This window comes from Amycolatopsis sp. cmx-4-54 (assembly GCF_046548895.1).
Taxonomy (GTDB): domain Bacteria; phylum Actinomycetota; class Actinomycetes; order Mycobacteriales; family Pseudonocardiaceae; genus Amycolatopsis.
This window is the reverse complement of the sequence record NZ_JAEBEJ010000023.1, coordinates 1-53836: the sequence shown is the minus strand read 5'-3', so window position 1 is coordinate 53836 and position 53836 is coordinate 1. Positions and strand designations below refer to the sequence as shown.

The following is a 53836-nucleotide window of genomic DNA, read 5'->3' as shown; positions in this document are numbered from 1 at the left end:
CGCATCCAGCAGATGCCCTCTCGCTCAATGGATTTTGTTCCGTCGCAAGAACAATCATCCCAAGCCAGAGGGCATCTGCCCCACCACGACACAACCCACCACCACAATTCACCGGTGGATCCAGGTTCAACGTTGCGAAAGTGGCTTTCGCAACACGCGGCCGACCGCTTTGTCTACCTCTCGATCGCCGCGCGGAAAGTGCGGCGGTAGCTGTCCGGCGGCACTCCGACCGTGCGGTTGAAGTGCCGCCGCAGCGTGGCGGCGGTGCCCATCCCGGTGGCCTCGGCGATCAGGTCGACGCTGTCGTCGGTCCGCTCCAGGAGTTCCTGCGCGCGGCGGATGCGCTGGGTCAGCAGCCAGCGCAACGGGGTCGTTCCGGTCGCCGACCGGAAGTGCCGCGCCAGGTTGCGTGAACTCATGTTCGCGTGCCGGGCGAGGTCCTCGACGGTCAGCGGCCGGTCGAGCCGTTCGGTGATCCAGGGGAGCAGACCGCCGAGCGGGTGGTCGTCCTGGTCGGGCACCGGCGCGGTGACGAACTGGGCCTGCCCGCCCGCGCGGTGCGGCGGGACGACGAGGCGGCGGGCGATGGTGTTCGCGACCGCCGAACCGTGGTCGGACCGGACCAGATGCAGGCACAGGTCCATCGCGGCGGCCTTGCCCGCCGAGGTGAGGACGCTGCCGTTGTCGACGTAGAGGACGTCCGGATCGACCTCGACCGAGGGAAACCGGGCGGCGAGGACGTCGGTGTGCGCCCAATGTGTCGTCGCGCGGTGGCCGTCGAGCAGGCCGGCGGCCGCCAGCACGAACGCACCCGTGCAGAGGGAAGCGACCCGCGCGCCCGCTTCGTGGGCGGCACGCACGGCGTCGACCAGGTCCGCGGGCGGATCGACGTCGATGTCCGCCCAGCCGGGGACGATGACGGTGCCGGCGCGCTTCAGCTCGTCGAGCCCGTGCTCCGGTTCGAGCAGGAATCGGCCGACCTTCACCGGCTTCGAGCCGTAGACGCCGAATTCGTACAGTCCCGTGTCGAGGACCTCGTGGGCGATCGACAGCTCGAACTGCAGCATGCCGTCCGTGGCGGCGAGGGCGACCGTACTCATGTCCGAAAGTGTACGCATGATGGCGTTCCGGACACTGTCGATCGGCGGGATCCGCCGACAGGATGGTCCACAGTGGATCAACCGAGGGCAGGAGAAACCATGGGTACGTACGACGTCGCGGTGTTCGGGGCCTCCGGGCACACCGGGCGGTTCGTGGTGGCGGAATTGCGCGAACGCGGATTCGGCGTGCTGGCCGTGGGACGCGACGAAGCGAAACTGCGCGGCCTGCCTTGGTCCGATCTCGACGTCCGGCAGGCGTCGGTCGACGACCCGGCTTCGCTCGACCGCGCCTTCGCCGGCGCGGACGCGGTGATCAACGCCGCCGGGCCGTTCGCCGACACCGCCGCTCCGGTGATCGAGGCGGCGCTGCGGGCGGGCGTCCCGTATCTGGACGTGGCCGCGGAACTCGAAGCGAACATCGACACCTTCGCGCAGTTCGGCGACCGCGCCTCGGACGCGACGGTGATCCCGGCGATGGCGTTCTTCGGCGGCCTCGGCGACCTGATGGTCACCGCGGCGATGGGCGACTGGACGTCCGCAGACGAAGCGCATGTCGCCTACGGGCTGAGCAGCTGGCATCCGACGGAAGGGACTCGCGCGGCGGGCAGGGTCTCGCAGGAGCGGCGCGACGGAAAGCGGATCCGCTTCTCCGGCGGCCGGATCGAACACCGTGACGACGCGCTGCCGGAGCTGGACTGGGATTTCCCGGCACCGCTCGGGACCCGCGCCGTGTTCGGCGAGTTCTCGATGGCCGACGTGGTCACCGTTCCCAGTCACCTCGACATTCCCGAAGTGACCACGTACATGACCGTGAACGCGGCCCGCGAGGTCGTGACACCCGAGACGCCCGCGCCTCCCGCCGACGGCCCGTCCTCACAGGAGTTCGTGGTCGACGTCGTCGTGCGATCCGGCGGCGAGGAACGGCGGATCGTCGCGCGGGGGCAGGACATCTACGCGATCACGGCGCCGCTGGTGGTGGAGGCCGTCCAGCGCGTGCTCGACGGCCGCGCGAAGGCGACCGGGGTCGTCTCGGCGGGCGAGGCCTTCGACGCGGCCGACTTCCTGGCGGCACTGGCACCGCGGATCACCGTCATCGGGTGACCCAGCGACACGCGGCTCCGCACCGGCGCCGCAGCCGGAAGGGGTTGCGAAAGCCACTTTCGCAACCTTCAACGTTGCGAAAGTGGCTTTCGCAACCAGCCGTCGGCGCACGTGGGACAGCACGCCAGGGGAGCCGTCCCGGTCTAATCGCCGGTACGCGAGTGGGTCCTTCCCCAGCCCGGATGCGGCAATCGCGCGGGCGGAGCCTCCCCAGGCCGATACTCGAAATGCCACCACTCGTTGTCGTAGATCCGGAAGAGCGCGAAGCGGGCGCCGTGGTCCTCCAGCCACTGCGCGCCTTCGCGCGGCCGGACGTCCAGCGCGGTACCGCTGACGTGCGCGGAATCCTGCGGCGGCAGGACACGCTTCCGCCCGGCCTCCGCGAGGTACAGCCGATGCTGCTCGGCGGCGTCCCGATGCCCCGAGGTGACGCCCAGGAGCGTGCGGTGCCGCCAGAACGCCTCGGTCCTGGCGGCGGTGAACGCGGCGAGTGTTCCGGCGGTGAGCCCGGCGAGGTTTTCGGCGGGAAACCGCAGTGAGAGCGCCCAACCGCAGGCGAGCCGCCGTGCCTGGCCGGGGGACCGCAGCCACGCCGGGATCAGCAGCAGTACCGCGAGGACGCGGGTGATCGCCGCGAGCACGAGTTCTTTCATGGCGTCGACATTCGCCGACGCCTGTGCGAACCCGATCGCGGTGACGTGCGCGGACGCCGACGAAAAGGTCATCGTTGCGCACGGAGCACGCCGTGACAGAACTAAGACATTCCGTGGACGTTCCGCGGAAACCGGACGGGCACCATGGCGTGTCATGGACGAGCGGATTCCGTCCGGCGCTGCGATAGTCGTCGGCATGCCCAGGGTGCTGCTCATCGAGGACGACCAAGCCGTGCGTGACGGGCTCAGCATGGCGCTGGGCGGCCGTGGCCACGCGGTCGACGCGGTGGCCACCGGCGAAGAAGGCCTCGCCCGGCTCGCGTCCCGGCCGCCGGACATCGTCGTACTGGACCTGATGCTGCCCGGACTGGACGGTTTCGAGGTCTGCCGCCGGATCCGGGCGGCGGGGGATCTGCCGATCATCATGCTCACCGCGCGCAACGAGGACATCGACGTGGTGGCCGGGCTCGCCGCCGGCGCGGACGACTACGTGGTCAAACCCGCCAGGGCCCAGGTGCTGGAGGCAAGGATTCGCGCGGTGCTGCGCCGCAGCGGGCAACCCGCGGCGGCGGTGCCCGCGCCGACCGGGATCGAGCGGCACGGCGACCTCGGCGTCGATCGTGCCGCGCTGACCGTGACCAAAGGGGACAAGCCCGTCGCCCTCGCCCCGACCGAACTGCGGCTCCTGCTCGAACTCACGCAAGTACCGGGCCGGGTGCTCAGCCGTCAGTACCTGTTGGAAAGCGTTTGGGAGCACGGATATTTCGGCGATTCCCGGGTCGTCGACGCCTGTGTGCAGCGGCTGCGCGCGAAGATCGAGAACGACTCGTCCGCGCCGGTGTACGTCCAGACGGTCCGCGGATTCGGCTACCGCTTCGGGCCACTGTGAAGCTCGGTGGCCTGCGCACCCGGCTGCTCCTGGCGTTCAGCCTGCTGGTCGTGATCACCGCGGCGACGGTCGCCGGCGGCGCCTACGTCCAGTCCCGCACCGTGATCCTCCAGCAGGCGCAGGACGCCACCGCCCGCGTCCTGGTCGACAAGGCCACCGCGCTGTTCCCGCTCGGCCCGCTGCCGCCGGGAGACGGGACGCTGAGCCGGATCAGCGGTGAGCTGTCCGACCGTGAGCTGAGCTCCCTGGTCCTGTACGGCGGCAAGTCGAGCGGGAACGAGCAGATGCGGGCGGTGATCTCGCCCGAGCTCCGCGAGCGGGTCCGGTCGGGAAACGTCGCCTGGCAACGAGTCGACGCCCGGGGCGCACCGATGCTGGTGGTGGGCACCAGGTTCACCGTCGTGCTTCCCGGTGGGCAGGAACGGGATTCAGGCATCGAGGCCTACGTCGCGCGCAGCATGGCGCCGGAGGCGAAGAGCATCGACGAGCTCGCCACCCGGGCCTGGCTGATCGGCGGGGTGGCGCTGGTCTTCGCGATCGGGCTGGCGTTGCTGGCCGCCCGCGGTGTCCTGCGGCCGGTGCGGGAACTGGGTGACGCGGCGCGGCGGCTGGGGAAGGGCGACCTGCGGGCACGGATCAGCGTCCGCGGCTCGGACGAGCTGGCCGGGGTGGCGCGCACGTTCAACGAGACCGCCGAATCGCTGGAGCGGCACGTCGGCGAGCTGGAACGGATGGAAGCCGACGCGCGGCGGTTCGTCGCCGACGTCTCCCACGAACTGCGCACCCCGCTCGCGGCGATGACCGCGGTCGCGGACGTGCTGGAGCAGGAGGCGTCGAAGCTGCCAGGGGACGCCGGTCGCGCGGCGAAGATGAGCATCGAGGAGACGCACAACCTGACGCGGCTGGTCAACGACCTCATCGAGGTCTCCCGTTTCGACGCCGGGGCCGCCGCGCTGGCACCTGAAGAAGTCGACGTCGCCGAGGTGATCACCGCGAGCCTGCGCATCCGGGGCTGGGCGAGCGAGGTGGAGGGCGACCTGCCCTCCGGGATCTTCGCCGAGTGGGATCCGAGGCGGGTGGACGTCATCGTGGCGAACCTGGTCGGGAACGCGTTGCGGCACGGGGAAAAGCCGGTCTCGCTCCGGCTTTCCGAAGCGGGGGAGCGGATCACACTGGAGGTCTCGGATCGCGGCCCCGGCCTGGCGCCCGAGGTGCTTCCGCGGGTGTTCGACCGGTTCTACAAGGCGGATTCGGCCAGGGCGAGGTCCGGAGGCAGCGGGCTCGGGCTGGCGATCGCCTGGGAGAACGCCCGGCTGCACGGCGGCACCTTGAACGCGGCCAACGGCGCCGACGGCGGCGCGGTGTTCACGCTGTGCCTGCCCCGGCAGGGAGTGACGACGTGAAGAAGAACTGGCTTTCGGCGCTCCTGATCGTTTCGGTGGTCGCGGGCTGCGGTGTCCGGCCCAGTGCGGTGATCGCCGGGGCGCCCGCGCCGACGGGGCCCGCCAACGGCGCGGTGCTCTACTTCCTGTCCGGCGGGCAGCCGGTCCGCGTGTTACGCCCGCTGGCGCAGGAACTGCCTCCGGCGAGTCCCGTCGATCTGCTCGCCGCCGGACCGGACGAGAGCGAGCGGGAACGGGACTACACCACCGAAGTCCCGCCCGGCACCGCGGTTCTGGACCAGACGCCCGCGCCGAACGGGGTCACGGTGACCCTGTCGGTCGGCGTCGCCGGATTGTCGGCGAGGGCGGTCGACCAGATCGTGTGCACCGCCAGGGACTCTCTCGGCGGGAGCGCGCAGATCACCTTGCGGGGCGAAGGATCCGTGCGTGGTCCGCTGTCGTGTCCCTTGCCCGGGTAGAGGGTCACCACCTCGGCGACCCCATGCCGGGACGTGCTGTCCTCGCCACCGGCGGAAGGGTTGCGAAAGCCACTTTCGCAACCTTCAACGTTGCGAAAGTGGCTTTCGCAACGTGCTCACCGCACCGGACAGCACACGCGGGAAGGTGGCACCACGGCCTTTTTACCCTGCCCCGTCCAGGCGGAAGTGTCCCGAATCACCGGTGTCGGTCCCTCGCTTTGTCCGGATCCGCCCGCTAGCTTAGGCAAGGCTAAGCAAATGAGACGGGGGTTGTGGCGTGGAGGGGATCGAGGGCAAGGTCGCGCTCGTCACCGGAGGCGCGCGCGGGATCGGGGCGGCCGTCGTGGACGCGCTCGCCGGGGCGGGTGCGATCGTGGCGTCGGTGGACCTGACGGAAGGTGCTCCCCGGGACGGGGTGACGGCGTTCGTCGCGGACGTCGGGGATCCCGCCGCCGTCGCGCGAGTCGTCGACGAGGTCGAACGCGAACTCGGGCCGATCGGGATCGGCGCGTCCGTCGCGGGTGTACTGAAGCCGGGGTCCGTCTGCGACACGAGCGACGAAGACTGGGCGGCGACCTTCGCGGTCAACTCCACCGGTGTGTTCACCGTGCTCCGCGAGGTCTCCCGCCGGATGGTGCCCCGCCGGAGTGGTGTGCTGGTGACCGTCGGGTCGAACGCTGCGGGAGTCCCACGCAGCGGAATGGCCGCCTACGCCGCGTCGAAGGCGGCCGCGACGATGCTGACCCGCTGCCTCGGGCTCGAACTCGCCGGCTCCGGTATCCGCTGCAACATCGTCTCGCCCGGTTCGACCGACACCGACATGCAACGTCTACTGTGGACGGACGAGAACGGCGCGGACCGTGTCATCGCGGGAAATCCGGAGCAATACCGTGTCGGCATACCACTGGGCCGGATAGCCGAACCGGCCGATATCGCCGACGCCGTCCTGTTTTTGGCCTCCGATCGCGCGCGGCACATCACGATGCAGAACCTGTACGTCGACGGCGGGGCCACGCTCCGTGCGTGATCTCGATGACGCAACGAAGACTTTTCGGGTCCGTACGATTAGGTTAGGCTAACCGAAAAGCGCGTCCGGGGGATTGCGTTCCGCGCCATAGAGGGCACCACAGAGGTGCCGACCCGGTCAGTAGTATTCGCGAAAGGGAATCCAGTCGTGTCCTCACCTGCACCGGCCCGACCAAGGCCGGTCCACCAGGCGGCCGATCTGCTGGCGGCGTACCTGCCCGGATCGTTCTACTATTCGTCCGCTCGAGGATCGCTTCTCGCCGACGGGGTGTACTCCCCGGTCCGCGCGGTGCCGGGCAAACGTGCCCGTGCCGCCGCCGAAGTCCTCGACGCCGCCCTCGTGGCGGGCGTGACCGAGCCCGTGGTGGTCGGGGCCATCGGATTCCGGCCCGACGCGCCGAGCAGCCTGGTCGTGCCCGCCGTCGTGCGCCGGGCCGGACCACCGAAGGCGAGTGGTCCGGTCGCCCCGCTCGGTGGCAACTGGTCGGTGTCGCCGCGGCCCGCGCCGGAGGTCTACACCACTGCGGTCGCCAAGGCACTGGACGAGATCCGCGACGGTGACCTGCGCAAGATCGTGCTGGCCCGCTGCCTCGACGTCACCGGTGGCGACCCCATCGCCGTGCCGCGGCTGCTGGCCCGTCTCGTCCACGCCGACCCGGGGGCCCACGCGTTCGCGGTGGACGTCAGCGCGCCGGGGGATCCCGCGCCGCGCACCCTGATCGGCGCGAGCCCGGAGCTGCTGGTTTCCCGTCGCGGCCGGGTCGTCACGGCCAACCCGCTGGCGGGATCACGGCCGCGGGTGGCCGACGACGCCGAAAACGCCCGCCGGATCGACGACCTGCTGGCGTCCGAAAAGGACCGTGCCGAGCACGCCCATGTCGCCGCCCAGGTGGCCGAAGTGCTGGGCCGGTTCTGCGTCGACCTCGACGTCCCCGGCGAACCCGAGGTGATCGGCACGCCCACGATGTGGCACCTCTCGACCAGGATCAGCGGACGGCTCGCCGACCCGGACGACGCCGGTTCGTCCGCACTCGGGCTGGCGGAAGCGCTGCACCCGACACCCGCCGTCTGCGGCGTGCCGACCGCGCTCGCCCGCGACACGATCGCCGCGCTCGAGCCCGAGGATCGGGGCTATTACGCGGGTCTCGTCGGCTGGACCGACCAGGACGGTGACGGCGAATGGGTCGTCACCATCCGCTGCGCCGAGGTCCGCGACCGCACCGTGCGGCTGTTCGCCGGCGCGGGTGTGGTGGCGGGTTCCGACCCTGCGGCCGAACTCGCCGAGACCGGCGCGAAGTTCGGCACCATGCTGCGGGCGCTCGGCCTGGAGGGGGCGGCATGAACCTCGATCACGTGCCGTGGCCGCCCGAAACCGCCGCGCGGTACCGGGCTTCGGGATACTGGCGCGGCCAGACCTTCGGCAAGCTGCTGACCAGCCTCGCCGAGGCCTACGCCGAGCGCCCCGCCGTGATCGGCGAGAACGCCCGCTGGACCTTCGCCGAACTCGACGAGCGGGCGCACCGGCTCGCCGCGGGGTTCGCCGGGGCCGGGATCGAGGCGGGTGACCGGGTCGTCGTGCAGCTGCCGAACGTGCCGGAGTTCGCGTCCGTCGTCTTCGGACTGTGGCGGGCGGGTGCGCTGCCGGTGTTCGCGCTGCCCGCGCACCGGGCGAGCGAACTGCGGCATTTCGCCGAGCAGAGCGAGGCCGCGGCGATCCTGACCGTCGGCGAGCACGAACGGTTCGACCACGCGGCCATGGCCCGGGCGGTCGCGGCCGAAATGCCTTCGGTGCGGAACGTCTTCGTCGTCGGCACGGAGGAATTCGCGGTCCTCGAAGCGGCGACTCCGCGCGCCCTGCCGGATCCGGATCCCGCCGGGGTCGCGTTCCTCCAGCTGTCCGGCGGGAGTACCGGCCTGCCCAAGCTGATCCCGCGCACGCACGACGACTACCTCTACAGCGTCCGTGAAAGCGCCCGGATCTGCGGTCTGCGCCCGGAAAGCGTGTACCTGGCCGCGTTGCCGGTGGCGCACAACTTCCCGCTCAGCTCGCCCGGTCTGCTCGGGGCACTGCACGCGGGCGCGGCCACCGTGTTCGCGCCGCGTCCCGACGCCGACACCGCGTTCCGGCTGATCGAGGCCGAGGGCGTGACGATCACCGGGCTCGTGCCGCCACTGGCCGCCGCGTGGGCGCAGGCGGCCTCGCGGACCACCCGCGATCTGTCCTCTTTGGACGTTCTGCTGGTCGGCGGTGCCAAATGCGCGCGTGAACTGGCCGAGAAGATCGGGCCCGCGCTGGGCTGCCGTCTGCAGCAGGTGTTCGGCATGGCCGAGGGACTCGTCTGCTACACCCGGCTCGACGATCCGGACGAGTACGTCCTGGCCACGCAGGGACGGCCGATCTCACCGGACGACGAGATCCGCGTCGTGAACCCGGACGACCCACTGTCCACTTCGGACGATGTCGTCGCGCCGGGCGAGGTCGGCGCGCTGCTGACCCGCGGCCCGTACACGATCCGCGGCTATTACCGCGCCGCCGAGCACAACAAGACCGCGTTCACCGAGGACGGCTTCTACCGCACCGGGGATCTCGTGCGGCAGCACTCGTCGGGACACCTCGAAGTCGTCGGCCGGGCCAAGGAACAGATCAACCGCGGCGGCGAGAAGGTGGCCGCCGAAGAGGTCGAGAACCATCTGATGGCCCACCCCGGCGTGCTCGACGCCGCCGTCGTCGCGGTGCCGGACCCGTACCTGGGCGAGCGGACCTGTGCGTACGTCGTCGCAGTGCCCGATCCGGATGTTGCCGAGCCCGCCGCCGCGGATCTGCGCCGGTTCGTCCGCGAGCGCGGGGTCGCGGCGTTCAAGGTGCCCGATCTGGTCCAGGTCGTGCCGGAGTTCCCGGTGACCGGCGTCGGCAAGACCAGCAAACGCGAGCTGCGGGCGGCACTGGCCGCCCTGGCGAAGGAGAAGTGAACGTGTCGCTCCCCAAGATTCAGCCGTACGCTCTGCCGACGGAGGCCGAGCTGCCCGCCGGCCGGGTCGGCTGGAAGCCCGACTCCGCCCGTGCCGCGCTGCTGGTGCACGACGCGCAGCGCTACTTCCTCGCGCCGTATGAGGGATCTCCGGTCCCGGAGATGGTCGCGAACATCGCCGCGCTGGCCGACGCCGCCCGCGCCGCGGGTGTCCCGGTGTTCTACACGGCGCAGCCCGGTCATCAGGCCGCCGAGGATCGCGGCCTGCTCACCGAGTTCTGGGGCGACGGCATCGGCGCGGTCATCGACGAAGACCCCGCCGCCGCCGACGTGGTGTCCGAGCTCGCCCCGAAGCCGGGGGACAAGGTGCTGACGAAGTGGCGCTACAGCGCGTTCCAGCGCAGCACCTTCACCGAGCAGCTCGCCGAAGCGGGCCGGGACCAGCTGCTGATCACCGGCGTCTACGCGCATATCGGCTGCCAGGCCACCGCAGTCGAGGCGTTCATGCGCGACATCCAGCCGTTCCTCGTCGGCGACGCGGTCGCGGATTTCTCCCGCGAGCGCCACGACCAAGCCTGCGAATACGTCGCCCAGCGTTGTGGCGCGCTGACCACCACGGCCGCCGCGCTCGCCGCGCTGGCCCCGATCCACGCCGGAGCGCGCTCATGAGCCTCACTGTCGAAAAGATCCACGCCGACGTCGCCGAACTGCTCGGCTGCGACCCGGCCGAGCTGAAGCCGGAGACCGACCTCACCGACCTCGGTCTCGACTCGATGCGGATCATGGGCCTCGTCGAGCAGTGGCGCACCGAGGGCGCCGACACCCTGGAATTCGCCGACCTCGCCGAGCAACCGACCCTCGGCCACTGGACCCAGGTGCTCACCGGGAGCACCGCGTGAGCCGCGCCGATCATCGCCACCGGCACCTCGAACGTATCGCCGAGGTGCGCGGGGGAGCGCACGCGGAGAAGGTCCCGTACCCGATCCGCGTCCGGCAGGCCGAGGTCGTGCGCACCACGATGATCGGTTCCGGGCTACTCCGTATCACCCTCGGCGGGCCGGGAACCGCGGGTTTCGAGACGCATTCGCCCGACGAGCACGTGAAAGTCCTGTTCCCCGAGCTGGATCCCGAGCCGAAGCTGCCGGTCCAGGACGGTGACATGCTGCGCTGGCCGAAGCCGTCACCGACGTCGCGCGAGTACACGGTCCGCCGGTACGACGCGGCCTCCGGGGAACTCGACCTCGACGTCGCGCTGCACGAGGGCGGGCTCGGTTCCGGCTGGGCCGAGAAGGTCGCCCCCGGCACTCCGGTGCACGTCGCCGGTCCGCCCGGTGGGCTGATCGTGCCGCACACCTACGACCGCTACCTGCTCGCCGGCGATCTGACCGCGCTGCCCGCGATCGCGCGCTGGCTCGAAGAGCTGCCGCGCACCGCCGCGGGCTGGGCGTTCATCGAGGTCACCGACGCGAGCGAGGAGATCGAGCTGTCCGCGCCGGAAGACGTCGAGGTGCACTGGCTGCACCGAGGCGACGTCGCGCCGGGTGCCTCGGACATGCTCGCCCGGGCGGTCATGACGATCGAGGTCCCCGCCGGTGAACGGCTCTACGCCTGGGTCGCCGGTGAAGCCGGGCAGATCAAGCCGCTGCGCCGCTGGCTCAAGAACGACCTCGGGCTCGGCAAGGACGACCACGACGTGACCGGCTACTGGAAACGCGGCGTCGCGGACTTCGACGACGAGCACGACCACTGATCCCCACCAAGAAAACCGAGGAAAACCCATGCGCACCACAAGAACCCGTCGCCTCGCCGGAGCACTCGCGCTCGCGCTGACGGTCGCGACCGCGGCCACCGCCTGCGGTTCCGGCGAAGACGGCAAGGCCGCCGACGGCGGTCAGACCCGGGTATTCGCCGCCGACAACGGCCAGATCACCATCCCGGTTTCGCCGAAGCGGGTCATCGCCACCGGTTACGCCGTGCCCGCCCTGCTCGAAGCGGGCGCGCCGCTGGTCGGGGTGTCCAGCTGGAAGCGCGGCATCCCGCTGTTCAACGAGCCGGAGCGCAAGAAGTACGACGAACTGGCGAAGGTCGCGGGCGAATCGGCGGCGGAGACGAACTACGAGGCGATCGCGCAGGCGGATCCGGATCTCATCGTCATCGGCGTGCCGAAGCCGGTGCTCGCCGACATCGACATCAAGCGGCTCGAAGCGATCGCGCCGGTCGTGGCCATCGGTCCGTCGGTGCCGTCGATGTGGCGTGAGCTGTCCCGCAAGCAGGCCGACGCCGCCGGCGCCTCCGCCGGGTTCGACGCGATCAAGACCGCGTACGAGACCAAGGCCAAGGGGCTGGCCGAGAAGTACAAGGCGGTGCTGCCGCAGCTGAAGCTGGGGCACGTCGGTGCCTACGGCGAGGTCGCCAAGGGCAACTTCCAGCGTGAGTTCAACGGTTCCTGGGGCACCAACACCGCGCAGGACATCGGCGCCACCTATTACGGCCAGGTCAAGGTCAAGGGCGGCGGTTCCAAAGACGTCAGCGAGTACCCGTCGATCGAAGAGCTGTCGACGGCGTTCGCCGAGGCCGACGCCATCACCTACTCGGTCGCCGCGGATGGTTCCGTGCCCGCGCCGGTCAAGTACGTCCTCGACTCGCCGCTGTGGAAGGAACTCCCCGCGGTGAAGGCGGGCAAGATCTACCCGTTCCGCTACACCGAGGCCGCCACCTACCGGGCCGCGACGTCCACTTTGGACGCTGTCGACCAGGCGTTCGCGCCGCTGCTCAAGCAGTGACCACCACCGGGCGGTCCGCGCTGCTCGGCGCCGCACTGCTCGGGCTCGTCGTGGTCGCCGTGCTGAGCGTCGGCATCGGCGCGCACGCCATCGCCCCTGGCGAGGTCGTGCGCGCCCTGCTGGGCGACGGGAATCCGAGTGACCGGGCGGTGGTCCTGGACATCCGGATGCCGAGGGCGGTGCTGGCGATCGGCGTCGGCGCGGCCCTCGCCGTCGGCGGTGTGCTCGTGCAGGCCTTGTCACGTAACGCTTTGGCCGAACCCGGTGTGCTCGGCGTGACCGCCGGCGCCGGGTTCGCCATCGCGGTCGGTTCGTCGTTCGGGCTCGCGGCGTCGGCGCCCGCCGAACTGGGCCTGGCGGTGCTGGGCGCGCTCGGCGCTTCGGCGCTGGTGTACGCGGTCGGCAGCAAGTCGCCACTGCGGCTGGTGCTCGCCGGGACCGCGTTGAGCGCCGTGCTGCTGGGGCTCACCCTCGGGCTGCGGCTGCTGTTCCCGGACACCTTCGACGTCTACCGGTTCTGGTCGGTGGGTTCGCTGGCCGGTCGCGAACAGGCGCCGACGACGGTCCCGCTGGTCATCATCGGCCTGTCCCTGCTGGGCGCGTTCGCGGTGAGCCGTCAGTTGAACGCCATCGCGCTCGGCGAGACGGTCGCGCATACGCTCGGCGCGAACGTCGCCCGTGTCCGGACGATCACCCTGATGCTGATCACGCTGATGGCGGGCGCGGCGACCGCGCTGGCCGGGCCGATCCTGTTCGTCGGCCTGATCGTGCCGCATCTGGCCCGGCGGGTGGCCGGGGCGTCGATCCCGTGGCTGATCGCGTTAGCCGCGTTGCTCGGCCCGGTCCTGATGCTGGCCGCGGACGTCGGCTCGCGGGTCCTGCTGCCGACCGGTGAGGTCCCGGTCGCGATCGTGACCGCGTTCCTCGGCGGCCCTGTGCTGATCTGGGCCGTCCGCAAATACGGGGCGGCACCGCTGTGAACACACTTGTCCTGCGGCGCGGGCGATTCTCCGCCCGGATCGAACGCCGCACCCTCTGCTTCCTCGTCGCGATGCTCGTCATCATCGCCGGGCTGACGCTGCTCGGGCTCTGCTACGGCGCGGCGTGGGCGAGTCCCGCCCGCGTGTTCGCCGCGCTCACCGGTTCCGGCGGCGGACCCGGCGTGGTCATCCGGGAATGGCGTCTGCCGCGGGTACTGGCCGGGCTGGTGTTCGGTGCCGCGCTCGGCCTGGCGGGCGCGATCTTCCAGAGCGTCACCCGCAATCCGCTCGGCAGCCCGGACGTGATCGGCCTCGACGCCGGCGCCTACACCGGCGCGCTGTTCGCGATCACCGTGCTGTCGGGGACGTCCACGCAGCTGACGATCGGTTCGGTGCTCGGCGGCGTGATCACGGCGGCGATCGTGTACGCGCTGTCGCTCGGCGGCGGACTGTCCGGGCTGCGGCTGATCGTCATCGGCATCGCGATCAACGCGATGCTGACCGCGCTCAATTCGTGGATCGTGCTGCGTGCCGAACTCGAGATCGCGATCGCGGCCGTCGGCTGGAACGCCGGTTCCCTCAACGGGGTCGGCTGGGAGGACGTCGCCATCCCGTTCGGGGTGCTCGCGGTGCTGTTCGTCGTGCTGTTCACCAGGGCGCCGGCGATGCATCAGGCCGCGCTGGGCGGCGCGCTGGCGGTCACCACCGGCGTCCGCTGGGACCGCTTGCGGCTGGTGCTGGTGCTGATCGGGGTCGGCTGTACGGCCACGGTCACCGCCGTCGCCGGGCCGATCGCGTTCATCGCGCTGGCCGCACCGCAGATCGGGCGGCGGCTGGCCCGCACGCCCGGTATCTCCCTGCTGCCCGCCGCCCTCACCGGCGCCGTGCTGCTGACCAGCGCCGACCTGGCCGCCCAGATGCTGCTCGCGCCGGAAGCGCTGCCGGTCGGTGTGGTCAGCACCGTGATCGGCGGCGGCTACCTGATCTGGCTGCTCACCAAGGAGGTTCGGCGCAGATGAGTGCCCGTTTGACCGCGCGGGAGCTGACCCTGCGCTACGGCGACCGGGTCGTGTCGACCCGGCTGAGCCTCGATGTGCCCGACCGCGCGTTCACCGCCGTCGTCGGACCGAACGCGTGTGGCAAGTCGACGTTGCTGCGCGCGTTCGTCCGGCTGCTGCGTCCGGCCGACGGCGAGGTCCTGCTCGACGGCAAGGACGTCGGTTCCTTCCACGGCAAGGGTTTGGCGCGGGAACTCGGGTTCCTGCCGCAGGATCCGGTGGCGCCGGAAGACGTCCGCGTCCGGCAGCTGGTCGCGCGCGGCCGGTTCCCGCACCAGTCGCTGTTCGCGTCGTGGTCCGAAGAGGACGAACGCGCGGTGATCGAGGCGATGACCGCGGCCGGGGTGGCGGGGCTGGCCGACCGGCCGGTGCAGGAGCTTTCGGGTGGACAGCGGCAGCGCGTGTGGGTGGCGCTGGTGCTGGCGCAGAAGACGCCGTACCTGCTGCTTGACGAGCCGACGTCGTTCCTCGACATCGCGCACCAGTACCAGCTGCTGAGCCTGCTGGCGCGCCTGCGCGACGAAGGCCGCACGGTGATCGCCGTCCTGCACGACATCAACCAGGCCTGCCGGTACGCCGATCACCTCGTCGCGTTGCGGGACGGCCGCATCGTCGCCGAAGGAGCGCCCGCCGACATCGTCGACGCCGAGCTGATGAAGGAGGTCTTCGATCTCCCCAGCGTCGTCGTGCCCGACCCGGTGACCGGAACCCCCATGGTGGTGCCCTCATGCTGAACCTGACTGGTGCCCAGCTGGGCATCTGGACCGCGCAGCGTCTCGAACCCGACTCGCCCTACTACGTCGTCGGCGACGTGATCGAGATCGTCGGCGAAAAGCCGGTCGACCTCGACGCGCTGACCGAGGCGATCCGGGCGACCGCCGAGGAGGCCGACAGCCTGCGGCTGCGCGTCTTCGAGACGCCGGACGGGCCACGTCAGGTGGTGTCGGACGACGAGATGCCGCTGCCGGAGATCGTGGATCTGCGCGGTGAGGCCGATCCGGTGGGCGCCGCGCACGCACGGGTGGACGCCGAACGCCGCCGCGTCGCGGAGGCTTGCCGCGGCATGGTCGAGCGGCCGTTGTTCGCCCATCTCGTGCTTCGGCTTTCCGGCTCGCATGTGTGGTTCACCCAGCTCGGGCATCATCTCGTGTTCGACGGTTACACCGCGGCGATGCTCGCCCGCCGGACCGCCGCTCGTTACACCGCTTCGGTCCAGGGCAAGGAAATTCCGCCCTCGACCTTCGCTCGCTTCGCCGACCTCGTCGAGGCCGATCGTGCTTATCGTGAAAGCGAACGGTTCACCCAAGACCGCGAGTACTGGCGCGAGCGGTTCACGCCGTTGCCGGACCTCGACGACGGCGGCAGCGCGTCGGGTCCGCCCGAGCACACCGTGACCGCACGGGCGGTCCTGCCCGCTTCGGACGTGGCCCGGTTGCGTGAACTGGGCAAATGCGGCGGGACGACGTGGGGTGACGCGCTGATCGCCTGCTACGCCGCGTTCCTGCACCGCGTGCTCGGCTGGACCGACGTCGTGTTCGCCATGCCGTTGATGTGCCGCGAGGGAGCGGCGCTGCGAACGCCGGCGATGGCGGTCAACGTGCTGCCGCTGCGGGTCGACGTGGTTCCGCAGGACACGGGAACCGAGCTGACCGCGCGGGTCGCGGGCGCGCTGAAGGAGATGCGCTCGCACCAGCGGTATCGCGGTGAGGACCTGCCGCAGGATCTCGCGGTGCCCGGCGCCGGGGCACTGCTGCACGGTCGCGGCATCAACCTCAAGGCGTTCGACCTGAAGCTCGACTTCGCGGGCTCGCACGGCACTATGCGCAACGTCGCCGGTGGGCCGCCGGAGGACATGGGGCTTTCGGTGCTCCCCACCTCGGACGGCGGGCTGCTGCTCGGTTTCGAGGTCGACGCGCGAACCCATGACCAGGCCGCCGTCGACGCCAAACTGACCGCGCTGCGCTGCCTGATCACCGCGCTGACGGGACCCGACGGCCCGGCGATCGCCAGCGCGGATCTGGTCCCGGCGGGGGAGCGGGACACGCTCCTCGAAGCGTGGTCGACGCCCGCGCCTGACGCCGAACTCCTTGGCGTACCCGAACTTCTCGATCGCCTCGATCCTGAACAGACCGCCTTGGTCTTCGGTGACGAACGGTTGACCGGCGGCGAACTCGTCACGCGGGTGCACCGCCTCGCCCGGGCGTTGCGTTCCCGTGGTGTCGGGACCGACGACGTCGTCGCGCTGGCGCTGCCGCGGTCCGCGGATCTCGTCGTCGCCCTGCTGGCAGTGCTCGACGCCGGGGCCGCCTTCCTGCCGCTGGATCTCGCCCATCCGGTCGAGCGGCTGCGGGAGCTCGCCGCCGAAGCCGGCGCGGTGCTCACCGTGACCCACGACCCGGAAATCGTGCCGGGACCACAACTGCTGCTCGGCGAAACCGATCTGTCCACAATGGACTCTTCCCCGCTGGACATTCCCCGCCATGCGGAAGATCTCGCGTACGTCATTTTCACCTCCGGCTCGACCGGTCGCCCCAAGGGCGTCCTGGGCCGGGTCGGCGGACTCGCGACGCTGCTGCGCCATCACCGGGCGACCACGGTCGCCGAGACCGAACGCGCCGCGGGCAGGCGGTTGCGCGTCGCGCACACCTATTCGTTCGCCTTCGACTCCGCGCTCGATCAGCTGATGTGGCTGCTGTTCGGGCACGAACTCCACGTCTACGGCACCGACGTCGCCCGGGACGCCGACGAACTGCCGGCCGCGTTCGCCCGCGACCGGATCGACGTCGTCGACACCACGCCGTCGATGGCCGCGCCGCTCGTCGACGCCGGGCTGCTCGACGGCCCGCACCCGCCCGCGCTGCTCGTCCTCGGCGGCGAGGCGACTCCGCCCGCGCTGTGGCGCAAAGTCGTGGAGTCGGGTGTCCGCGCCCGCAACATGTACGGCCCGACCGAGGCCACTGTGGACGGTGCCGGATCCTGGCTGGACGACGGGGAACCGACGATCGGCACCGCGGTCCCCGGTACGGCGGTCCGGGTGCTCGACGCCGCGCTGCGTCCGGCGCCCGCGGGAACGCCGGGTGAGCTGTACCTCGCGGGACCGCATCTCGCGCGCGGTTACCTCGGGCGCCCCGGCGCGACCGCCGAACGGTTCGTCGCCGACCCGTTCGGCGCGCCCGGCGACCGGATGTACCGCACCGGCGACCTGGCCCGCTGGGTGCCCGGTCGTGGTCTGGAGTACCTGGGCCGCCGCGACGGCCAGGTGAAGGTGCGCGGCCACCGTGTCGAACTCGGCGAGGTCGAGGCCGCGTTGGCCGCCGTCCCCGGAGTGCGGGCGGCCGCCGCCGCGGTGCGCGGCCCACGGCTCATCGGCTACGTCGTCGGCGAGGTCGTTTCGGACGAGGTCCGCGCGGAGCTCGCCGGGCGGGTGCCGGAGCACCTCGTGCCCGCCGCGGTCGTCGTCCTCGACACGCTTCCGTTGACTCCCAACGGGAAGATCGATCGCCCTGCGCTGCCCGCACCGCGCGCGGCGGCCGGGAGGACCGCCGCCACCGAACGCGAACGGCTGCTGTGCGCCACCATCGCCGAGGTGATCGGCGTCGAGGAGGTCGCCGTCGACGACGACTTCTTCGCACTGGGCGGCGACAGCATCACCGCGATCAGCGTCAGCAGCAGGCTGCGCGCGCACGGCCTCGACCTGCGGCCGCGCGATCTGCTCGCCCGCCGCAGCTTCGAGGCGCTGGCCGCGGCGAGCGCGGAGATCGGCGCACCCACCGCTCCGCCGGACGAACCCATCGGAGAGGTACCCGCCCCGCCGATCGTCCGCGCGCTGCTCGACCCGCATCCGGACGTCGCGACGATCGCCGGGTACACGCAATGGACCGCGCTCCGGCTCGGCGAAGATCTTCCGCCCGCCCTGCTGACTGAAGGCGTCCAAACGCTCCTGGACCACCACGACGTCCTCCGGCTGCATTTAGAGGGCGAAATGCGGGTCCGGGAACGCGGCGCGGCGAGGGCGTCCGACGTCGTGATCGAGACGACCGGCGACCCGGCCGAGGTCGCGGCGGAACTCGCGGAGTCCCTGGATCTCCGGGCCGGCGTGCTCAAGGTCGCGTTGCTGCCGGACCACCTCGTCATCGTGATCCATCATCTGGCGATCGACGGGGTCTCCTGGCGGGTTCTGCTGCCGGATCTGCGTGCCGCGTGCGCCGGTGAGCAGCTCGAACCGGTCGGAACGTCTTGGCGGCGGCACGCGCTTCTCCTTGCCGAGCAAGGCACTTCCGGTGCTAGGCGCGGGGAACTCGACCACTGGCGGGGCGCGCTCGACGGTCCGCGTCTCGGTCACCGGCCGCTCGACCGGGCCGCCGACACGGTCGCGACCGCGCGCCGTTCGGTCACCCTCGCTTCACCGGAGCAGACCGATGCCGTGCTCACCGCGTTGCCCGCGGCCTACCGCGCCGGACCCGACGACGTCCTGCTCGCCGCGCTCGTGCTCGCCCTCCGGTCGTGGCGCGGTACTCCGGTCGAGGCCGAAACCGTGTCTCTCGAAGGACACGGCCGGGATCAAGACGGTTTGGATCTCTCGCGCACCGTCGGCTGGTTCACCGCCGAACATCCGTTGCGGGTGCCCGCCACCGCGGTGGCGGCGACGACGGACTTCGACAGCGCGCTCACCGGCGGAGACGCGGCGGGGGAGCTGCTGCGAGCCGCGAAAGAGGCCAAACGCGCCGTCCCGGACAACGGCGTCGGCTTCGGCGTTCTGCGGTATCTCGACCCCCTGACCCGGGACGAACTCGCCGCCGTCTCGCCGCCGGACGTCGTCCTGAACTATCTCGGCCGGTTCGCCGCTCTGCCCGGCACCGGCTGGCGGCTGCCGGAGGAGGACCCGTTCGCGGTCACCGAACCGGACGCCAAGTCGCTGGAACAGGTCCTGGCGCTGAACTGCTTCGTCCGCGAGGACGGCCGCCCCCGGCTCGCCGTCGAATGGACCGCGGCAGGCAAGGTCTTGTCTGAGGAAAGCGTTGCCGCACTTCAGGAAGCATGGTCCCGGGCACTGGGCGCCCTGACCGCGCACGCCACCCGGATCGGACCGGACGGCGGCGGGCTCACGCCGTCGGATCTGCCGTTGGTCGGCCTCGACCAAGCCGACATCGACGCGCTCGAACGCCGGGGCCGGGTCGAGGACGTGCTGCCCGCGACCCCGTTGCAGACCGGGCTTTCGTTCCACACCCTGGCGCGCGGCACCGAGGACACCGACGTCTACGTGGTGCAGGCCATCACCCTGCTCAGCGGTGAGCTGGACGCCGACCGCATGCGCGACACCGCGGCGGAGGTCCTGCGGCGGCATCCCGCGCTGCGCGTCCACCTGCACACCACCGACGCGGGCGAGGTCGTCCAGGTGGTCCCCGCCGAGGTCACGCTGGACTGGCGGTTCGCGCAGGTCACACCGGAGCAGGTCGCGGACGAGTGCCGCGCCGAACTGGCCCGGCCCTTCGATCCGGCGGCCCCGCCGCTGATCCGGTTCCTGCTGCTGACCCTCGGCCCGGACGAGCACCGCCTGGTGCTCACCAATCACCACGCGCTGCTCGACGGCTGGTCGATGCCGCTGGTCGGCCGCACGCTGCTGGCCACCTACGCCGAACTCGGCGGCGGCCCGGAGGCCCCGGTCGCGCCCCCGCTTTCGGAGTACCACCGCGTGCTCGGCGAACGCGACCCGGACGCGGCACTGGAGGCGTGGCGCGAGGCGCTGGCCGGACTCGACGAAGGAACGCGGCTCGCCCCGGCGAGCGTCGAGTCCACTGTGGAGCGTCCTGAACGCGTCATCGTGGAGCTGGGAGCGGAGTTCAGCGAGCGGTTGCGCGCCTTCTCCCGGGAACGCGGGATCACCCCGACGACGGTGTTCCAGACCGCCTGGGGAGTGCTGCTCGCCAGGCTGACCGGCCGCCGTGACGTGGTCTTCGGCTGCCCGGTGTCCGGCCGCCCGGCCGACGTCCCCGGTGTCGAGCGCATGATCGGGCAGCTCGGCAGCACGATCCCCGTGCGCGTGCGGTTCGACGCCGCCGACACCGCGGTCACCGTCCTGGAGCGCGTGCACACCGAAAGCGTCCGGCTCACCGATCACCACCACGCCGGGTTGCCGGACATCCAGCGCGCGGCCGGCGTCGGCGACCTGTTCGACACGATGCTGGTGATGGAGAACTTCCCGCTCTCCAGTCGCGCCCGCACCACGCTGGCGCCCGGTCTCGACCTCGTCGGCGTCGACATCACCGACGCCACGCACTACCCGCTCACGGTGATCGTGCTGCCCGGCGACGAGTTCACCGTCGGCCTCGGCTACCAGCCCCAGGCGTTCACCCGCGAGGAGGCCGAGTCCTACGGTCGCTGGCTGCGTGCCGTGCTGCACGAGATCGTGGCCGATCCGGCCCGGCCGGTCTCCCGGCTGCGCGTGCTCGACGCCGAGGAAGAACGCGCGATGCTGCGCCTCGGCGAAGGACCGGAACCGAAACGCGAACGCGGCGGCATGCTGGAGGAATTCGGCCGCTGGGTCCGGGAGACCCCGGACGCCGAAGCCGTCGTGTGCCGGGACCGGCGCCTGACCTACGCCGAACTGGACCGCCGCGCCAACCGGCTCGCGAACACCCTGATCGACGCCGGAGTGAAACCACAGGACCCGGTCGCGGTCCTGCTGCGCCGCGACGTCGACCTCGTGGTCGCGTTGTTCGGCGTCATCAAGGCGGGCGCGGTGCACGTGCCGATGGACCCGGACTATCCGGCCGACCGGCTGGCGTACATGCTCGGTGACATCGAGCCCGCCGCCGTCGTGTCCACTTCGGACGTCGACGGTCTTCCGGTGATCGACCCCGCTGCACTGTCCACTGAGGACAAGGATCCGGGCGTGTCCTTGTGTGCGGACGCGATCGCCTACGTCATCTACACCTCCGGCACGACGGGCAGGCCGAAGGGCGTGGCGGTGCCGCATCGCGGCGTCCCGAGCCTGATCGCGCTGCAGGAGGACATCGTCGAGATCGGGACCGCCGAGCGGTACCTGCATTTCGCCTCGACCAGTTTCGACGTCGCCTTCTGGCAGTTCATGCTGCCGCTGCTGTCCGGCGGCACCTCGGTGATCGCGCCGGAGGAGGTGCGGACCTCCGGCGACGACCTGCTGGCCTACGCCGCCGAACACCGCGTCACCGGGCTCAATCTGCTGCCGTCGTTCCTCTCCGCGATGCCCGACGACGCGACGGTCGACCCGGACGTCTTCTTCGTCGTCGGCGCCGAACGGCTCGACCCGGAACTGGCGCGGCGCTGGGGGAACCGGCGCGCGCTGTTCAATGCCTACGGGCCGACCGAGGTCACCATCAACTCGGTCACCTGGCACTACGACCCGGCCGACCCCGGCCCGCTCCCGATCGGCCGCCCGGACCCGGAGGTCCGCGCGTACGTGCTCGACGGCGGGCTGCTGCCGGTCGGCACGAACGTCACCGGCGAGCTGTACCTGGCCGGGCCGAAGCTCGCGCAGGGCTATGTCGGCCGGGCGGCGTTGACCGCCGAACGGTTCGTCGCCGACCCGTTCGGGCCGCCGGGGGAGCGGATGTATCGCACCGGCGACCTGGTCCGCTGGCGGCCGGATGGGCAGATCGTGTTCCTCGGCCGGGCCGACCACCAGGTCAAACTGCGCGGTTTCCGGATCGAACTCGGCGAGATCGAGACCGCGCTGACCGCGCACGACGACGTGCGCGCCGCCGCCGTGATCGTCCGCGAGGACCGGCTGGTCGCCTACGTCGTCCCCGTGGACGGCGCCGAGCCCGCACCGGCCGCGTTGCGCGAATACCTCGCCGCGGAGCTGCCCGCGTACATGGTGCCGACGGCGTTCGTGCCGCTGGACCGGCTTCCGCTCGGACCGAGCGGCAAGCTGGACCGCGCCGCACTGCCCGCGCCGGAAGCGCGGTCCGACGGCGGACGGGAACCCGCCACCCCGGCGGAAGCGGTGCTGCTGCGCGTGGTCCGCGATCTGCTCGGACCCGGCGTCGGACTGGACGACGGGTTCCTGGACGCGGGCGGCGACAGTATCGCCTCGCTGCGGGTCGTCTCCCGTGCCCGTCGCGAAGGACTGCACCTGACCGCGCGCGACGTCCTCGAAGGCGGCACTGTCGCGGGGATCGCCGCGCGTTGTGGCGAACCCGAACAGGCCGAGGAAGCCCACGCCGTCGGCGACGCCCCGCTCACGCCGATCATGCGCGATCTGGTGCGGCGCGCGGGAAAGGCGGCCGACGGGTTCTGCCAGTGGGTCGAGATCTGCGTGCCTTCGGCGGACGACGTTCCTCGCTGGCGCTCGGTACTCGACGCCGTTCTCGCCCGTCATGACGTCCTGCGCGCGCATCTGGTCGAGGACGCGCTCCGCGTCCCGGACGTCGGCGCCGTGACCGGTGCCGACGTGCTCACCGCCGTCCGGGTGACCGGTGATCCGCGCGCGGCGCTGGACACCCACGTCGAGCAGATCGTCGCCCGGATGGACCCGCGCACCGGCCCGCTGGTGCGGGCGGTGCTGGCGGACGCCGAGGGCCGTCCCGGACGCTTGCTGCTGGTAGCGCACCATCTGGTCGCCGACGCGGTGACCTGGCGCGTGCTGCTCGACGACGTCGAACAGGCCTTCCACGGCAACACCCTGCACCGGCGCGGGCAGTCGTTCCTGGGCTGGGCGCGCTCGCTGCGCGCGGCCACGCCGCATCGAGAGGACGAAATGCGGTATTGGCGAGGGGTCGCCGCGGCGCCGGAGACCGTGCTCGGCCGGACCAGGCTCGATCCGGCGCGCGACACCGTGGCGACCGCGCGGCACCACCGGGTCGACGTCGGGGCGGAGACCACGCACGCCGTGCTCACCGCGCTGGCCACGGCCTATCGCACCGGTCCGGACACCGTGCTGCTGACCGCGCTCGCCCGCGCTGTCGGCGCCTGGCGCGGGACCGGCGCCGATTTGCTCGTCGCCGTCGAGAGCCACGGGAGGCCTGGGCACACCCCGGACTTCGCGGGCACGGTCGATCTGGCGCAGACCGCCGGCTGGTTCACCGCCGTGCATCCGGCGCGGATCACCCCACCGGACGGGCCGCTGCCGGACGCGCTGCGGGCGGTGCGCGACCATCTGCGCGCGGCGGGGGACGGCCTCGGGCATGGGATTCTCGGCGTCGACGGCCCACGGCCTGAGATCGCCTGGAACTATCTCGGCCGGTTCCCCGAGGCTCCGGTCGAGGAGACCCTGTGGCAGCGCCCGCCGGACGCCGATCCGCTCGGTTCCGGCGGCGGTGCGGAGATGCCGCTGCCGTACGCGCTGACGGTGAACGCGATGGTCCCCGACGGTGGCACGCTCGGTGTCCGCTTCACGTGGCCGTCCGCGCTGTTCACCGAAGACGAGATCGCCGTGCTGGGCGAGCATTTCCGGCGTGAGCTCGATGAACTCGCCGCCGACGTGCCGGGGCCTGGCGAAGTGATGCCGCTGACGCCGTTGCAGGAGGTGATCCTGCGCGAGTCCCGGGCCGCGGACGAAGATCCGTATCCGGTGCAGGCCGCGTTCACGCTGTCCGGTGACCTGGACGTCGAGGCGCTGCGGGCCGCGGTGACGGCGTTGGTGCGACGGCAGCCGAACCTGGGCGCGGTCTTCCCGGTGTCGCACGAGGTCCAGGTGATCCCCGCTGAGCCGCTGGCCGGGTTCGGCGTGCGCGAAGTGGCCGATTTGGACACGGCGCTGGACGAGGAACTCGCTGAGCCGTTCGATTTGGCGAACGGGCCGTTGTGGCGGGTCAGCGTGCTGCGGCACGGGCCCGGCCGCCAGACGCTCGTACTGACCAGTCACCATCTGCTGTCCGACGGCTGGTCGGCGCCACGCATCCTCGGTGAGCTGTTCGCGCTGTACGCGGGGAAACCGTTGCCAGAGCCGGTGCCGCCGACCCGGTACACCCGCCTGCTCGCCGCGGCCGATCACTCGGCCGACGTCCGGGCGTGGCGGGCGGAACTCGCCGGTCTGCCCGAAGGTGACCACTTGCCGCGTACCGGCGGCTCCGCCGAACCCGCTCTGTTCACCGTGGACAGTGCACTGGTCGCTGAACTGACCAGGCTGGGTGCGGCACGCGGGCTCACCGTCAACACCCTGTTGCAGGGCGCGTGGGCGGCCGTGCTGGCGGCCCACGCCGGACGTCACGACGTCAGCTTCGGGGTGATGACCTCGAACCGGACGTCCGATGTGGACGGTGTCGAAGACATCATCGGCCTGCTGGCGAACAGTGTCCCGGTCCGTGCCAGGTTCATCGGAACGGTCGCCGAGGCGCTCGCCGACCTGCAAACGCGGCAGCAGGCGATGACCGCGCACCACCGGATCGGCCTGCCCGAACTCGAGTCGCTGGCCGGGCGCGAGCGGCTGTTCGACAGCCTGCTCGTCTTCGAGAACTACCCGGTGGACCCGGCGAAGCTGCGCGAACCCGCGCCCGGCCTGACCGTCGCCGGGACGAGGTTCCGGGAACGCACGCACCACCCGGTGAGCGTCACCGTCGTCCCCGGCGAGCACGGCTGGGGAGGCGTTCTGTACGCGAGGGAGGCCGACGCCCGGTCGCTGGCCGAGGATCTGGTCGGGTTCCTGCGAAAACTGCCGTCCTGGCTCGACGGCGACGCCGCCGGGTTCGCGGGGGAGCGGTGACCGCGCGCCCGATCGACGCCGCGCTGTGGCGCACGGCCGCCGTGCTGGTGCTCGGCACGTTCATGGCGACCTTGGACAGCACGATCGTCTCGGTCGGCGTCGACACCCTCGCCGACGAGTTCGGCGCGCCGGTCACCGGCGTCCAATGGGTGACGACGGCGTATCTGCTGGCCGTGGTCACGGCGGTGCCGGCGTCGGGATGGCTGGCCGACCGGTTCGGCGGCCGTCGCGTCTGGCTCACCGCCGTCGTCGTGTTCCTGCTGGCGTCCCTGCTGTGCGCGCTGGCACCGACCCTGCCCGCGCTCATCGCCTTCCGTGTCCTGCAAGGGCTTGCGGGCGGCCTGCTGCCACCGACCGGCCAAGCGCTCCTGGCGCGGGCGGCGGGACCGGACCGGATCGGCCGCGTGATCAGCGTCGTCGGTCTCGTGCCGCTGTTGTCGCCGGTGCTCGGGCCGCTGGCGAGCGGCACGATCCTCGCGGTCGCCGACTGGCCGTGGCTGTTCTACGTCAACCTCCCGGTCGGTGTGGTGGCGGTGATCTTGGCCCGGCGCTGGGTTCCGGCGAGTGAACCCGGCGGCAAGGGCGCACGCTTCGACTTCCGCGGCGCGCTGCTGCTTTCGCCGGGGCTCGCCGTCCTGGTCTTCGGGCTCACCTGGTTCGAACAGGGGACGCCGGTGGTCGCCGGGATCGCCGTCGCGCTCGGCGTCGTGATGCTCGCGGCGTTCGTGCGGCACGGTCTGCGCGCCGAAGCGCCCTTGCTGGATCCACGCTTGTTCACGCGGCCGCCGTTCGGGATCGCCGCGCTGGCACTGGTCCTGCTGGGCGCGTCGGTGTTCGGCACGATGTTCCTGCTCCCGCTCTACCTTCAGCGCGGTCCGGGACTGTCCCCTTGGGACACCGGGCTGCTGCTGGTGCCCCAGGGCATCGGCGCGGCGGCCGGTTCCGTACTGGTGAACCGACTCGTCGACCGGATCTCGCCGCGCACCCTGGTGCTGAGCGGGATCGGCCTGGTCGCCCTCGGCACCGCGCCCTTCACCCAGCTCGGCCCGGGTCTCCCGGACTGGGTCATCGTCCTTTCCTTGCTGCTACGCGGTTTCGGCGCGGCGCTGATCGGCGCGCCGGTGATGGCGATCGTCTACCGCCGGGTCGAACCCGCCCGGCTGCCCCGCGCCGCCGGCGCGCTGAACCTGCTCAACACCCTCGGCGGCTCGATCGGCACCGCGGTGCTGGCCGTGGTGCTGCAGGCCCGCCTGGCCGCCCGCGGCCCGGACGTCGCCGCGGCCTTCGCCGATGCCTTCTGGTGTGTTCTCGGCCTCGCCGTCGTGGCGGTGGCCGGTGCGACGCGGCTGCCCCGGGCCGGGGCAGCCGCCCCCGACAAGGAGAAAGGTCATGCGGATGCTTGACCAGCTGCCCAGCCCGGCCGAGGTGGTCACGAACGGCTTCGTACCGGAGGTGATCACCCGGCACCGGGAAACCGTCGCCGACGTCCTCGCGCGGCGAGACTCGCGGCTGCTCGTCGTCGTGGGTCCGTGTTCGGTGCACGACACCGACGGCGCGCTGGAGTACGCGCACCGGCTCGCGGAGGCGTCCCGCCGGTTCGCCGACGACCTTGTCGTGGTCCTGCGCGCCTATCTGGAGAAACCGCGGACGATCGCGGGCTGGACCGGGCTGGTGCCCGACCCCACCCTGGACGGCAAGGGCGATCTCGCGTCCGGCGTCCGGATCGGACGGCGGTTCCTGGACGACGCCGCCGCGACCGGGCTCCCGCTCGCGTATGAGTTCGTCGACCCGTTCCTCGCGCCTTATTTCGCGGACACCATCAGCTGGGGCGCGATCGGCGCGCGGACCGTCGCCAGTCAGCCGCACCGGCATCTGGCGTCGTGGCTGCCGATGCCGGTGGGCATGAAGAACTGCGTGTCCGGACGGCTGGACACCGCCGTGGCCGCGGTCCGGGCGGCCGCGCTGCCGCACGTGTTCCCGGGCTCCGCCGCCGACGGTCGCCCGCGGATCCAGCGCAGCGCCGGGAATCCGGACGCGCACCTCGTCCTGCGCGGTGGCCCGAAACCCAACCATCACGCCCACGCCGTCGCGGACGCCCTCGACGCGCTGACCGCCGCCGGCCTTCCGCACCGGCTCGTCGTCGACGCCTCCCACGGCAACAGCGGGAAGGACCACAACCGGCAGCCCGTGGTCGTCGCCGACCTGGCGGACCAGATCTCGGCGGGCAACGACGCGCTGGCCGGGGTGATGATCGAGTCGTACCTCTCCGACGGCAGGCAGGACGTCGGTTCCGCGCGGCCCCGGCCCGACCTGAGCATCACGGACGCCTGCCTGGGCTGGGAACGAACCGTCCCGCTGCTGGAATCCCTCGCCTGTGCGAACGCGGTGCGGCGGCTGAGCAACCCGCGGAAACGACCCGCTCGCGAATGGTGAGGCCTGGAATGTCGAATCCGGGGAGACGATCTCGCGTGATCAGAGACCGCACACCCGAGTTCCGCCTTCAATCACGCGAGTTGCGCCTTTAATCACGCGAGTTGGCCATTCAATCACGCGTGTTCGCCATTCAATCACGCGTGTTCGCCGTTCAATCACGCGAGTCGCATCTTCGGCCTCATTCTGACTGGAAACCCCGCGGGATCTCGACGGCGGATCTGCTCCCGATATGGCATGGGGAGGCTCGACCTCCCCATGCCACTGTTCGGCGTGGCGGGCGACCGAGTCCACGGCGCACCACGATCGCCTTGCCTGCCGGAGCAGTGGGTGAGTTGCGAAAGCCACTTTCGCAACCTTCAACGTTGCGAAAGTGGCTTTCGCAACGTCGGTGGAGGCCATGAGCGAGCCGTCAAAGCGCTTCGAGCGTCGCCTTCATCGCCGGCACGAGTTCGTCGCCCATTTTCTCGAACTCCCGCTTGAGGAACGGATCCGCGAGTTTCGCCAGCCCGTGGAATTCGATGGTGGCGTCGTAGCTGACGGTCGTCGTGCCGGCTTCTTCGGAGATCGTCAGGTCGTCGGTGGACGTGGCGGTCTTGTTGCTGCCGACGAACACGATCCGGCCCGGCTCGAGTCGCTCGAGACGATAGGACAGCTCGGTCTTCTTGCCGCGGAACTCGGACACGTTGTGCCACCGCGCCCCGACGGCGATCGGGCCGGTGTCGGCGCGGGTGCACGACACGGTGCCGGGGTCCCACGACTCGGCGTGCGCGAAATCCCGCAGGTAGTCGACGACGGTCTGGGCGGGGGTTCGGACGGTGATCGTCCGGTGCACGTGGACCACACGGCAACGGTACGCACGCCCAGTGGTCCCCGCAGCGTGAGCCGAAGCGCGTGAAGGCCCCCTTCCCTCGACTCAGTCGAGGGAAGGGGGCCTTCACGCGCTACGGGGCTACTTCTTCCAGACGATCGGGTCGTCCTTGTACCCGTCACCGTCGTTGAAGGTCGCGCCGCCGACCTCGCCGCCGTCCCTGATGGCCTGGAGTTCGCAGGTCTCGTAAGTCGCGCCGGCGGTCTTGAAGTCCTTCTTCGCGGACTCGGACTGGCAGCTCGAGGTCTCGCCGGTGATGATCACGCCGGTGCTCTTGTTGTTCGGGCCGACCGCGCGCAGGCTGACCGTGCTGTAGGTGAGGTCCGTGCCGCCGACGTTCTCCACGGTCAAGCGGATGTACACCGGCGTCATGCCCTTGGCCTTCTCGCCGTAGGAGGCGAGGTCTTCCTTCGGCCCGAGTTCGATCGCCTTGACGGTGATCGCGATGGTGCCGGACTTGTCCTTGCCGTACTTGAACGGGACGACGGCGCGCTCGCCGACCTTCAGTTCGCTGCCGGGCGCGGTGGCGTCCGCGTTCGAGACCGGGACCGTGCCGCTGGTCGCGGGCGAGGACGAGGGAGCCGATGTCGGTGCGGGCGACGGGGCGGGAGCGGGAGTGCCTGCTTCCTCTTTGCCGCCGCAGGCGGACAGCAGCAGCACGGCGGCGCAGCCGGCGGCGGACAGGGCGATGCGGTCGAACTTCATGGATCTCCTCGGACTCCCCGCCGAATCCTGCTCCGGCGTTCTCGCCACGCACCGTAATCGACGACGGAGTAAGGCGGTGTGGGCCATTCGCACCACGAGAGGTCACGAAACGGTTACGCTGTTCAGCTCAATGGGGCGTCGTCCACTTTTCCGGGTCCCGGCGTGCTCGTCACGCACCGTAGCCGCAACCCGTGGCGGCTTCTGTGGCCCGTTCGCACCACACCTGATCACAAATCGCTTACGCCGATCAGCCCGTCCTGGATGGCCCGCGCGACGAGCGCGGCCTTCGTCGGGGCCTCCCTGCCGATCTGGGCGTACTTGACCCGGATCCGCTCGAGATGCGAGTTGACGGTGTTCGGCGAGATCCCCAGCCGGTGCGCGACGAAGTCCTTCGACTCGGACTGGAACCACTCGATGAGCACTTCGGTCTCACGCGCGGAGAGGGCGGGACGCCGCTCCGAGCGGTCCCCGGCCATCGCGCCCGCCAGTGACGGCGGCGTGTACGACCGGTCGGCCGCCGCCGCGCGCACGGCTTCGAGGAGGTGTTCCGCGCCTTCGGCTTTGGTGAGGTAGCTGAGCGCGCCGAGTTCGAGACACTGCAAGACCGTCTCGTCGTCGTCCCGCATCGAGTAGACGATGACACGGCGGCCCGCTTCGGTGAGCCGCCGCAGATCGCCCATCGCCGGGGTCGTGCTGTTCAGATGCAGATCGAGGATGACGACGTCGGCCTGCGCGCCCTCGCCGATCCACGCGGCCCGCACGTCTTCACCCTCGGCCACGACGGTGACCGGCGGGGTGCCGGACGACAGCCAGTGCACGACCCCGGCCCGTACGGCCGGATGGTCGTCGACGACCACCGCGGTCAGTTCGGTCGCGAACGCCATTTCGCCTCCATCCACGATCGTTCCGCCAGTGCGTGCCATTCGACGTCGACGGCGCCCGATCCGTTCGCCGCCGGCCCGGGTTCACCGTCCGTGATCGCGGCGACGCGGATCCCGTCGCCGGTGCGCAGGACGCTCACCCTGGCCTGCGTCCTCGCGGCGGCCAGCGCGGTCATCAGCGGAGCGGTCAGTTCGCGGCGGACGGAGGTGGGGACAGGCGTCGCTTCACCGCTGACCGCCAGTGTCACCGCCAAGCCCCGCCGCTCGGCGAGATCGACGCAGGCCGAGACTTCGTGCAGCAACGGGTCGGGAACATCGTCGTTCTCCGCGAACAGCCGCCGCAGTTGCGTGGCGGCGAGCGCGCAACGCTGCCGGACGATGTCGTCACGCGGGTCCAGGGTGCGGTCGGCCAGTCCGGCCAGCAGCGGCAGGGTGGCGCCGAGCTGCCCGGCGAACCGGCTCCGCTGGTCGGCCTCCCGCTGCTGGGCGAGCGCTTTGCGGTGGGCCTGCCGGTCGCGTTCGGCCGAAGCCTCCGCCGCTTCGCCCGACCGCCGGTTGACGACCCTGATCAACGCCAGCGTCGCGGCCTGGAAGGCGAGCACACTGAGCCCGGCGATCACCACGCTGCCGATCTCGCCGCGATCGGTGGGCGCGGCGCCGATCTGCCGGACGAAGGTGAGCGTCATCTGGAGGACGAGCGCGGCCATCGCGACCGCGGGGCGGTCCAGCAACAGGACCAGCAGATGCCAGCCCGCGAGGCCGGACGCCCAGTCCTCGTCGCCGAGGAGCCGGTCCGGGGGCAGGGTCCAGATGGCGACCGCGGAGGCGGCGAGGACCACGATCGCGCCCACGAGCGCGACCGGCCAGGGGACCGGCTTCCAGCGCAGCACCCACCACGCCGCGACGACGAGCACACCGGCCAGCGCGGCGAACGCGATCCGGCCAGGGGTGTCGTCCAGCCGGGTCAGGCTGAGCCCGAGCTGGATCGCCGCCGTCGCGAGCAGTACCGCGATCCGGCAGCCGCCGAGCACCCGGTCCGCGGTCTCATTCATGCGGCCACACCAGTTCCACCGTGGTCCCCGCACCGGGCGCGGAGGTCACCTCGGCCCGGCCGCCCGCCGCGGCCATGCGTTCGACGAGCGAGCCCCGGACACCTCGCCGCTGCGCCGGGGTCTTCGCCGGGTCGAAACCGCGGCCTTCGTCCCGGACGGTCACGCGCACCCCGTCTTCCACCGTCAGGCGGGCCTCGCCGACACCCGCGTGGCGGTCGACGTTCACCAGCGCCTCGCGCACGGCACGGACCAGCGCGAGCGCCGCCGACGCCGGGATCGGCGCGACCGGAGACCAGCGCGTCTCGACCTTCACCGGGCTCTGCGCGAGCACGCCGCGCAACGAGGTCTCGAGGTCGACGACGCTGCCGGGACCGGATTCGCCGGTGAGGATCGCGAGATCGCGGCGCGCGTATCCGGCGACCTCGGACGGCTCCGTCGTTTCGCCGCGCTGGGCCACGGTGAGAAACGTGGCCGCCGCCGTGTCGTGCAGGACGGCCAGATACTCGCGTTCCTGCTGTCGTCGTTGCACGGCAAGGGATTCCTCCCGGGTCAGCCGGGCCCGGCGCTCGCGCAGATCGTCGATCCGGCGCGTCGTCCGCGACAGCAGGACGAAGGCGACCCTGGCGAGGGTGGCCTCGATCAGCACTCGCACCACCACCGACAAACCGTCCTCGAAGCCGAGAGGCACCACCTCGATCGCCAGCAGGCAGGCGACGGCGGGCACGGTGACCTTCGGCGGCCATTCCCATTGGAGGGTGATCGCGGTGATGGTGAGGACGTTGAGCGCCCACTGGTTCAGCTCGGCCGCTTCGGGCGCGGTCAGGAACTGGGTGCCGCCGATCGCCGCGGCGCGCACCAGCGTCAGCACGAACGCCACCGGCCTGCCGCGGCCCGTCTTCCCCACGAGGTGCTCGGCCGCGGCGGTGATCAGCGCCAGCGCGAGCAGTCCGAAGGCGAGGGGGAGTGCCCCGGACGGCGTGGCGAGCACCCCGAAGACACTGATCACCAGCAGCCCGGCGCCCCTGGCCGGCCCGGCGAACCGGCCGACCACCCGCGAGAACTCCGCTTCGACGGAGGTCTCACGATCGGACGGCACGGCAGCAGTCAAGCAGATGCCTTGAGCGTGCGCAGGTCCAGTACCCGCCAGGTCAGGGACTCGTTCCCGCCGTCGGACCACCAGACGAACGGCCCTCGCGCCAGGACGGTACCGAACTCCGCGGCCAGGTCGGCCATCCGGCCGGTGGCGGTGTCGTAGAGGGCGAGCACGCCGCGGTCGTCGTCGGCCACCACCGCGTACCGGTCGAGCAGGACGACGTCGCCGAACGCGGGCCGGATCCCCTTCCCGCCGACCCGTCTTCGCTCGGATCCGTCGGGTCTCATGAGGTCGAACCGCGCCGTCCCGCTCTGGCGCAGAACCTGGACCCGGCACCAGGAAGGTGTGCAGTCGACCAGTTCGACGCTCTGCCCGTCGACCTTCGTGACGCGGCCGTCGCGGAGGTCCACGAGTTCCGACGGTCCCGCCTGCTCGACCGCCGCCGCCGTCGCGAAGGGCCATGCGGTGAGCGCGTACTCGCCGGGCAGCGGAACCCGCGTCACCGGGCCGCCGGACAACGCCACCGTCCGCACCTCGGTGGCCTCGCCCCGCACGGCCGCCCAGCCGGCCTTGCCGTCGTGGACGACGAGGTCGTACTGGGAGTCCAGGAGCACGACCCGCCCGGTGTCGGCGGTGACGGGGACCGGGTCCTCACCGTGCGGCCCGGCCCGCCACAGTGTTCCCGTCCCGGTGATGTCGGACAATTCCAGCCACACCAGGGCTTCCGGGGAGACGGCGAGCACGAACCGGGGCGAGCCCGACGGCGGGACTTCGCGGAGCACGCGATCTCCCACCATGAGCCGGACGGCGTCGTTCGTCCGCGTCACCCCGGCGGGGATGCCGGAATCGAGGAACGCCAGCGGGGTGTAGGGAGCGCCGGTGACCGCGTTCGCGGTGATCCGGGCGTCGGGCCAGACGTCGGTGACCGAGGGGACGGTGGGCACCTCGGCCTCCGGGGCGGGCCCGGGCAGGGCCACCACGACGACGGCCGCCAGCGCGGCGAGTGCCAGACCCGGGAGGGTGCAGTCGCGCGGGATCACCGCACCACCGCGGGGGAGGAAGCACCCGAGCGGAGGAGCGCGGGCGTTCCGGTGCCGTCGGCGGGTACCGCGTAGATCGCCTTGTCCCGGCCGTAGGCGACGGTCCGGTCGTCGAGCCACTGCGGCTGGTCGTCCAGATGCGCGGGGTCGGCGAGCGGGACGTCGAGGCCGTCGGCGAGGCGGAGCACGTGCAGCCGCCACCGGGCGCCGTCACGGAACTTGTAGGCGACGCGCGTGCCGTCGGGGGAGAGCGACGGGCATTCGACGTCGCGCCGCAAGGAAGTCAGTGTCCTGGTGCGCAGATCGCCGCGGATCAGCCAGGTGCCACCCGCGGATCTGGCGGTGGCGTAGAACGTCAGATCGTCCCTGGCGAAGGTCACTCCCCAGTAGTTCAGGTCCGCGGCCGGGTACGGCTTTCCGTCCACGGTGAGCGCGAAGTCCTCCAGCGAGCCGTGGTGGTTTCCTGTCGCCAGGTCGAAGATCCCGGCGGTGGTGGAGAACGTGCCCGCCCCGCCCAGATAGGAGTCACCGGAGCGGAACACCGTCCAGCCCACCAGCCGCCCGGACGGGGAGACCCGGACCCGGGACGGCAGTCCCCATTCCGAGATCAGCCGGGGTTCGGCGCCGGGTTTCGTGACGAGCAGCTCGGCCTGGTCCGGTACCGCCGTCGCGCGCAGGCACGCCATGGTGCCCGCGGCGACGTCCACCCGCTGACAGGAGGGGCCGACGCGGTCGTCCTGCCGGACCCGGCCCGACTCGTCCACGTACAGCAGGCCGCCGCGCGCGAGGTCCAGCTGCTGCTCGGCCGCCGCGTCGCCGGTGCGAAGCCCGACGAACACCGCCCCGGCCGCCACGGTCAGCACGACCGCCGCGACACCCACCCAGGTCCGCTTCATTTGATCCTCGTTCCGGCCAGTACCGACACCAGCAGCACCACGGCGAACATCGCGAACGCGGGCCGCAACGCCGTCCCGGCGGCGAGCGCGCCGAATAGGACCGCCCCCGTCGCCCTGGCCAGCGCTTGTCCTGTTTGGACGATCGCGAGACCGGTGGCCCGCAAAGGCTCCGGTACCAGCGGTGCCGCGTGCGCCATCAGGACGCCGTCCGTGCACGCGTAGAACGCCCCGTGCGCCGCCAGGACGACCGCCGCGACGAGCCATCCGCTCGCCGATGCGGCGAGGACGACGTACGCGGCGAGCAGGACGACGTGGCCGGCGAGGAACACCTTCCATCGGCCGAGCCGGTCCGCGAGCCGTCCGACCGGGGAAGCCAGGGCCATGAAGGTCAACGCCGTCGCCAAGGGCAGCAAGGGAAGTGCCCCGGGTGGCAATCCGGCGGATCGCTGCACACCGACGAACAGGAACATGTCGCCGACCGTGCAGACGCCCAGAAGCGCCGCGGCAAGGCAGGTGCCGCGGAGCCCCGGTTGCCGCAGCAGGGCGAAACCCGCTCGTAGCCGCACGCGTGACCGTTCGACCGTCCCGGCGGGGGCACGGACGAACACGGCCAGCACGATCACCGCGATCACGGCGAGGCAGAAACTCACCCCGAACACCGCCGGATAGTCGCCGACGAGCAGGGTCAGCAGGCCGAACGCGACGATCGGCCCGAGCAGCGCGCCCGCCGTGTCCATCGCCCGATGCACGCCGAACGCGCGGCCAAGGCCGTCGGCGGGGGTGGCGAGGGTGATCATCGCGTCCCGCGGCGCGGTGCGGATGCCCTTGCCCGCGCGATCGGCCCCGATCACCAGGCCGATCGCGCCGAGCGAGGACCCGGCCGCGGGGAAGGCGAGTTTGGTCGCCGCCGAAAGGCCGTAGCCCACCAGGGCCACGGCCTTCGGACGGCCGAGGCGGTCGGCGAAGTAGCCGCCCGCCAGCCGCAGCAGCGCCGTCGCGCCGGTGTAGAGCCCGTCGATCGCACCCAGTTGCAGGTAACCGACGCCGAGCCCGTACACGAGGTAGAGCGGCAGCACGGCGGTGACCATCTCGGCGGACACGTCCGTGATCAGGCTGACCACGCCCAGACCGATGACGGTGCTCGGCACCGCGTGCTTGGCGCGGCCTCCCGGCCGGGCCGGGTCGGCGGAACGGATCGTGGAGAGGTACATGTCCGCCTTCCCCGGCTACGCGGTGACGCGCACGTCGTCGACCGCGGATTCCCACAGTGACGCGGTGCTCCCGTCGGCCGCCTCGACCAGCAGGCGCACACCGCGCCCGGCGAAGGACGACAGGTCGGCCGTGGCGGTCTGCCAGACGCCCGCGACTTCCGTGGCGGAGCCGAGTTTCTCGAACACCGTCGTCGGCGTGGTGCCGTCGAGCACGCGGATCCGCAGGTGGTCGGCGGAGGTGGCGTTGTCGCCGTGCGCGAAGGTGTAGGAGAACGTCAGCTTCCCGCCCGCCGGCACGGTGAACGACGGGGAGGCCATCGACGACCCGCCGCCGTCGAGGTCGTTGACGCCGTACGCCGATCCGGCGAGCCGCCCGGTGACCAGGCAGTTCGCGCCGCTGGTCGTGTCGCCGCGCTGTTTGATCTGGTTGCTGTGGGTCGAAGTGGTCTGCTCCGGATCACCCCGTTCCCACTTGCCCGAAGTGGCGGTGTCCGCCCCGGCGGCGTTGAGCCGCCAGCCCTTGTCGGTCTCGAAGTCGTCCGAGAACGCCTCACCGCCTGCCGAACCGACGCTCACCGTGACCTTCGCGGTCTGGGTCGTGGAGCCCGACGACCCGGTGACCGTGGCGGTCGCCGAGCCGGCCGCGGTGTCCGACGCGGTCAAGGTCAGCGTCGCCGTCGCGCTGCCGTCGGCGGGCGGGGTGACCGACGACGGCGAGATCGTGCCGGTCACTCCCGAAGGCAGGCCCGAAACCGAAAGAGCGGTCGCGGAGCTGAAGCCGCCGGTGCTGCCGACGTTCACCGTCACCGACGCCTTCTCGCCCGGTTTCACCGACACCGACGACGGGCTTGCGCCGACGGAGAAGGCGGGGGAGGAGACGCCCTTCTTGCATTTGCCGGTCGCGGTGTCGGTGAAGGTGCGGCCCGATACCGGCACGAAGTCACTGCGGTAGTCCGTCGCGCTCAGTGTCAGCTTCCCGACGCCGAAGGTGTTGGTGTTGCCCGCTTCCTGCACGGCGGCCGACGACTGGTCGAAGTTGTAGTAGCCCCGGCCGCCGGTACCGATCAGCAGTTCGCGGACGCCGTTCACGTCGTCGCGGGTACCGTCCGGCCGCGACGGCGCGTACCGCTGGTAGTTGTGGTCGTGGCCGACGACTATCAAGTCCGCCTTCGCGTTGTAGAGCGCTTGGAAGAAGGGCGTCACCGAGGGGTCGTCACCGTGGGTGCCGCGGCTGAACCGCGGGTGGTGGAAGAACGCGGCCGTGCACGGTTTGGTGCTCGCCGCCAGGTCGTTCTTCAGCCAGGTCTCCTGAGTGGAGCCCGCGCTCCGGCTGATGTTGGAGTTGAGCGCGACGAAATGCCAATCGCCGACGTCGAAGCTGTAGTAGCCCTTGCCCCTTTCACCGGCGCGCGCGCCGAAATAGTCGAAGTAACCCGACGCACCGGAGGTGTTGTACTCGTGGTTGCCCGGCGTCGGATAGGTGATGGATTTGAACTGCCCGTAGTGGGGGTCGTAAGTGTTCTTGTATTCGGAGAGCGTGCCCGAGTTGTAAGCGTTGTCCCCGGCCAGGATGAGCGCCTGCGGGTTCATGTTCTTGATCAGCGGCGCGGTCTGGTTGCACGAAGATCCGCAGACGTCGCCGACCGCCGCCACGGTCGTGGTCGCCGCGGCGAGCGGCTGGTTTCCGGCTTGGTAGGCGTCGATGGCGAAGCGGCTGGCGGGGTCGGACAGCGCGGCCGAGACGCGCACGCAGTCACCTTCGAACGCCCGGGTGTGGAACGCCTTGCCCGGCCAGTTCCGCGCGGTGAGCGTGTACGCGCCCGCGCGGCTGCCGGTGAGCGTCACCGAGTCCTCGCCGCGCAGCGAAAGTTCCGTGAACCGGACTCGCAGCCACTGTGCGCCGGGTGCGCAGACGGAGCGGGTGGCCATGGTGGAGGCGTCGGCACCGGAGACCGACGCGGTGCCCGTGGTGACCCCGGCCTCGGTCAGTTGCGGAACCTGATCGGCCACTTCCGGCACGGCGGGTGGCGCGGCTCCGCCCGCTTGGGGTTGCGCGGCGACCAGGAAGGCCCCGGCCGCGAGCGTGGTGGTCGCGACGGCCAGCGTCCGGCGACGCCATCGTCTTGTGCTTGAGCGCATGGGAAATCATCCTCTTCGGTCATCGGCGGGAGGACGTGCGAGTCGTCGGGGATTCGGGATTCTTCCGACGATTCCGACCCTAATCCCGGCCGGAGGAGGGTCAACGAAAAGTCGCCGGGCGGCTGGATAACTCTGAACGGGGCCCGGTTCACCCGACGAAAGTCGGGCGTTCCGGACGGTACGCTGCGCCTTCATGACGAGTCTCGCTCCGGCGGAATTCGGTGCCGCACTGCGCGCCGCGATCGAACGCAGCGGGCTGAGTCTCAGCGAGATCAGCCGCCGATTGCGCGCGCAGGACACGCCGGTCAGCATCAGCGCGCTGAGCTATTGGCAGAATGGCGAAAACCGGCCGGAACGGGCCAGTTCACTCGCCGCGGTGACCGCGCTGGAGACCATTCTCGGCCAGCCTCCGGAAACGCTGACCGGATTGCTCGGCCCGCGGCGCCCCCGCGGCCGCTGGACGAGCCGCGCCGGCGACGCCCTGCCCTACGACCAGGTGTGGCGGCGGCCGGAAGAAGTGGTGCGCGCACTGGCCAAAATGGACGCGACGCCGGACGAACTCGATACACCGCACCGGATTTCACAGAACGTGTGCTACCGCGTGGACGGGCACGGGCACCAGGAATCGATCCGGGTCCGGCGGCTCGTCCGCGCCGATCACGACGGCACCTCGCGGTTCGTGTTCGTGAGCCGGTGCTCCAGTATCACGCAACCGCCGCTGGTCATGTTCACCGAAGGCTGCCGCCCGGCGCGGTTCCGCGCGGACGTCCCGTCGTCCACCTGCGTCTTCGAATTCGCGCTCGACCGGACCTTGGCCGCGGGCGAACTGGCCTCGGTGGAGTTCGGGGTCCGGTTCCCGCCGGGACAGACCAACCGGCACGCGCAGATCGCGCTCTACCGGCCCGCGCGGGACATCGTCGTGCAGCTCGCGTTCGACCCCGCACGACTGCCGAAACGCTGCACCGCGTACTTCCAGCCGCGCAGCGGGCAGCCACGCGAGGAACGCGGCGAAGCGAAGTTCGACAGGGAGACCAGCACTTTCCAGTTCATCACCCTCGACCCGCTCCCCGGCCAGTACGGGATCCAATGGAGCTGGGCCTGACTATTCGTAAGGACGTTCGGGCGCGGCCACCGGTACGACGTTTTCGACCTTCAGGAACGGGATGCGTTCGCCGTTGACGTCGTCCACCACGGATCCCGGCCGGAACGTGCCGGTGACCTCGATCCAGGTGTCAGGCGCGCTCGGAACCTGACCGTCCAGCACGACCTTCACCGGCCGTCCGTCCGCGGCGCAGCAGGTCAGGATCATCCGGACGAGCAGGGTCGCGCCGTCCGGGCCGTCGGCGGTGAAACCGGTGAGCACGACCCGTCTCGCACCGAGGGACCGTCCCTCGTCGAACACCGCGCGGGAGGCGTAATCCAGGACGGTCACCTTCACCGGGTCGCCGTCGGGCAGGGCCGGATATTCGTCGGATCGGGTCAGCACCGTGCCCGCGTTGCCCGCCGCGTAGCTGCCGAGCGGCTGCGGGGCGACCAGCAGCAACGCGAGGACCGGAAGCGGGAGCAGCCAGGCCACTTTCGGATGACGATGACGATTCGTCGCCGCCAGCACGAGGACCAGGAGACCGGACGCGAGCAGGAACGGCCACAGCCCTTCCTTGACATAGCGCAGGTATTGGCCGGTCAGGCAGACCTTGACCACGGCCGTGCCCAGCAGGAGCAGCACGACGGTCGCGGCGGTCCGGTTCACCAGAGCACCGTCCCGGTCACGACCGCGCAGCCGAGTGCGACGACGAACGTGGCGGGCGCGAAGCGGGTGGCGAACCGCCTGCCGAAGGTGCCGGCCTGCATGGCGAACAGCTTCAGGTCGACCATTGGCCCGACCACGAGGAACGCCAGCCGGGCGGTGAGGGAGAACTGGCTCAGCGAGGCGGCGACGAAGGCGTCCGCTTCGCTGCAGATCGACAACAGGACCGCCAGCAGGGACAGCGCGAGGACCCCGAGCACCGGATGGTCCGCGACGGCCTGGAGCCAGCGGCCGGGGATCAGGACGTTGAGCGTCGCGGCCGCCATGGCGCCGATGACCAGGAACCCGCCCGCGTGCACCAGGTCGTGTCCCGCCGCGCCGGTGAACGCCCGCCAGCGCGGGCCGTCGTGGGCGTGCGCGGGCAGCTTGATCCATTCCGTCCGGCCGAGGCCGAGCCACAGCCAGCCCATCACGACCGAGGCGGCGAGCCCGGCCGCCGCCCTGGCGAAGACCATCGACGGCTGATCCGGGAACGCGATCGCCGTGGCGGCCAGCACGACCGGATTGAGGGCGGGGGCGGCGAGCAGGAACGCCAGCGCCGCGGCCGGGGTGACCCCCTTGCGCACCAAGGCCCCGGCGACCGGGACCGAACCGCATTCGCAACCCGGCAGCACCATTCCGGTCGCCGCGGCCGCGGGAACCGCGAGTGCCGGATTTTTCGGAAGGGCTTTCGCGAAGAATTCCCGCGGCACGAAGACCGCGATCGCGGCGGAAAGGGTCACCCCGAACGTGAGGAAAGGAACGGCCTGGAGCACGATCGAAACGAAGACCGTCGTCCAGGTCTGCACGACGGGCGTGCCGAGGAGGTCGTCGAGCGGACCTCGGACCAGCAGGACGAGAACGAGAAGACCCGCGAGAACTTCCACCGAGCCGGTGCGCCTGCCCACTCCGGTGTCCGTCATGTGGCGAACCTCCCATCATCCGGCAGAACTCTAGGGATTTCGCGTTCCACCTGGAATTCCCTTGTCTGGACAACGCTGGACGGCCACGAACGGGGTGGGTCATCCGCCTCGCCCGGTCGGGGGTATTTCCGTATTCCGATTGTGTTCGGACGGTCGATGGGCACAAGAATCGCCGCATGCGTGCAAGGCGGTTCGCCTCTCTTTCTGCCGGTGCCGCCGCGGTGGTTTGCGTGGCGGCGCTCGTGATCACCGACGGCGCGGTCGCCGCCCCTTTGCCGGGCGGCCTGGGACCGTGTGTCGGACCGGCCTGTCCCGATGTGTACCCACCGGTGAACAACAAGGATTACGCGGGCCGGGACAACGGCATCAACGTCTACGTCGGCGGTGAATTCCAGGTACGGGAAGCCGCCGCGGAAGCCGAAGGGCGGGTCGTCGTCCTCGGTGATTTCGACATGGCGAAGCGAGCGGGCGCGTCCGCCGTCTACAACGTCGGCATCGCGGGTGTCGGATCCCGCGTCCCGCCACCCGACGGCGCCGACTTCCTGACCACCGGTGGGAACGTCAGTGTCGCGGCGGACCAGCGGCTGCTCGCCGACGGGGGCGTCGTCCGGCACGCGGGGACCGTCACCGGGACGGTGACCGGCAAGCTCGAGAAGGACCCCGACGCGGCGAAACCGTATCTGGGCCTGCGCGACGATCTTCGAGTGGCGAGCAAGTGCTACGCGCGGGAAGGCACCACGCCGCGTCCGGCCACGGGCACGGCGGTCAACCAGGGTTACCGCACCCTGTTCACCGGGGACGGGAAATCCGCGCTGCAGGTGTTCACCGTGGACTTCGACCTGACCGGCGCCACCGGCGGTATGCAGGGGATCGAATTCGCGGGTATCCCGGCGGGGGCGACGATCCTGGTCAACATCGTGGGAGCCGCCCGGACGATCAACACTTACACCGGCGACCTCGACGACCGGGATCCGCTGAACAAGCTGCGCGAGCGGCTCCTGTGGAACTTCCCGGACGCCACCGCGGTGAAGATCGCCGGAGGCGCCCAGTTCCAGGGGAGTGTGCTGATCGGTGAGCCCGGGAGCACCGCGACCGTCACCGCCTCCGGGATGAACGGCCGCTTCTTCACCACGGGCTCGCTGGTGCACACTTCCGAGGCGACCGGCGGTGGCGGGCAGGAGTTCCACGCCTATCCGTTCACCGGTGATCTGCCCGAATGCGGCAGCACGCCCACCACGACGCCGAGCAGTTCCACGTCCCCGTCGTCCTCTTCGTCGAGTTCCACTACGACGAGCAGCACGACCACGACCAGCACCACGTCGACCAGCCCGACTTCGGCCACTTCCACGTCGACAGCCCCGACCTCACCGACGCCGACCTCGACCACTTCGTCGAGCCCGACGAGCACCAGCTCGACGTCGACCGGTTCCTCCAGCAGCACGACGTCGTCGAGCCCGACGAGCAGCTCCACGTCGTCGCCGGGCTCGAGCAGCAGCACCACCACGACCCCGGGTCCCGGGGTCACGGTGACCACGACGCCCGGGCAGCCGGGCGCGACCGCGCCGGGTGGGGGCCCGTCCGACAGCGGCCCGCTGGCCTCGACCGGCAGCGAGATCCGGGGCCTGCTGGTCGCCGGCCTGTTCCTGCTGCTCGTCGGTGGCGCGCTGGTGGCGCTCACGATCCGGTCGAGGCGCCGCGAGTCCTAGCCCAGAGCGGTGTCGAGGACGTCGCGGCGGTCCGCCAGCAGGGCCTCCGCGGCGGTCCGGCCCGTCGCGGCCAGATAGGCGTCGACTAGCCGGTTGCCGACCGCGTACCCGGCGCCGGTCGGCAAGCCGACGGGTGTGGCGCCGTAGCGGGCGGCGGTCTCGTCGCCGTGCACCCACGCCGTGAAGTTCTGCATGCCGGTGATCTCCAGCCCGGAGACGACCTTCGCGAACACGGCGTCGTCGTGCAGATGCGGCACACCGATGCGGGCATAGCCGAGTTCGTCGCCGTACAACTGGCGGGCGAACGCGTCGGCCAGCCCCTCGGACACGATCTGCTCGCCGACGGTGACCGTCGCCGGGTCCCAGATCACCCCGCCGGGGCTGTAGCGCAGGTTGTGGTTCAGCTCGTGGACCGCCGTGGCCTCCAGCCGCGCCAGATTCTCCGGATACGGCCAGAAGTTGAGGTAGATGTAGCCGGACACGCTGCCGTTCGCCGTCATCCCCAGATTCGGGCCCAGGTAATGCTCGTCGCCGGGATCACCCAGCACGGTGAGGACGGTGATGTCCGGGACCGTCAGCCCGGGTGTGGCGGCGAGCTGGATGGTGACGGCGTCGTCGAGCGCCCGCTGGATCCGGTTCCAGGCGTCCGCTTCGTGGAGGGTTTCGAGGGCAACGAGGCAGCGTTCCTCGTCGCGGTCGAGCGGGAACCCGGAACCCATCGCGTGCATCGCGACGAGATCCACCTCGCCGGGGAAGTAGCGGTACATCCCGGCGGCGGGTTCGACCATCGCCTTGAGCCTCGCGGCGCGGTCCGCCCGCGGCGCGCGCAGGATCGCTCGCATAGCGGGGTAGGTGTCGAGCACGGTGATCGTCATGGGAGCGACGGTAAAGGCTCCAGTGGGTGGAGACTCAAGTCAGGGACGACCTCGCCCTGCACCCGCAGTCGAAGCGGCGGCCGATCCGGTGAGCCCGGCCGTGCACGAGAGGACGGCGGCAAGAGCGAGCGCTTCGATCGCATGGACCGATTCTGGCCTTCCGCGCTAACGTGACGACCCTGAGCCCGGACCAGGGAGAATCCCGGATGCCCCGGCCGCCGCCCGCTTCTAGCGTCGTGATCATGATCCGACGGATACTCCTGACGGTGCTCGCCGGCGCGGCGGTCCTGCTCGTGCCCTGGACCGTCTACCTCGCGCACACCTTGCCCGACCGGTACGACACCGGGCAGTGGCGTGCGGCGTGGGTCGGGTTCGACGTCGCTCTTCTGCTCTGCTTCGCGGCCGGTGCGTGGCTGGGGATGCGTCGCCGCCGGGCGGCCGTGCCGCTGCTGTCGGCCACGGCCGCGATGTTGTGCTGTGACGCGTGGTTCGACGTCATGCTGGGTTGGACGTCGGCCGAACGGTGGGCCAGTGTCGCGCTCGCCGTCTTCGTCGAGATCCCGGTCGCCGTGGTACTGGCCTTCGCCGCGCGGAGGCTGTTGAGTGACGCGTTGCCGCGGCGATCGGTCACCTTGCGGGACATCGAGATGCGGGAGAATCCGCGATACCAGCGGGTGACGCGTGAGCTTCCCGGCGACACGGAGGCGGTCGCGCGCCGAACGGGGCTGGAGCGCGCCGAAGTCGCCGAATGCCTGAACACTTTGCGCGACAACGGTTTCGTTCACCGCGACCGGAAAGGGAACTGGATCGCGATCCCGCAAGACCTGCGTGAGCCGCGGCCGGAGGACTACGACGGCGCGGATCGGGAACGGGTCGCGGCGTTCCTCGACGCGAAGTACGCGGACGAGGTCGCCCTGCTGTCCTGGGCCGCGGCGCACCGCGACGAGTTCGGCCCGTGGTCGACGGCCCAGCGGACCTCGACGAGCCTGACCGAGGTGGAGTTTCGTGAGCTGGACGCGGAGTACCGCGAGCTGATCACGCGGTACTGCCGGCGTCGTCATCGTCCGGTGGAGGGTGAAAAGGAACTTTCCGTGCGCTTCTACGCTTTTCCGCCGCCGGGGACCGTCCCGGCCTAGGGGTGCCGCCAGGCCAGGAACGTCTCCAAAGTGGTCAACCGGTGTTCACGCACGGCCAGTTCGATCTCCCCGGCAGGCGCGTTCCGATCGAACAGGTCGAGGATCTTCTGGTGCTCCTGCACGGATTCGTGCGCGCGGCCGGGGACGAAACTGAACGTCGACGTGCGCAGCCCGGCCAGCCGGTTCCAGCCGCGGTTGACCAGGTCGAGTACCTGCGGATTGGGGCAGGTGCCGAACAGGACGCGGTGGAAGTCGCGGTTCAGCGCGGTGAACCGCGACGGCTCGAAGTTGTCGAGACACGCCGTGAGTTCCGCGTTGAGTCCCTTGGCCTCGTCGAGCGCCTCGCCGGGCAGGGACGGCGCCGCCAGCGCGGCGGCGTAGCCCTCGACCAGCGCGAGCGTCTGCATGGTGTGCTGATAGTCGCTCTCGTCGGCCATGGCGACCTGTGCGCCGATGTTGTGCTCGTAGGTCACCAGGCCCTCGGCCTCCAGCCGCCGGACCGCCTCGCGCACCGGCACGGTGCTGACCCCGAGTTCCTGTGCGATCTGCCCGAACACGAGGCGGTAGCCGGGGGAGAAGGTGCCGTCGTCGATGCGCGCCTTGATCCAGTGGTAGGCGATCTGCGACTTGCTCTTCGCGGTCCCGTTCACCGCGTCGCCCGTGGTCACGAGTAGTGCAGCCAGACGGATTTGATCTCGGTGTACGCGTCGATCGCCCACGGCCCCATCTCGCGGCCCCAGCCGGAGGCCTTGTAGCCGCCCCACGGCGCGGCCATGTCGGGGATCGACGGCATGTTGACGAACACCGCGCCCGCTCGGATGCCGTTGGCGAACCGTTGTGCGACACCCAGATCGCGGGTCCACACCGTCGCGGCGAGCCCGTATTCGGTGTCGTTCGCCCGTGCCAGCAGTTCGTCCGGATCGTCATAGGCGGTGACGGCGAGGACCGGTCCGAAGATCTCCTCGCGCATGATCGTCATGTCGTCGGCGACACCGGCGAACAACGTCGGCGAGTAGAAGTAGCCGTCGCGGTCGACCGGCTTGCCACCGGTGACCAGTTCCGCGCCCTGCTCGTTCCCGGTCGAGACGAGGAAGTCCACGTGCTCGCGGTGTTTCGCGGACACGAGGGGACCTAGCTGGGTGGATTCGTCCAGTCCGGGCCCGATCTTGAGGCCTTCGAGCCCGGCGGCGAGTTTCGCGACGAACTCCTGCTCGCGCTTGCGGTCCACGAAGAACCGGGTGTACGCGGCACAGACCTGCCCGCTGTTCAGCGTCGCGCCCGCGAGGTTGCCCGCGACGGCGGCGTCGATGTCCGCGTCGTCGGAAATGATGCTGGGTGCCTTGCCGCCGAGTTCGAGGGTGAGGCGTTTGAGGTTCGACTCCGCGCTCGCCGCCGTGATCAGCTTCCCGACCGCGGTGGACCCGGTGTAGGACAGGTGGTCGACGTCGTCGTGCCTGCTCAGGAGCGCGCCGACGGCGCCGTCACCGGTGACCAGGTTGACCACCCCCGGCGGGAACCCGGCCTCGTGCACGAGCTCCACCAGCCGGATGCTGGTCAGCGGGGTGACCTCGCTGGGCTTGATCACCACGGTGTTGCCGGTGGCCAGTGCGGGCGCGAGCTTCCACACCAGGATCATCAGCGGGAAGTTCCACGGCGTGATCAGCGCGTTCACCCCGACCGGCTCACGGCGGGTGTAGTGCAGCGTGTCCGGGAAGGAGACCGGGTTGGTGGTGCCCTGGATCTTGGTCACCCAGCCCGCGAAGTACCGGATGTGCTCCGCCGCGCCGGTGACGCTGACCTGGCGCGAGATGCCGATCGGCTGGCCCTGGTCGCGCGTCTCGAGCGCGGCCAGCTCCTCGTGGTGCTCGTCGACCAGCGACGCCAGCTTGAACATGAGCGCGGCCCGCTGGACCGGCAGCAGCCCCGCCCAGGCGGGGTCGTTCAATGCCTTCCGCGCGGCACCGACGGCGGCGTCGACGTCGGCCGCCGACGCGGTGCCGACCTCCTCGATCACCTGGCCGGTGGCCGGATCGTACGTCGGCAGCGACCCGCCTCCCGCGGCGGTCCACTGTCCGTCGATGAACAGGCGTGTGGCCATGGCTGGCTCCCCTCGACCGGTGTGTGATCGAGTATCGGGCGCCACGAGCTCTCCGGTCTTGCCCGCCAGGGCACGCCGATTGTCGGCCAGCGAACCGAATCCGCCGGGCGCCGTCGCGCCTTGCGAGGGTGGTGGACATGGACGTCATCGTGGTGGGAGCGGGTTCGGCCGGTTCGGTGGTCGCCAGGCGACTGGCCGATTCCGGGGCGTGGGTCACGCTGCTCGAAGCGGGCGGGCCGGACACCAATCCGGCCATTCACGACCCTTCGCGGGCCGGAGAGCTGTGGCACGGCCCGGAGGACTGGGACCACTACACCGTGCCGCAGCCGCACGCGGCGAACCGGCGGCTGCACCTGCCGCGCGGCAAGGTGCTCGGCGGGTCGCATTCGCTGAACGCGATGATCTGGGTGCGCGGCGCCCCGGCCGACTACGACGGCTGGGATCTGCCCGGCTGGCGGTGGGGCGACGTGCGACCGGTGTTCGAGCGGATCGAGAAGGACCTGCTCGACGTCGTGCCGAACGAGCCGTTGCATCCGATCCAGCAGTCCATTGTGGACGCTGCCGTGCAGATCGGCCTGCCGTTCAACCCGGACTACAACGGCGACGACCTCGACGGCGTGTCGGTGCAGCGTGTCACCACACGCGATGGCAAACGGCTCAACACCTGGCTCGCCTACGGGCGACCCGCGGCCGAGCGGATGACCGTCCACACGGGAGCCCTCGTCCACCGGCTGCTCTTCGAGGGCGACAGGGTGACCGGCGTGCTGGCCGAGGTCGACGGCGAGCTGCGCAAGGTCTTCGCCGACGAGGTCGTGCTCGCCGCCGGCGCGCTGGCGTCTCCCGCGATCCTGCTGCGCAGTGGGGTCGGGCCGGTCGACGAGCTGGAGGTGCACGGTATCGACGTCGTCGCGGAGCTGCCGGGCGTCGGGAAGAACCTGCATGACCATCTGCTGTCGCCGGTCATCTTCGCGACCGATCGTCGTCAGGTCGATCCGCCCGCGCCCGGCCGCTCGGTCACGCAGACCCATCTGTTCTGGCGCAGCCGCCCCGGTCTGGAGGTACCCGACACCCAGCCGATCCACTTCAGCGTGCCGATGTACGAGTCCTGGATGACCGGCCCGGAGACCGGGTTCTCGCTGATGGCGGGCATGGTCACGCCGCGCAGCCGGGGCAGTCTCCGGCTTTCGGGGCCGAGCCCGCTCGATGAGCCGCTGATCGACCTCGCCGCGCTGGAGGATCCGGCCGACTTCGAGAGCCTGGTCGCGTCGGTGGAACAGTGCCGGGAGATCGGCCGCGCGTCCGCGCTGGCCGACGACTGGGGTGCCCGTGAGCTGTATCCGGGGCCGGACGCCGACGTCCGCGAGTACGTCCGGCTGACCGCGATCACCTACCACCACCAGGTCGGGACGTGCCGGATGGGCACCGACGCGGATTCCGTGGTCGACCCGGAGCTCGCCGTGCACGGGATCGGCGGGCTGCGGATCGCCGACGCGTCGGTGCTGCCGCGGGTGACCACGGGCAACACCAACGCGCCGGCGGTACTGGTCGGCGAGCAGGCCGCCCGGTTCATCCTCGGCCGATAGTGCGGCGCAGCCAGGAGGCCCGGGCGGCGAGCGCGGCCCGGGTCACCTCGCTGTCCGGGGCGATCCGGTCGAAGCCGTGGTACGCGCCCGCCCAGACGTGCAGTTCGGTGGGCACGCCCGCCTGCCAGAGCCGTCGCGCGTACTCGACGTCCTCGTCGCGGAAGATTTCGGCCGCGCCGACCTCGATGAAGGCGGGCGGGAGTCCGGTGAGCTCGGTCGCGATGGCCGGCACGGCGTACGGCGAGGTCTGTCCATTCAGGAGCGATCGCCAGCCGAACTCGTTGGCCGCGCGGCCCCACACTCCGCGCTCGGCGAATTCCATTGTGGACGCCGAGTCGTTGCGGCTATCGATCATCGGGCACAGCAGGAGCTGACCGGCCAGCGCCGGCCCGCCACGATCCCTGGCCAGCAAAGCGATCCCCGCGCCGAGTCCGCCTCCGGCGCTGCCGCCACCGACGATCAGCCTGCCCGGGTCGAAGCCGAGTTCGTCCGCGTGCTCGACCATCCACGTCAAGCCCGCGTAGCAGTCTTCGATCGGCGCCGGATGCGGATGCTCGGGAGCGAGCCGGTAGTCCACGGTCACCGCGACGAAGCCGAATTCCTCGACCAGCGCGACCATCCTGGGCAGATCGGCGAACCGGTCGTCCAGCACCATCCCGCCGCCATGGATGTTGTAGAACCCCGGCGCGTCCTTGGCGCCCCGTGGCTTGACGACCGTGACGACCACGTCGGTGCCGGGGATCTCGCGGTCTTCCCAGACGAGATCCCGGTCGCCGATCGCTTCGGCGCAGGTCGGGTTTCCCTCCGCCAAGGCCCGCCGAATGCCGGCCAGCGACTCGGTGCCCAGCGACGGTCCGGACGGCAGGCCTTCGAGGGCGGCGGCGAGTTCGGGATCGAAGGCCGTCACGGTCCCTCCGGATCGACGACGCCCCGGTCGGCCCAGTATGGCTCGACGAGCTCGCGGAGCCGATCCGCGCCCACGCGCTCGACGAGGTCGACGGCGCCCAGGTTGTCTTCGAGCTGCTGGGTGCTCGTCGCGCCGAAGAGCGTAGTCGTGTTGGCCGGATGGGTGAGGGTGAACGCGAGGCACAGCTGAGCCGGAGTCGCGTCCAGTCCGGCCGCGATCTTCGCCAGTTCTGGGGCGGAGGCGGCGATGCGTTCGCGGATGTCGCCGGGATCGCGCCCGACCTGACGTGCGCCGCTGTTCTTGCCGAGCAGGATCCCGCCTTCGAAGATGTCCGACGACTGGAGTGTGACCCCGAGTTCGCCGAAGACCTTCTCGAAGGGTTCACCGTCCGGAATGGACCGTCGCGCGACGCTGTACTTCAGCTGCGCGATCGCGGGACCGGGCACGTTCTCGGCCGCGGCGAAATCGTGCAGGGCCCGGATCGTGGTGGCGGACCAGTTGTTGACGCCCCACTGCCGGATGAGCCCGGCCTCGCGGAGCCCGTTGAGGTCCAGCACCAACTGGTGCAGATCGGTGTCGTCGCGGCGGAGATCGCCCAGGACCACCAGGTCGGCGTGCTCGACACCGGCGCGGAACAGCGCGTTGTCCAGTTGGCCGCGGAGGTCGTGCTCGGGGTAACCCTCCAGCCAGAGCTTGGCCGAAAGCAGGTAATCGTCGCGACGGAGCCCGGCCGCGCGGACCATCGCAGAGAACAGGACGTCGGTGAAGACCGGTGTGGCGCCGGGGAAACCGTAGACGCCGACGTCGAAAAGCGTGATCCCGGAATCGACGGCGGTGCGGACCAGGTTCACCGCCTCGCGGAAGTCCATCCGGTCGTAGGTGTGCCAGGAACCGAGCGAGAGCACGCCGGTGAGCGGCCCGTCGCGGCCGATCCGGCGCTGGGGGATAACGGACATGGCTTCTCCTAGGGGAGACGGGGATCGATGACGGCTTTGAGTTCGCCGAGCCGCGACATCGACTCGACGCTTTGCGAAGCTTGGGAGAGACCGACGGGCGCGCTGAAAAGGTCATCCCACGGCAGCCGGTCGGCGAACGTGCGGAAGAAGTCCACTGAGCGGTGGTAGTCGGCGATGTCGCCGTTGAGCGAGCCGACGACCGTGAGTTCCTTGCCCATCACGGTGCCCAGCGCCACGGGGGAAGGCGCGGGGCCGGTGGAACCGACGATCGCGACCGTGCCGCGCTGGGCGGCGAAGGCGATGGCCTCTTCACCGATGGTCGGCCCGCCGGCGAAGTCGAAGACGTGGTCGGCGCCCCGGCCACCGGTGAGTTCCTTGACCCTTTCGACGCGGTCTTCGACGGTGCCATCCACAGGGATCGTCGCTGAGGCACCGAAACGCTCGGCGATCTTCAGCCGGTCGGCGGGCCCGCCGATGGCGATCACGGCGCCCGCGCCGGAGATCCGCGCGACCGCGGTGGCGAACACGCCCAGCGCGCCCGCGCCCTGGACCACGACGGTCGCCCCGGGACGGATCCCGCCCGAACGCGAGACGGCCCGCAGCACGGTTTTGCCCGCGCAGCCCGACATCGAAGCCCAAGTGTCCTTGACCTCGTGGGGCAGCAGCAGCTTCGCCGCGCCAGGAGTCACGTAGCAGTACCGCACGAGTCCGCCGGTGGCGTACGGGAAGACATCGGAACGCTGAAGGAACCCGTATCCGCGCTTCTCGCACGCGACCGGTTCACGCAAGATCGTGCAGCCGTAACACTTTCCGCAGGTCGATTCGGACCAGCCGATACGGTCGCCCTCGGCGATCTCGCGGCCGAGCGTGTCGGTCGTGCCCGGCCCGACGGCCACCACCTCGCCGACCATTTCGTGGCCCAGCACCATGGGGAGCATGCCGGGGAAGGTCATCTGACCGGACCAGAGGTGCACGTCGGTGCCACACAGGGTGGTGCAGGTGATCCGGACCAGCGCGGCGCCCGGTTCCGGTTCCTCGGGCAGCGGCAGTTCCCGCAAGGTGAGCGCGGAGCCGTGTTCGGTGAGCACCGCCGCTTCGGTTCTGTTGACCATCTTTTTAGTCTACAGTCGTAGGAGAAAAAGTCCAGATCCTGGAGGAAACCATGCCGTCGCACCATATTCGCCCCGCTTCACTCGTGGTCCGCGGTGGCCCTGTGCTCACCTTCGACCCGGCGGGGACCGTCGTGCGGGCGATGGCGGTGCGCAACGACCGGATCGTCGCCCTCGGCGATGTCGCGCTGGACCACATCGGCCCGGAGACCGAGGTGATCGACCTGGCGGGAAGAACCGTTCTTCCCGGTATCAACGATTCACACCTTCACGCGACGTGGCTCGGCGCCCGGTGGCCGGACACGCTCATCGGCGGTGCCGGATTCAGCGGGGGAGAGGAGAAAACCGTGCGCACCGCGGCCGAACGGCGAGCCGCCATCCTGCGTGCGGGTGACCTGTGCGCGTCGCTGGGCATCACGAGTTACACCGAACCCGGTCTGGGACCCGGCGAGACCGGCTGTTTCGGTGCCGAAGTGCTGGAGGAATACGCGGCGCTGGCCGAGGAAGGACTCCTGCGTGCGAGGGTGACCGCGCTGCGGCTGTTCGGTCTGCTCGACGGTGCCAGTTCGCTCGAGGACTTCCGGCGCGGGCTGGCGACGCCGGCGCCGGCCGCGAATCCGTTGTGGCTCACCGTGCCCGGCGTGAAGATCTTCGCCGACGGCATTCCGCCGATGCGTTCCGCGTGGACGCACCACTGCTACGCCGACGGTTCGCACGGCGCGCTCCTCGTCGACGGCGACGATGATCCGGGTCGCGCGGGCAACCTGGCCGCGATGATCCGCCTAGCCCACGACGCCGGGATGACGGTGGCCGTGCACGCCACGGGGGATCGCAGTATCGAGGCCGCGCTCGGCTCACTTTGCCGTGGCGACCACCTGGTGCACGGCGATCTGGTGACGGTGGATCAGCTCGCGCGAATGGCTTCGGCAGGCGTCGGCCTGACCACTCAGCCCGCGATCGCGGTCGCCATGCGCGGAATGCTGACGGACGCGCTCGGTGCCGAGGTCGGCGCTCGTGCCTGGCCGCTGGCGGACATGCTGGCTTCGGGTGTCCCGCTGACACTGAGCAGTGACGCGCCGGTGGTTACTCCCGACTGGCGGGTGCACCTCGCGGCGGCCGCCCGGATGCTCTCCACGTCCGAAGTGGACTCGGTGTTGATGGCCCGGTTGCTGCGCTGCTACACGGTCGCGGCCGCCGAGCAGGACGGTGCGGTGGCCTGGAAGGGATCGCTGACCATGGGCCGCGTCGCGGACTTCTGCGTGCTGGCCGAGAACCCGCTCGAGGTCGGGTTCGCGGACCTGCCGGACGTCGGCGTCGAACTCACCGTGTCCGGCGGTCGCGTCGTGTACTCAGGTGAGCAGTTGCCCGCCGTCGACCTGGAGGCTGACCCCGGTGAGATGGCCGGCGTCGGCGGAGGCGAGGAACAGGACTGACGGCACCACGTCGGCGACGGAAGCGATGGTACCCAGCGGGATCCTCGCTTCCCACGCCGCGCGGGCGGCGGTGTCGGAGGCGAAACCGGCGGTCATCGGGGTGAGCACCGGACCCGGCGCGACGGCGTTGACGCGGATGCCGTGCGGTGCCAGTTCGAGCGCGGCCGAGCGGGTGAGCGCCTCGACGGCCGCCTTGGTGGCTTCGTAGTGGCCGAGGCCCGGGGTCGGCTGCCGGGCGCCGATGGAGGTGATGTTCACGATGGCGCCCCGGGTGCCCGCTTCCAGCATGTGCGCGCCGACCGCGCGGGTCATCAGGAAGGTGCCGCGGAAGTTCACCCGCATGCACAGGTCGAAGACGCCGATGTCCAGGCCCACCAACGGTCCGCCGCCCCCGGCCAGGCCCGCGTTGTTGACCAGGACCTCCACCGGGCCGAACCGATCGGTGACCAGCGCCAGCGCGGCGTCGACCGATCCGGGGTCGGAGATGTCGAGCTCGACGTGCTCCGCACCGAGTTCGCCCGCCAGGTCGTGCGCCGCGCGGACGTCGACGTCGGCGATGACCACGCGGTCACCCGCGGACTGGAAGGCTTCGGCGACTCCGCGGCCGATGCCACTGGCACCACCGGTCACCACGACTAGTCTCTTGTTCATTCTACGATCGTAGACTAAAAATTGTTTCCGTTGCCAGCGAAAGGAAAACTCGTGGACGAGAAGCAGAACGGGCTGGGCTTCGCCACTTCGGCACTGAGCCTGGGATCCTGGAACACCTGGGACCGCATGGACTTCGACGACGCGGTGCGCCTGCTCCGGTACGCGATCGACTCCGGGATCACGCTCTTCGACGTGGCCCACTACAACATGGGGCCGCATTCGGAGCAGTCGCGCACGGACCTGATCTTCGGCGAGGCAGTCCGCGCCGCCGCAATCAAGCGCGACGAGTACCAGCTGTGCGGGAAACTCTGGCTCTGGGACTACCCGAACACCGGTTTCGCCGAGCAGCTCGCGACCTCGTTCGACCGGGTCGGCGTCGAGCGCGCGGATGCCGTCGTGGTCGGCGATTATTTCGAGCGCCCGGACATCCCGCGGATCGTCACCGAGGTGGCCGACCAGATCCGGCTCGGCCGCTTTGACGTCTGGGGCGTGAACAACTGGCAGGCCGCGGACCTCGACCGGGCACTGGATTTCGCTGCCCGCGAGGGTCTTCCGGCGCCGGCTTTCGCTCAGCTGAAGTACAGCGTCGTGCGCCGCTCGATGGCGGAAGGTCCCTTCTACGGTGCGCATTTCGAGGCGGGGCGGTTGACGTTGCAGGCGTCGGACGTGTTCGAGGGTGGCGTGCTGCTCGGCAAGACCCCGTCGCGGAAGATCGGCGCCGATCCGGGCGGGATCCGGGAGTCGATCCGTGCCGCGGCTACGCGCGTCGCGACTGTCGCCGGGGACTTCGGGGTGAGTCCTTCGCAGCTGGCTCTCGCGTTCTGCCTCGCCTACGCGCCGGTGGCGAACGTGTTGTTCGGCGTGAGCCGTCTCGCGCAACTGGAAGACAACCTGGGTGCTGTCGCGTTGGCGGCTTCCCGGGGTGCCGAGGTGCGGGCGGCCCTGGAGGATCTCTGGCTGGACCGCTCGGTCGCGGCCGACGGAACCTTCTGACCCCCCTTCGCGGCTGCGATGAAGGACGCTTTCATGGCAAATTTTGCGATGAAAGCGTCCTTCATTGCAGCAATGTGAGTGCCGGACCCGAACCTCTGTGGGTGAGCGCCATGAACGGTCCTTTCCTGGCAAATTTTTGCCAGGAAAGGACCGTTCATGGCACCGGTAGTGCCTCGGGGCGGCGATGCGGGAAGGGGCGAGAGGGAGCGTTGCGAAAGCCACTTTCCCAACCTTCAACGTTGCGAAAGTGGCTTTCGCAAC

Annotated in this window: 43 protein-coding genes; 23 read left to right on the top strand and 20 right to left on the bottom strand. The window is 70.7% G+C overall.

The window, feature by feature from the left end; all coding sequences use genetic code 11:
* Positions 1 to 173: 173 nt before the first annotated feature.
* Entirely contained in the window at positions 174 to 1100 is a 927-nt protein-coding gene (locus ACLJQ7_RS41955; RefSeq protein ID WP_410653752.1) for a helix-turn-helix domain-containing protein, read from the bottom strand.
* 99 nt (positions 1101 to 1199) lie between these two features.
* Between ACLJQ7_RS41955 and ACLJQ7_RS41950 the strand changes: the two genes are divergently transcribed.
* On the top strand, positions 1200 to 2201 hold the full coding sequence (locus ACLJQ7_RS41950; RefSeq protein WP_410653751.1) for a saccharopine dehydrogenase family protein: 1002 nt from the start codon (positions 1200 to 1202) through the stop codon (positions 2199 to 2201).
* A 143-nt stretch (positions 2202 to 2344) separates the two neighbouring features.
* On the opposite strand, the gene ACLJQ7_RS41945 is transcribed toward ACLJQ7_RS41950, so the two are convergent.
* Positions 2345 to 2854, bottom strand: a complete 510-nt coding sequence (locus tag ACLJQ7_RS41945; RefSeq protein ID WP_410653753.1) for a D-alanyl-D-alanine carboxypeptidase — start codon at positions 2852 to 2854, stop codon at positions 2345 to 2347.
* Between the two features lie 154 nt (positions 2855 to 3008).
* Between ACLJQ7_RS41945 and ACLJQ7_RS41940 the strand changes: the two genes are divergently transcribed.
* The 16 genes from ACLJQ7_RS41940 (at position 3009) to ACLJQ7_RS41865 (ending at position 27534) form a co-directional block, all read left to right on the top strand.
* Positions 3009 to 3743 (top strand): response regulator, encoded by a 735-nt coding sequence (locus ACLJQ7_RS41940; RefSeq protein ID WP_410653750.1) that lies wholly within the window; start codon positions 3009 to 3011, stop codon positions 3741 to 3743.
* Positions 3740 to 5146, top strand: coding sequence for an ATP-binding protein (locus tag ACLJQ7_RS41935; protein WP_410653749.1), 1407 nt, complete (start codon positions 3740 to 3742; stop codon positions 5144 to 5146). Before ACLJQ7_RS41940 ends, ACLJQ7_RS41935 begins: the two co-directional genes overlap by 4 nt.
* A complete protein-coding gene (locus tag ACLJQ7_RS41930; protein ID WP_410653748.1) occupies positions 5143 to 5604 on the top strand; it encodes a GerMN domain-containing protein in 462 nt (153 codons plus the stop codon). Before ACLJQ7_RS41935 ends, ACLJQ7_RS41930 begins: the two co-directional genes overlap by 4 nt.
* A gap of 277 nt (positions 5605 to 5881) precedes the next feature.
* Positions 5882 to 6631, top strand: a complete 750-nt coding sequence (gene dhbA / locus ACLJQ7_RS41925; protein WP_410653747.1) for a 2,3-dihydro-2,3-dihydroxybenzoate dehydrogenase — start codon at positions 5882 to 5884, stop codon at positions 6629 to 6631.
* 147 nt (positions 6632 to 6778) lie between these two features.
* Positions 6779 to 7972, top strand: a complete 1194-nt coding sequence (locus ACLJQ7_RS41920; RefSeq protein ID WP_410653746.1) for an isochorismate synthase — start codon at positions 6779 to 6781, stop codon at positions 7970 to 7972.
* Positions 7969 to 9600, top strand: coding sequence for a (2,3-dihydroxybenzoyl)adenylate synthase (locus ACLJQ7_RS41915; RefSeq protein ID WP_410653745.1), 1632 nt, complete (start codon positions 7969 to 7971; stop codon positions 9598 to 9600). Before ACLJQ7_RS41920 ends, ACLJQ7_RS41915 begins: the two co-directional genes overlap by 4 nt.
* Entirely contained in the window at positions 9597 to 10268 is a 672-nt protein-coding gene (locus ACLJQ7_RS41910; protein ID WP_410653744.1) for an isochorismatase family protein, read from the top strand. The genes ACLJQ7_RS41915 and ACLJQ7_RS41910 overlap by 4 nt, the downstream gene beginning before the upstream one ends.
* Complete coding sequence (locus ACLJQ7_RS41905) at positions 10265 to 10498, top strand: phosphopantetheine-binding protein (protein WP_192744624.1); 234 nt, start codon at positions 10265 to 10267, stop codon at positions 10496 to 10498. The genes ACLJQ7_RS41910 and ACLJQ7_RS41905 overlap by 4 nt, the downstream gene beginning before the upstream one ends.
* Positions 10495 to 11349, top strand: coding sequence for a siderophore-interacting protein (locus ACLJQ7_RS41900; RefSeq protein ID WP_410653743.1), 855 nt, complete (start codon positions 10495 to 10497; stop codon positions 11347 to 11349). The genes ACLJQ7_RS41905 and ACLJQ7_RS41900 overlap by 4 nt, the downstream gene beginning before the upstream one ends.
* Positions 11350 to 11377: 28 nt before the next feature.
* Positions 11378 to 12382, top strand: coding sequence for an ABC transporter substrate-binding protein (locus ACLJQ7_RS41895; RefSeq protein ID WP_410653742.1), 1005 nt, complete (start codon positions 11378 to 11380; stop codon positions 12380 to 12382).
* Positions 12379 to 13362 carry a FecCD family ABC transporter permease gene (locus tag ACLJQ7_RS41890; RefSeq protein WP_410653741.1) on the top strand — a complete coding sequence of 328 codons (984 nt, stop codon included), beginning with the start codon at positions 12379 to 12381 and terminating at the stop codon, positions 13360 to 13362. The genes ACLJQ7_RS41895 and ACLJQ7_RS41890 overlap by 4 nt, the downstream gene beginning before the upstream one ends.
* Positions 13359 to 14381: a FecCD family ABC transporter permease gene (locus ACLJQ7_RS41885; protein ID WP_410653740.1), complete on the top strand. Its 1023-nt coding sequence runs from the start codon at positions 13359 to 13361 to the stop codon at positions 14379 to 14381. The genes ACLJQ7_RS41890 and ACLJQ7_RS41885 overlap by 4 nt, the downstream gene beginning before the upstream one ends.
* Complete coding sequence (locus ACLJQ7_RS41880; protein ID WP_410653739.1) at positions 14378 to 15154, top strand: ABC transporter ATP-binding protein; 777 nt, start codon at positions 14378 to 14380, stop codon at positions 15152 to 15154. Before ACLJQ7_RS41885 ends, ACLJQ7_RS41880 begins: the two co-directional genes overlap by 4 nt.
* On the top strand, positions 15148 to 25101 hold the full coding sequence (locus ACLJQ7_RS41875; protein ID WP_410653738.1) for an amino acid adenylation domain-containing protein: 9954 nt from the start codon (positions 15148 to 15150) through the stop codon (positions 25099 to 25101). The genes ACLJQ7_RS41880 and ACLJQ7_RS41875 overlap by 7 nt, the downstream gene beginning before the upstream one ends.
* Positions 25098 to 26504, top strand: a complete 1407-nt coding sequence (locus ACLJQ7_RS41870; RefSeq protein WP_410653737.1) for a DHA2 family efflux MFS transporter permease subunit — start codon at positions 25098 to 25100, stop codon at positions 26502 to 26504. The genes ACLJQ7_RS41875 and ACLJQ7_RS41870 overlap by 4 nt, the downstream gene beginning before the upstream one ends.
* Positions 26491 to 27534, top strand: a complete 1044-nt coding sequence (locus tag ACLJQ7_RS41865) for a 3-deoxy-7-phosphoheptulonate synthase (RefSeq protein ID WP_410653736.1) — start codon at positions 26491 to 26493, stop codon at positions 27532 to 27534. Before ACLJQ7_RS41870 ends, ACLJQ7_RS41865 begins: the two co-directional genes overlap by 14 nt.
* Before the next feature lie 409 nt (positions 27535 to 27943).
* Here ACLJQ7_RS41865 and ACLJQ7_RS41860 read toward each other — a convergent pair whose 3' ends face one another.
* From ACLJQ7_RS41860 to ACLJQ7_RS41820, 9 genes are all read right to left on the bottom strand, one after another.
* Complete coding sequence (locus ACLJQ7_RS41860; RefSeq protein ID WP_410653735.1) at positions 27944 to 28375, bottom strand: SRPBCC family protein; 432 nt, start codon at positions 28373 to 28375, stop codon at positions 27944 to 27946.
* A gap of 108 nt (positions 28376 to 28483) precedes the next feature.
* Positions 28484 to 29107: a hypothetical protein gene (locus tag ACLJQ7_RS41855; protein WP_410653734.1), complete on the bottom strand. Its 624-nt coding sequence runs from the start codon at positions 29105 to 29107 to the stop codon at positions 28484 to 28486.
* Between the two features lie 227 nt (positions 29108 to 29334).
* Positions 29335 to 29991, bottom strand: coding sequence for a response regulator (locus tag ACLJQ7_RS41850; protein WP_410653733.1), 657 nt, complete (start codon positions 29989 to 29991; stop codon positions 29335 to 29337).
* Entirely contained in the window at positions 29970 to 31040 is a 1071-nt protein-coding gene (locus ACLJQ7_RS41845) for a histidine kinase (protein ID WP_410653732.1), read from the bottom strand. Before ACLJQ7_RS41845 ends, ACLJQ7_RS41850 begins: the two co-directional genes overlap by 22 nt.
* Positions 31033 to 32136: a sensor histidine kinase gene (locus tag ACLJQ7_RS41840; RefSeq protein WP_410653731.1), complete on the bottom strand. Its 1104-nt coding sequence runs from the start codon at positions 32134 to 32136 to the stop codon at positions 31033 to 31035. Before ACLJQ7_RS41840 ends, ACLJQ7_RS41845 begins: the two co-directional genes overlap by 8 nt.
* 8 nt (positions 32137 to 32144) lie before the next feature.
* Positions 32145 to 33173 (bottom strand): hypothetical protein, encoded by a 1029-nt coding sequence (locus tag ACLJQ7_RS41835; RefSeq protein ID WP_410653730.1) that lies wholly within the window; start codon positions 33171 to 33173, stop codon positions 32145 to 32147.
* On the bottom strand, positions 33170 to 34069 hold the full coding sequence (locus ACLJQ7_RS41830; protein ID WP_410653729.1) for a TolB family protein: 900 nt from the start codon (positions 34067 to 34069) through the stop codon (positions 33170 to 33172). The genes ACLJQ7_RS41835 and ACLJQ7_RS41830 overlap by 4 nt, the downstream gene beginning before the upstream one ends.
* A complete protein-coding gene (locus ACLJQ7_RS41825) occupies positions 34066 to 35280 on the bottom strand; it encodes an MFS transporter (protein WP_410653728.1) in 1215 nt (404 codons plus the stop codon). Before ACLJQ7_RS41825 ends, ACLJQ7_RS41830 begins: the two co-directional genes overlap by 4 nt.
* Before the next feature lie 15 nt (positions 35281 to 35295).
* The gene (locus tag ACLJQ7_RS41820; RefSeq protein WP_410653727.1) at positions 35296 to 37419 is read right to left on the bottom strand and encodes a metallophosphoesterase; all 2124 of its coding nucleotides are present in this window, start codon (positions 37417 to 37419) and stop codon (positions 35296 to 35298) included.
* A gap of 193 nt (positions 37420 to 37612) precedes the next feature.
* On the opposite strand from ACLJQ7_RS41820, the gene ACLJQ7_RS41815 reads away from it, so the two are divergent.
* Positions 37613 to 38521, top strand: a complete 909-nt coding sequence (locus ACLJQ7_RS41815; protein WP_410653726.1) for a helix-turn-helix domain-containing protein — start codon at positions 37613 to 37615, stop codon at positions 38519 to 38521.
* On the opposite strand, the gene ACLJQ7_RS41810 is transcribed toward ACLJQ7_RS41815, so the two are convergent.
* Together ACLJQ7_RS41810 and ACLJQ7_RS41805 are read right to left on the bottom strand one after the other, a co-directional pair.
* Positions 38522 to 39169 carry a TIGR03943 family putative permease subunit gene (locus ACLJQ7_RS41810; protein ID WP_410653725.1) on the bottom strand — a complete coding sequence of 216 codons (648 nt, stop codon included), beginning with the start codon at positions 39167 to 39169 and terminating at the stop codon, positions 38522 to 38524.
* Positions 39166 to 40128 (bottom strand): permease, encoded by a 963-nt coding sequence (locus ACLJQ7_RS41805; RefSeq protein WP_410653724.1) that lies wholly within the window; start codon positions 40126 to 40128, stop codon positions 39166 to 39168. The genes ACLJQ7_RS41810 and ACLJQ7_RS41805 overlap by 4 nt, the downstream gene beginning before the upstream one ends.
* Before the next feature lie 230 nt (positions 40129 to 40358).
* Here ACLJQ7_RS41805 and ACLJQ7_RS41800 point away from each other — a divergent pair, with 230 nt between their 5' ends.
* The gene (locus tag ACLJQ7_RS41800; RefSeq protein ID WP_410653723.1) at positions 40359 to 41834 is read left to right on the top strand and encodes a choice-of-anchor A family protein; all 1476 of its coding nucleotides are present in this window, start codon (positions 40359 to 40361) and stop codon (positions 41832 to 41834) included.
* On the opposite strand, the gene ACLJQ7_RS41795 is transcribed toward ACLJQ7_RS41800, so the two are convergent.
* Complete coding sequence (locus tag ACLJQ7_RS41795; RefSeq protein ID WP_410653722.1) at positions 41831 to 42709, bottom strand: DUF2268 domain-containing protein; 879 nt, start codon at positions 42707 to 42709, stop codon at positions 41831 to 41833. The two genes, ACLJQ7_RS41800 and ACLJQ7_RS41795, sit on opposite strands and share 4 nt — an antisense overlap.
* 242 nt (positions 42710 to 42951) lie before the next feature.
* Between ACLJQ7_RS41795 and ACLJQ7_RS41790 the strand changes: the two genes are divergently transcribed.
* Positions 42952 to 43845 (top strand): hypothetical protein, encoded by an 894-nt coding sequence (locus tag ACLJQ7_RS41790; RefSeq protein ID WP_410653721.1) that lies wholly within the window; start codon positions 42952 to 42954, stop codon positions 43843 to 43845.
* Here ACLJQ7_RS41790 and ACLJQ7_RS41785 read toward each other — a convergent pair.
* Both ACLJQ7_RS41785 and ACLJQ7_RS41780 read right to left on the bottom strand, forming a co-directional pair.
* Entirely contained in the window at positions 43842 to 44513 is a 672-nt protein-coding gene (locus ACLJQ7_RS41785; RefSeq protein ID WP_410653720.1) for a GntR family transcriptional regulator, read from the bottom strand. The two genes, ACLJQ7_RS41790 and ACLJQ7_RS41785, sit on opposite strands and share 4 nt — an antisense overlap.
* A complete protein-coding gene (locus ACLJQ7_RS41780) occupies positions 44510 to 45943 on the bottom strand; it encodes an aldehyde dehydrogenase family protein (RefSeq protein WP_410653719.1) in 1434 nt (477 codons plus the stop codon). Before ACLJQ7_RS41780 ends, ACLJQ7_RS41785 begins: the two co-directional genes overlap by 4 nt.
* 137 nt (positions 45944 to 46080) lie before the next feature.
* Between ACLJQ7_RS41780 and ACLJQ7_RS41775 the strand changes: the two genes are divergently transcribed.
* The gene (locus ACLJQ7_RS41775) at positions 46081 to 47526 is read left to right on the top strand and encodes a GMC family oxidoreductase (RefSeq protein WP_410653718.1); all 1446 of its coding nucleotides are present in this window, start codon (positions 46081 to 46083) and stop codon (positions 47524 to 47526) included.
* Here ACLJQ7_RS41775 and ACLJQ7_RS41770 read toward each other — a convergent pair.
* Genes ACLJQ7_RS41770 through ACLJQ7_RS41760 form a run of 3 tightly spaced genes read right to left on the bottom strand, consistent with a single transcriptional unit; the run spans position 47510 to position 50501 of the window.
* On the bottom strand, positions 47510 to 48433 hold the full coding sequence (locus ACLJQ7_RS41770) for an alpha/beta hydrolase (RefSeq protein WP_410653717.1): 924 nt from the start codon (positions 48431 to 48433) through the stop codon (positions 47510 to 47512). The genes ACLJQ7_RS41775 and ACLJQ7_RS41770 overlap by 17 nt on opposite strands.
* Positions 48430 to 49389: an aldo/keto reductase gene (locus ACLJQ7_RS41765; RefSeq protein WP_410653716.1), complete on the bottom strand. Its 960-nt coding sequence runs from the start codon at positions 49387 to 49389 to the stop codon at positions 48430 to 48432. The genes ACLJQ7_RS41770 and ACLJQ7_RS41765 overlap by 4 nt, the downstream gene beginning before the upstream one ends.
* An 8-nt stretch (positions 49390 to 49397) precedes the next feature.
* Positions 49398 to 50501 (bottom strand): zinc-binding dehydrogenase, encoded by a 1104-nt coding sequence (locus tag ACLJQ7_RS41760; RefSeq protein WP_410653715.1) that lies wholly within the window; start codon positions 50499 to 50501, stop codon positions 49398 to 49400.
* 50 nt (positions 50502 to 50551) lie between these two features.
* Between ACLJQ7_RS41760 and ACLJQ7_RS41755 the strand changes: the two genes are divergently transcribed.
* Positions 50552 to 51931 (top strand): amidohydrolase, encoded by a 1380-nt coding sequence (locus ACLJQ7_RS41755; protein ID WP_410653714.1) that lies wholly within the window; start codon positions 50552 to 50554, stop codon positions 51929 to 51931.
* Here the strand turns inward: ACLJQ7_RS41755 and ACLJQ7_RS41750 are convergent.
* Positions 51848 to 52564 (bottom strand): SDR family NAD(P)-dependent oxidoreductase, encoded by a 717-nt coding sequence (locus tag ACLJQ7_RS41750; RefSeq protein WP_125678827.1) that lies wholly within the window; start codon positions 52562 to 52564, stop codon positions 51848 to 51850. The genes ACLJQ7_RS41755 and ACLJQ7_RS41750 overlap by 84 nt on opposite strands.
* A gap of 69 nt (positions 52565 to 52633) precedes the next feature.
* Between ACLJQ7_RS41750 and ACLJQ7_RS41745 the strand changes: the two genes are divergently transcribed.
* Complete coding sequence (locus ACLJQ7_RS41745) at positions 52634 to 53575, top strand: aldo/keto reductase (RefSeq protein WP_410653713.1); 942 nt, start codon at positions 52634 to 52636, stop codon at positions 53573 to 53575.
* The last annotated feature ends 261 nt before the right edge of the window (positions 53576 to 53836 follow it).

Bases quoted from the DNA above. Each gene is read 5' to 3' on its own strand.
- ACLJQ7_RS41760 (WP_410653715.1), bottom strand. From the start codon at position 50,501: ATGGTCAACAGAACCGAAGCGGCGGTGCTCACCGAACACGGCTCCGCG.
- ACLJQ7_RS41940 (WP_410653750.1), top strand. From the start codon at position 3,009: ATGGACGAGCGGATTCCGTCCGGCGCTGCGATAGTCGTCGGCATGCCC.
- ACLJQ7_RS41865 (WP_410653736.1), top strand. From the start codon at position 26,491: ATGCGGATGCTTGACCAGCTGCCCAGCCCGGCCGAGGTGGTCACGAAC.
- ACLJQ7_RS41945 (WP_410653753.1), bottom strand. From the start codon at position 2,854: ATGAAAGAACTCGTGCTCGCGGCGATCACCCGCGTCCTCGCGGTACTG.
- ACLJQ7_RS41850 (WP_410653733.1), bottom strand. From the start codon at position 29,991: ATGGCGTTCGCGACCGAACTGACCGCGGTGGTCGTCGACGACCATCCG.
- ACLJQ7_RS41915 (WP_410653745.1), top strand. From the start codon at position 7,969: ATGAACCTCGATCACGTGCCGTGGCCGCCCGAAACCGCCGCGCGGTAC.
- ACLJQ7_RS41825 (WP_410653728.1), bottom strand. From the start codon at position 35,280: ATGTACCTCTCCACGATCCGTTCCGCCGACCCGGCCCGGCCGGGAGGC.
- ACLJQ7_RS41845 (WP_410653732.1), bottom strand. From the start codon at position 31,040: ATGAATGAGACCGCGGACCGGGTGCTCGGCGGCTGCCGGATCGCGGTA.
- ACLJQ7_RS41805 (WP_410653724.1), bottom strand. From the start codon at position 40,128: ATGACGGACACCGGAGTGGGCAGGCGCACCGGCTCGGTGGAAGTTCTC.
- ACLJQ7_RS41820 (WP_410653727.1), bottom strand. From the start codon at position 37,419: ATGCGCTCAAGCACAAGACGATGGCGTCGCCGGACGCTGGCCGTCGCG.
- ACLJQ7_RS41855 (WP_410653734.1), bottom strand. From the start codon at position 29,107: ATGAAGTTCGACCGCATCGCCCTGTCCGCCGCCGGCTGCGCCGCCGTG.
- ACLJQ7_RS41830 (WP_410653729.1), bottom strand. From the start codon at position 34,069: ATGAAGCGGACCTGGGTGGGTGTCGCGGCGGTCGTGCTGACCGTGGCG.
- ACLJQ7_RS41795 (WP_410653722.1), bottom strand. From the start codon at position 42,709: ATGACGATCACCGTGCTCGACACCTACCCCGCTATGCGAGCGATCCTG.
- ACLJQ7_RS41790 (WP_410653721.1), top strand. From the start codon at position 42,952: ATGATCCGACGGATACTCCTGACGGTGCTCGCCGGCGCGGCGGTCCTG.
- ACLJQ7_RS41905 (WP_192744624.1), top strand. From the start codon at position 10,265: ATGAGCCTCACTGTCGAAAAGATCCACGCCGACGTCGCCGAACTGCTC.
- ACLJQ7_RS41895 (WP_410653742.1), top strand. From the start codon at position 11,378: ATGCGCACCACAAGAACCCGTCGCCTCGCCGGAGCACTCGCGCTCGCG.
- ACLJQ7_RS41815 (WP_410653726.1), top strand. From the start codon at position 37,613: ATGACGAGTCTCGCTCCGGCGGAATTCGGTGCCGCACTGCGCGCCGCG.
- ACLJQ7_RS41765 (WP_410653716.1), bottom strand. From the start codon at position 49,389: ATGTCCGTTATCCCCCAGCGCCGGATCGGCCGCGACGGGCCGCTCACC.
- ACLJQ7_RS41955 (WP_410653752.1), bottom strand. From the start codon at position 1,100: ATGAGTACGGTCGCCCTCGCCGCCACGGACGGCATGCTGCAGTTCGAG.
- ACLJQ7_RS41775 (WP_410653718.1), top strand. From the start codon at position 46,081: ATGGACGTCATCGTGGTGGGAGCGGGTTCGGCCGGTTCGGTGGTCGCC.
- ACLJQ7_RS41780 (WP_410653719.1), bottom strand. From the start codon at position 45,943: ATGGCCACACGCCTGTTCATCGACGGACAGTGGACCGCCGCGGGAGGC.
- ACLJQ7_RS41875 (WP_410653738.1), top strand. From the start codon at position 15,148: ATGCTGAACCTGACTGGTGCCCAGCTGGGCATCTGGACCGCGCAGCGT.
- ACLJQ7_RS41880 (WP_410653739.1), top strand. From the start codon at position 14,378: ATGAGTGCCCGTTTGACCGCGCGGGAGCTGACCCTGCGCTACGGCGAC.
- ACLJQ7_RS41755 (WP_410653714.1), top strand. From the start codon at position 50,552: ATGCCGTCGCACCATATTCGCCCCGCTTCACTCGTGGTCCGCGGTGGC.
- ACLJQ7_RS41950 (WP_410653751.1), top strand. From the start codon at position 1,200: ATGGGTACGTACGACGTCGCGGTGTTCGGGGCCTCCGGGCACACCGGG.